Consider the following 57,671-nt stretch of genomic DNA (forward strand, 5'->3'; position numbering starts at 1 on the left):
CTACTTTTTTATGAGATGTTTTTTATCCACCCCAACATTTATTATAGAACCAAATCTTTTTATACCGCAGACTGTGTATTCCACAGCCTTTGCTTTTGTTTTGTCTCTTGGGTGGGCTGTTATTATTTGGATAATTATGCTTGTATGGGCCCAGTATCATTATTACAGGCATTACAGGAAAAACAAAAGAAAATTAAAAATGCCGGTTTTTGAAGCGCCGATATTAGCATGGAAAGAACTTGCTTTAGAATCTACAGATATAGAAAAGATCATTAGAGAAAAGTGCATACATCGGGAGACCAATGAAAGCCTGTTTGGAAGTTTTGCTTCTGTAAAAGGAAAGGATTATTTAACCTCCTTTCCTTCGTTGATTATGAAAAAGAATTTTTGCACTCCAAGTGGAGATGTTGTTATTTCTGAAGGTGAAGAAATTACACCAGAAGTTATAAAAAGAATAGCAGAGGAAAGCCTGTACTGGGACTTTATTCATGAAATTTCTGAATACATACCTAAAGAGGAGGAAAGCAAATGACAATATGGGAAGTCATGGGATGGTATGTATTTACTTATCCTCTTGCAATGAGCATAATCTGGACATCTGCAGGGATATATTTCTGGTGGAGGCGTGAGAAAAGTTATTCAAGGAAACCCAGTCAATGGCCGGAAAATTGGCCGTCAGTCACTATTCTTGTGCCCTGCCATAATGAAGAGGTAAGTATTGCAGCGACATGCACGGCTCTACAATTTTTGGATTACCCGGATTACAGAGTAGTATTTATAGATGATGCATCCACCGATAATACAGCGAGTATTATTAGAAGATTTGTTGGTTTAAATCCCAATTTTCATCTCCTGCGACTTTCTGAAAATCAGGGAAAGGCCAATGCTTTAAATATTGCCCTGTCAGTTGCGGTAACAACATCTATTACCGTGGTAATAGATGCTGATACAATTCTTTTACCAGATACACTGAAGTACCTGGTTTATCCCTTTTTAAAACAGCCAAGACTCGGAGCAGTCACTGGCAATCCTATATCTGTCAACAGGAAAAATCTTATTGAAAAGCTGCAGGCGGCTGAATTTTCCTCTATTATTGGACTTATAAAAAGATCTCAGAGAGTGCTGGGAAGGGTGTTAACTGTATCAGGATGTGTTGTAGCATTTCGAACAGAAGTTTTGAAGGAAGTTGGCGGTTTTTCACCATATACTGCGACTGAAGATATTGATATTACTTGGAAGATGCAAAAGCGTTTCTATGAAGTTTGGTTTGTGCCTCAGGCAGTAGCTTTAATACAGTCTCCAGCGACATTGAAAGAATACTGGAAGCAGCGCAAGCGCTGGGCACTTGGAGGCTGGCATTTGCTGCGAACTCATAAAGATATTTTTAAAAGCTGGCACTGGCGCTATCTTTATCCTGTCTATTTTGACTTTGTACTGGGATACTTATGGGCATTTTGTTTTGTCTTTGGCACACTTTTGTGGGCTATAAGCAATATGTTTTTCCATTATCCTCTGGGAATTAGTCCAATTCCAGCCTGGTATGGGGCACTTCTCTCGGTTGCAGGGGTGGTGCAGATGTCGGTTGCTGCCTTTTTGAATTATGACTACGACAGAAACTTATGGAAAACACTTTTCTGGGTTCCCTGGTATTTTATATTTCTCTTTGCATTTGGTGCGCTTACTGTGGTGTGGACGGCTCCAAAAGGACTTTTTGGAAGTTTAGCTGGGGCTGGCAAATGGAAGAGCCCAAAAAGACTTAAGATGGAGAAACCGGATATTCAAGGATGAAAGTGGGACATATAAAAAGGTGGCAGACTTTTTAACTGGGTGAAAATAAATACTATGACAGGAAAATTTTATTGTACTTTTCAAGTGATAAGAGTACAATAGTACTTTGGAAAATAAAAATCATAAACAATTTTTTAAAGATACTTGCAAACAAGCTGGGAGGTACCAACTAATGAATGTTCACTATCCAAAAAAAGTTTTGATTGTAGAGGATAGTAAACTTAATGCGCAAATAACAGCAGATATCCTAGCCAAATACGGATACGAAACAGAGATAGTCACATCAGGCGAAGAGGCTGTTGAAAAAGCACTAAATAACATCAAAAGCCCGGACTTAATTCTTATGGACATAGAACTTAAAGGAGCAATCGATGGGATAGATGCAGCAAGAATAATTCAGCAGCATAAAGATATCCCGATTCTATTTCTCACTGCCAATGCCAGTAAAGAAATAATGGAAAAAATAAAGTCAGTTTCAGCTTACGGGTATGTTCTTAAGGGTGTAGATGAGTATGTACTCATATCTCAAATAGAAATGGCCTTTAAGCTCTATGAGGCTAAAATGCAGCTAAAAAAGAGAGAAGAGCTGTTCCGCAATATGTTTGAAAATCATGACATAGCAATGATACTTATTGATCCACAAGCCGGACGCATCATTGATGCTAACAAAGCTGCCTGTAATTTCTACGGTTATTCCAGAGAAACTATGCTGCAGATGGACATAGAAGCTGTTATTGGCGTTTCTACTACTATAGATGGTGGTCAGAAGTGTTCGGAAGCTTTAAAGAAGGGCTGTAATCCCTGCATTTGCTTCCAGCGGTTAGCCAACGGAGAAGAGAAATTAGTAGAAATATATTCATCCCCTGTAGATTATCAAGGAAAAACACTGATGCATCTGATTGTCTTTGACATCACCGAACAGTGGAAAGCAAAGAGAGAGCTTGAATTTTATAAAAATCTTTTTGAAGACTCCCTCAATGAAATTTACATATTCTATCCACAGACACTAAAATTCATCGCAGTAAACCGTGGAGCAAGGGAAAATTTGGGATATACTGGAGAAGAGCTTAAAGAAATGACTCCTGTTGACTTAAAGCCAGAATTTACCTTGCAAAGCTTTAAAGAACTTCTTGAGCCCCTTTTAAAAGGTGAACAGAAGCAGCTTATCTTTGACGCAATGCACCGCAGAAAAGACGGTTCTTTATATCCAGTAGAAATCCATTTAGAACTTGTAGAATTTGATAAAGAAAAAGTATTTGTGGCACTTGTGATTGATATAACAGAACGTCGAGAAATGGAAAAAGAACTGAAGGAAAGGAATGAGATTTTAAGCACTATAATGGAGTATGCAGGAGATGCCATTATTATGATTGACGATAACGGTAAAGTAACCTTCTGGAACCCTGCAGCAGAACGCATACTTGGATATTCAAAAGAAGAAATAATAGGTAAAGATTTGCACATGTTTATGATACAAGATATGCGGCTGTACGAAGCATATAGAGAAGCATTTAAAAGATTCCGTTCAACCGAAAAAGGAAGTGTTGTAGGCAAGACTGTTGAGATGAAGACAAGGCACAAAAACGGCTATGAAATTGATGTAGAACTTTCACTTTCTGCTGTAAAAATTAAAGATGCATGGCATGCAATAGGCATAATTCGCGACATAAGCGAGCGCAAGAGATTTGAGGAACTCCTTTACCGCCAGTCCATTACCGATCCTCTTACAAATATCTACAACAGGCGTTTTTTCATGCAGATGCTGGAGCAGGAAATAGAGCGAACAAAAAGGAATAAAAAGCCCTTTTCACTTGTTATGTTTGACTTAGATCACTTCAAAAACATAAATGACCGTTTCGGTCATGCAGCAGGAGATATTGTTCTTAGAAGTGTTGCCGATACAGTAAAGGGAAGGATACGAAAAACAGATTATTTTGCGCGCTGGGGAGGAGAAGAATTTATAATCCTTTTGCCTGAAACTTCCTTGAATAATGCAGTTGAACTGGCTGAGGAACTAAGAGAACAAATAAGTACAATGGAATTGCAAGGAATAGGGGATGTAACAGCAAGCTTTGGAGTAACTGAATACAGTGACACCGATACTATTGACACAGTTCTTATTCGGGTAGACAACATGCTTTATGAAGCAAAGGGTGAAGGAAGAAATTGTGTAAAGAGCGAATAAAAAAATGGAAATAAAATATAAAGTGGGAGGAGGATAAAAAGAGAGGCTTGTAATAGAGCCTCACTAAAAGAACTATGGAGGAAAGGGAAAATAAAAAGAATATTCTAGTAGTAGATGATTCTGTATTAATACGGCTTATGGCTAAAAATATATTAGAGGCAGAAGGATATAACGTTGAAGCTGCAGCTACCGCTGAAGAAGCAATATTGAAAGTAAAAAATAGAGAAGAATTATTTGATTTAGTAATTGTAGACATTAATCTGCCGAATCAGAATGGTTTTGAATTCATAAGGAAATTAAAGTCAGAAGAAAAATACAGAGGCATCCCGGTAATGATATTGAGCGCAGATGCTACAGCACCTTCAATTAGACAGGCAGTAGAAGCTGGTGCAGTAGAATATCTCATTAAACCCTTTAAAGCAGCTGAGCTTGTAAAACGTGTAGTAAAGCTAATAGGATATGTTAAAGAAGAAGATCACTATCCGGAACTTAAAGAGCTGCTGAAAAAAGAAATAAATCGGGCCAAAAGAGGCAATGAAAATCTTTCTTTAGTGTTGGCACAATACAACGGGGAAATCAAAATTGAAATTTTAAAAATAGCAGATCAGCTAAAGAACAAACTTCGTGACATAGATACAGTATTTGAGGTTGATAAAAATACGCTGGCTTTAATTCTTCCTGTTACAGGAGCTGATGGCGCAGCGGTTGTAAGAAAGAAAATTAAAAGTGAGCTGCCGGGTAAGTGGTATTTTTGCATATGTACATATCCTGATAACGGGAAAAATGAAGAAGAGATAATTAATTTTGCAAAAGAAAGCTTAATGAAAGAAATATCAGATTCAGGTTAAAAAACAGGGGAAACAAAGGAAATATAAAATGAAAAGAACTGTATGTTACTGTTTCATTGTGCATAGATATAAAAATTTACAGATCCTTTTATTAATTTACATTACAAAAATAAAGGAAGTTTTTAAGATGTGATTAAAATACTTCTAATAGAAAGGGGATTATTTTTATAAATGAATAAAAACAAGAAGGTTATAATTGCAACGTTTATATTTGCTTTGGCAATAATTATAGGACTTCTGGAAAGAGAAAAAATCTTACAAAAGTTTTTTTCTGTTCTTTTGGTACTTGTAATTTTTGCTACGATATGGGATATATACGATGTATTTAAAGCTAAAAAACATTTTGGACAAACAAAATGGAATATCAAAACTAATAATAATTTCTTGGCGTTAGCAATAAGTGTATATGTCATTTTAATAGTAGCAAGTGCTAATACTAACTTAAAGGATACATTACATACAAAACTTCTTGCAATGGCTTTTATAGCCGGGATAGCTTATTTGGTTCGTTCACTAATGCCAAACGGAATTAACGAAAAAGGTATAATGCACTGGGGAGTATTTCACACGTGGGATGATATTGATAGCTATAGTTTTACAGATAAGTACCTTGTAATTACTTTAAAACCGAATAATAAGAAAATTACATTCATTGTTGACAAAGATGAAAAAGAAATGATAAAGAATTTTTTAAATGATATAATATGGAATTCCAAAAACGACACTGCTACTTTCAATTACGACAACCATACGATTGTATTCACTCTTGGAAGCAATGTCTATACGGTTGACGGAATACCTTATCAGATGGATGTAAAGCCTCTTGAGATAAATAGGCGGATCGAGGTTCCAATAAGGTACTTTTTAGGTGCCTTCGGGTACAATGTACACTGGAATTCAACTGCACAAGAAATAGTTATATCTCGTTAGTAAATTGTTGTCAAAGACACCAGGCTACCTGACTGCCTCGCACCAGGAACAGGTAAGGATAAATTATACAGGTAAATTAGGTATACGAAATTTTTATTATGACTATATCGGTATAAATAAAAATCAGGAAGATATAAAAAAGGATCTTAAAAAATAATTATGCAGAAATAAGAGATATAAATATCTTTAAAAGGGGGTATTCCAAAATTGAGAATAAATATTTAATAGCAAAACTACTAGGCGAAATATATCAAATTAAAAAGAAAATAGATCCCAGCATGTGTCATGATATAACTGATGGAGAAATTTTTGGATTGCAAAACATGATAGAACCTGTAGTAGATAAAAAAATAAATGAAATAAACTCCAATGTTATTGGTAATAAAGAAATAGAAGGAATAGAAAATATTCTTAAAAAATGGGATAATGAAATTGATAACTCAAAAATTGATTATTGGTCACTTGAAAGCAGAACTAGGCTAGACAAATCAAAAATTTACACCATCTTAAAATATTTATATCTAGAAGGGAAATATCATGATGTTATAGAAGAAATTATAAATAATGGACCGATTGAATTTAAAATTGGATTTAAAACGCTTTTTTAGAAAAGAAAAATAGATATAAAAACAAATTCAAAAATTTTTGTATTGAAATTTTTGACCAAAGTATAAGCAGAATTTTAGGAATAAATGTAGAATTATTTACCTAAAACGAAAGAATTTCTTTAAAAATATACAACAAAATTCTTTAATCTAAAAAAATTTAGAATTCTACGAGAATCCAAAATTTGGTATTAAAAGGGGGAAGTTTAATGAAAAAACAATTTTTAAAAATGCTAGTATTAATTACTACAATATTAATGCTAATCTCAAATATTTCAACAAGTGTTTTAGCCAATTCAACAGACACAACAACTAAGCAATTTACGGATATTAAAGGGCATTGGGCGGAAAAAGAAATAAATGATTGGGTATCAAAAGGCTTAGCTTCAGGGTATGAAGATGGTACGTTCAGACCAAATAATTTTGTAACAAGAGTAGAATTCGTTACATTTGTCAATCGAGCTTTCAATTTAACACAAACGGCAAATATAAACTTTAAAGATGTAAAACCAACAAATTGGTTTTACGTGGAAGTTCAAAAAGCAAAGGCAGCAAATATTATTTCAGGATACAATGATAATACTTTTAGACCTAACGTACCAATAACAAGAGAAGAAGCAATATCAATTATTGTAAGGCTTCTTGTAACGCTGAAGAAAATTCCTGCTGTTTCAACTTTTTCATTAAATTATCTTTCAAATTTCAATGATGTAAATAATGTTTCAGATTGGGCTAAAGATGCTGTGAATACAGCAGTAGCTTTTGGATTAATAAAAGGAGATTCGGATAACAAAATAAATCCCAAAAGTTTTACAACAAGAGCAGAAACAGTTGTTATGCTAAGTAGATCACTTAGTAGTTTGCAATTACAAGCTATTCCACAACCTGAACCCAATTCAACACTACAGTCTTCATCAAATACAATCATTAATATACCTGATTTAAATCTTCAAGAAGCAATAAGATTAGCTTTAAATAAATCGACTGGTGATATAACATTAAATGATATGTTAAAATTAACTAAATTAGAAGCAGAGAATAAAGGCATATCAAATCTTACGGGATTAGAATATGCAAAAAATCTGACATATCTTTATTTAACTAACAATCAAATAAGCGATATAACTCCGTTAAAAAATTTAAACAAATTACAAGGTCTTGAGTTAAGTCACAATCAAATAAGCGATATAAGTTCACTAAAAACTCTAGCTAACCTAAAGATGCTTGGGTTAGGGTACAACGAAATAAGCGATATAAGTCCATTGCAAGATTTAACGAAGCTACGACTACTTAATTTAACTCACAATCAAATAAGTAATATCAAACCACTAGAAAATTTGACTGAGTTAAAAACGCTTGGTTTAGCTGAAAATCAAATAAGTGATATAACTCCACTAAAAAATTTAACTAAGCTAATATACCTCGAAATTAATAATAATCAAATAGACGATATAAGTTCATTAAAAGATCTAACTAATTTACGAGGGCTCTATTTATATAGTAATCAAATAAGCGATATAACTCCAATAAAAGGTTTAACTAATCTAATAGTACTTGATTTACATAACAACAAAATAAATTACAGCGATCCTCTCCAGCTTAATGCCATTAATACAATCAAAAACAATAATCCGGGAGCTAAAATAATACATGAATATACATGTAATTAATTACAAAGAAATTTACTATAAGCAGGCTCAAAGCCTGTCTTTTTTTATACCCATAAAACCACAAAAAAGGAGCTGATAAAATGGACTTTAAAGGCTTTTCTTTTTCCAATGAAGGCCCACAAAGCACCACAGCCAAAATTTTACTAGGCTTAATAACATTCCTGCTATACCTTTTTCTCACAGCATGGCTTTTTGTGCCTGCAATCAAAACATTCCAACTTCTCTCACAGCTAAACCCGCAAACTAACACAAAAATAGACTTCACTCCCATAAAGCAGATGTACGCAAATCCACTATTAAGCCTAAAAGAGCTTACAAACCCAACAGTATTAAAGGCTTATCTTATCTTCCTGCTAATCTCCATACCAGCAATAGCAGTATTAGTAATACTTGCTAGAGCAACGGACTACAGAGCACACGGGGTAAAATACCTGAAAGATGACGGAACACACGGAACAGCAAACTGGATGACAGTACAGGAAGCGAAGAAAATACTGGGCATAGGCACAAACAAAGGCTTAATACTGGGCAGAATAGGGAACAAGGTAGTTACACTGCCACCTGACAGCTTCTTAAACAGAAACGTAGCAATATTCGGATCTCCCGGCTCAATGAAGTCAAGGGCATATATAAGGACAAACATATTGCAGCTAGCAAAAGAAGGGCAAAGCATGGTAATAACAGACCCCAAAGGAGAAATATTCAGAGACATGGCAGAGTTTCTAAAAAACAGAGGATATACTGTAAAAGTCTTCAATCTTGTGAACATGAAGCACTCTGACAGATGGAACCCAATTGAAACCATACAGGACGACATAGACGCACAGCTTTTTGTGGAAGTAATCATAAGCAATACAAAGGTTGCGTCAACAAAATCGGGCGATCCTTTCTGGGACAGGGCAGAGCAGAACCTGTTAAAGGCACTTGCACTGTACGTAGCAATGGAATATCCGGAGCACGAGAGAAACATTGCAAGCGTATATTCGCTCTTAGCAAGCGCAGAGCCAAAAGCAGTAGACTCTGTTTTTAAAACTTTACCCAACGGCCATCCTGCAAAAATGCCTTATAACATATATGCGCAGGCCAATGAACAGGTTAGAACGGGAGTCATAATAGGTTTAGGTACAAGGCTCCAAGTTTTTCAGAACAAACTGGTACAGAAAATAACAGAAACAAGCGACATAGACTTAGAATTTCCGGGCAAAGAAAAATGTGCATACTTCTGCATCTCAAGCGACACAGACTCTACATTTGACTTCCTAGCAGGTCTATTTTTCTCATTCCTATTTATAAAACTCACAAGATACGCTGACATGAACGGAGGAACACTGAACCCGAACGTATACTTTCTTCTGGACGAATTCCCCAACATAGGCGCTATACCTGACTTTACAAAGAAAATAAGCACAATGCGCTCAAGAGGCATACACTCAAGCGTAGTATTCCAGAACATATCCCAGCTCAAAAACAGGTACCCGAATGACGCATGGCAGGAGATAATAGGAAACTGCGACACAAGACTTTTTTTAGGCTGTACGGACGTAGCAACAGCTCAGTTTGTATCAGATTTACTTGGACAGGCAACGGTTGAAGCAAGGTCACACAGGAAACATGCAGGCTTTGAAGGACTGTTTGACTTTGGAGACATATCAATAAGCACACAAAAAAGGCCTCTTCTCACTCCAGATGAAATATTAAGGCTGGAACACAGAAACGCAATAGTGATATTGAGAGGCCAAAAACCTCTAATGGTAGAAAAAATGGACTACACAAAGCATCCTCTTTCAAAAGAAATCAAGCCTGTACCAATCACTGAATATATACCTGAATGGGCAGAGCAGGAAGATAAAAAAGCAGAAACAAGGCCTGCAGAAAAACTTACAAAAGAACCTATCGAAGCAGTCAAAGACAACAGTACAGAAGAAATTAAAGAAACTAAAGAAGAAGTATTTTTCATATCAAACACCTTCAACAGAACAGAAAACGGACAGCTTAAAATTGCTGAATTAAACGAAGAAGAAAATTCTGATACTAATACAGAAAATAACACAAACAATAAAGAAGATTCAAAAAATAGAAAAAATAAAAAGCGTTTTTGGTAAAGAAAGGAGAAGTCCTATGAAAGTTGGTGAATTCATTAATAAACATTCATTAGAAGAACTTTATCTGTCGGTATTTAAAAAGCATGATGATAATAATGTATATCTTATACTTTTCATGACTGACGAAAAAGGTCAAATCAAGAAAAAGTACAGAGATTTTTACGATGCATTAAAGAAACTGACTCCTGACAAAAACATAAAAGGCAGAATAATCTTTGACTCTTTTTCCTGCGGAATAATAGAAGCAGAAAATTCTAAAAATGAACGTTTGGAATTTTTAAGCTGGGAAGAAGTTTTAGCATTAAACACAAACATGAACGAAGATAATAGTCCTTTTGAGAAGTTATTTTTTATCGACTATCTTCTATATCTTATAACAATGCATGGGAAAGCATTTGACCTTAAGACAAAGAAAAAAATTGAATACGAAGAAAAGACAAAAGAAAATCTAATCCCTAAAGTAAGAAATACAAAAGAAAAGCTTCTATATTTCTTAAAAGAAGTCCTTTATATTTTTAAATCCCCTTTTACTATCCCTGTTTTACTTGCAGGTATAACAGTTACAGCAAAATATATAAAACCCTCTGTATATGTTCTCGCAACCTTAATAGACGCAGACCTATCAACAATTCCGACAAAACTGCTAATCGCATTAGGCCTATTTACGTTCTGGTACCTGTCTTTTTCTGCTTACAATAAAATAGACAGCTATTTAGACCAAAGTTTTAAAACAAAGCTGAAGAAAAACATAGAAGAACATCTTAAAAACCATCCGGAAGACTCCGTATTTTTAAATACAGAATATTTTGAAAGTTTTAAACTTGCTATAACACTAAAAGAAAATTTTTAAACACAGGAGAGGAGGTTTTAAGCTTTGAAAATGATAAATGTCAACCTTTTAAAAGAACACCCACGTAATAAAGAATTCTTTGACGACATACAAGGACAGGCATGGCAGGATTTTTTAGAAAGCGTAAGAACAAGTGGAATAATAACACCTCTAATTGTAACCAAAAATGAAGACGAGACCTATACAGTAATATCAGGTTCACAAAGGCTAAGAGCTGCAAAAGAGCTGGGAATAGAAGAGGTACCGTGTGAAGTAAGAACATACAAAGACAAAGATGGAATTACCAAAGAGGACTGGATATTGAAAGACTTAATAGAAACTAACCTGAGGCAGAGAGGCAAGGGTAATTTGAATGATTTAAAACTTGCAAGGTGTCTCGTGGAACTGATGAGAATATACGGCATAAGAAGAGGTGGAGACAGGAAAAGTGAAGTGGTAAATTCTTCATATCAAACGGCCAAAATGTCCGATTCGGCTACAGAATTTTCTCAAACATACTTAGCCGAGTTAATAGGTATTTCTGAAAGGCATTTAAGGCGAATTGCCAGGCTAAACAACTTAATTCCCGAAATACAGCAGCTAATAGATGAAGGAAAGCTTTCAACAACAGAGGGTGTACAGCTTGCATCTTTGGGTGAAGAAGTACAAAGAAAGCTTTACTATGCTTTAGGTGAAGACATAAACAAAATGACAGCAGAGCAGATAAGAAAGGTTAAGGAAGAATCAGAAAAAAATATAAAACAGCTTGTAGAAGAAATAGATAAGCTGCACAGAGAACTTCAATCCAAGGAATATACACTGAAGCTAAAAGAAGAAGAAATTTCCAGGAGAGAAAACCTGATAAAGCAGTACAAAACAGTTATAGAAATCAACAATGAAAAAATAAAAAGGCTGGAAAACGGTACAGCAAAAGCAGTGGAAGCAATTCCTGATGAAGTAAAAAAAGAATTAGAAAAGCTGAAAAAAGAACAAAAAGAGGCTGAAGAAAAGCTGAACCTGCTGCAGCAAGAACTTGAGAAAACAAAAAGAGAATACGAAGAGCTAAAGCTGCAGGCCACCTCTGATGAAAAAGCAAGAAAAATAATAGACGAAATTATTAGGCTGAATGACAGAATATCCACCTTCAAAGAAATCACCTCCTGCAGTAATGAAGTAAAAGAACAGTTCAAAAATTCCATACTAAGCCTTAAAAAGAGCCTGGAAAATGTCCTAGGCTCTTTTTAAAATAAAAAAACTAAAATGAAAGGAGAGAATAAAAATGACAGAAGCATGGCAGGACATTTACGCCTCAAGGCAGTCAAATAAAATTTTAACAGGCACATTAAGCGCAATAGAAAGCCAGAACGATAAAAACTTTGCAGTCATATTTTACAGCGGAGTAAAAGTCATAATACCCTTTGAAGAAATGGGCATAGAAAACATAAACAAAACAATTGTGCGCTCCATGATAGGCGCTGAAGTAGACTTTATAGTGCGTGGCATAGACACAGAAAAAGAAATAGCAATTGCCTCAAGAAAATTCGCAATGAACTTGAGGAAAAAATATGAACTTCCAAAGCACGAAGAAGGAGACGTAATACTTGCCCGCATCGTTGCAATAGGCAAAAACCACGCTGTTGCAGAAGTATACGGAATAGAAACAAAGGTACCAAAAGAAGAAATAGGATACGGCTATATAGACAGAATAAACGACCTCCTGCAGGTTGGAGACAGAGTACCGGCAAAAATAACAAAGCTGGACATAGAAAACAATGTAGTGGAAATCTCAATAAAGCAAACAAAGCCCAATCCATTTGAACAGATAGATTCAAAGTACAAAAGAGGAGGAGAATACTTAGGTACAATAACAGGCTCACAGCCTTATGGATACTTTGTCAATTTAGAACCCGGAATAGACGTATTATGTCCCAATCCATACTGGAAAACAAAAATAGAAAAAGGCGACAAAGTTACAGTACGCATAACAAGAATAGACCACAGAAAGCAGAGGATAACAGGCGTCCTAAAAAGGCTTGTAAGAAAGGCGCAGTAGACAGGGCAGGATAGGAAGTACCTGCCCTTGTAATTAAAAACTTTAAGTGAAACGATTACTTAAAAATAAAGGGTTTACTTTTAAAAAAACAGTGTACATAATCTATAGTAAAGGTGCAGTTCTACTTCAGCATAAAAATACTTTCCCTGGAAAAACTATGTCCCCAAACATTATGCAGGGAAAGGAGGGGTTGCTGAAGAGGCTGCCGGCATGGCACCAAAGGCCGTAAAAACGGCGCCTGTCCTGCACTGCCGTATTTCAGGTACAATCTCTGTACCCGTTTTGCGACATGCAGGAAGTTTTTGCAGGCTGATAAAGCCTGTGCCATATGGTTTTGCAGGCCATTAGGCCTGCTCAAAAAAAGGAGAGCACACAGTAAAAAGCTGTGTGCTTTTTTGTTTTTTCAAAAAAAGAGCAAGGGGGAATATTATATGAGTCAAAAATTTAATTGGAACGATTTCTGGTATGTTTATGAAATAGTTACTGGAATGGAACCAAAGTACAGAAAAGATTTTGAAGAGGAAGTAGAAAAAGAAAAAAGAGAGCTTGTAAAACTTTTTGGAGACACAAAAGTAGAAGTAGTGGTCCATATTGGGCTAACAGCAGACGAAAAAAGGGAAATAATAACCAGGTATATTGAAGGCATTGAAAAAAGAGCCCAAAAAAGGGGAATTCCGAAAGAGGTAATAGCAAAAATGCAGAAAGAGATGCTGTATTTTCTGCAGATGTATATTAATGAAAAAGACCTCATCACAGGATACGTAACAAAAGATTCAGCAGTTACAGTGCTCAGAAAAAAAGGAATAGTCCCTGGAATGAAGATTTCAAAAACTTTAAGGCTTTACTTAAAAGAGAACAGTTTAGAAGAATACGCAGACTTCTTAATACAGGACTTATCCATTCTTCAGGGACAGTTAAAAATGCTGGACACATCTGCAAAAGTAGTAATCTCTTTAGATCCACTTGATTTTCTTTTAGCAAGTGACGTTACAACCGGGTGGAAAACATGCCATTCGATTGATGGAGCCCATCCTGCAGGGAACATATCATATATGTTCGACTCACATACCGTAATCGCATATGCATACAGAACAACAAAAGAAATGTGGGGGTTAGAACTACCGCAAAAAATCTGGCGCCAATGGATATATGTTGACATAGACAGTGCATTAGCCTTATTTCAAAGACAGTATCCTGTAACAGCAATAAGTTTTGAAAAGGCAGTGCGCTCTATTGTAGGGAATGCACTAAAAAAATACTACAATACAGAGAAAAACTGGACAAAAAAGGATTGGGACCCCGAAAAAGAAGAATGCTATTTTTTCAACGAAGCAGAATTAGCTTATACCGATAATACCGAAACCTACATTTACTTCAGAGGAATTTCTCCGAGCGACAGAGATGACTGGTATATGACTGTAGGAGAAATCCCATTATGTCCTGTATGCGGTGGAGAGCTTGACATGAGTAACAAGCTTGTATGCAGCAAGTGTTTAGGGTATGTGCAGTGTTCTAACTGTGGCAAATGGGTTTCAGAAGATGATATCCACTACGGTGCTGACCATTATCCATACTGCGAGGAGTGTTATGATGCACTCTTTATAAACTGTGCATACTGCGGCGAGACAGTTTATAAAGAGGATGCAAAATACACCCCTGATGGAGAATATATATGCGAAAGTTGTTTTAACGAACATTTTGTAACCTGCACAGAATGCGGAATAACACTTTATAAAGACGAAGCAGAATACGTAAATAATGAGCCATACTGCAATGAATGCTATCTGCGAAACTTCACTGTATGCAGCAGCTGTGGCAGTATAATCCATAAAGCGGAAGCTCGCAAAGACGTAAACGGCAAAAGTGTCTGTGAATACTGCGCAGAAAGCTCTTATGTAACCTGCGAAAAATGTGGAAAGTTAGTAAGCGAAGAAGAAGCTTACTATATAGATGACAATTACTTTTTATGCCCCCACTGTTACAAAAAGCACAAAAAAGCTGCTGTATAAGGGACAGGAGCTTTCCCCTCCTGCCTTTTTGTACATAGGGTTTCATCTCAGCGTAAAACACCTCTCCTGCGGTGTCTGTACCCCTTCCGTCTGCGGTGCAGGAGAGAGTAAAGAAGGGGTTGCTGGGAGAAGCTCACGGCACAATGCCCTCTGCCGTAAAAAGAGGCATTTAAAAAGTCTGAAACGTACAGAGCTTTTCTCTGTACGTTTTTAATATAAAAAATCAAAAAAAGGAGGAATTTACATGCCTATTAAAGGATTGACAGAAAAAAGAAGTTTAGCCCGCATAGGAAAAATCCATCTGGGGACAAAACAGAAAGCAAAGGGAGGAAATCTCTATCCTACAGCAACAGACTATTTCGTAGTTTATGAAGACGGGAACACTTCCCCGGAAATTGTAGCCAAATTCAAAGCATTGTACGGCGATAAACCAAGGGAACTAGATATCATGTTCCCTGTAAATGACCCAGAAATGTTTTTCCCACAGTGGCTCAAAAGATATGGCAACAATCGTCTTCTCTGCAAAGGTGATGGAGAAACAGCTTTTGAAACAAACCCACAAACAGGCGAAATAAAACAAATTGAGTGCAAATACAGAAACTGCCCGTACTACCAGAAAGGCCAGTGCAGGGAAGTAGGAAACCTCCTTTTTTATGTACAAGGGATCCCTGAAGGCGTGTTCCAAATTGATACAAGCTCGATAAACAGCATCAAAAAAATAAACACAGCGATAGACATAATAAAATCTACAAATGGAGGGAAGATAGCCGGAATACCACTTAAGCTGGCACTTGTACCCATGAAAGTGCTAGCAGAGGGGAAATATAACAAAACAGTGTATATTCTGCACTTATACCAACCGAATGCAGCAGTAAACCCACCAACAGCAGAGGAAGAAAAGGATGTAGAGGAGCTGGTGAACGAAATAATGGATGAAGTAGAAAACGAAGATTTTACATTTCCTCCAGAAGAAGAAATAGACGAAGTGCCGGAAGATCTCTTCCCTGAAGAAATACAAAATGACAATAGTAAATATGGGCCTCTGGAAGTTACTGCTGTCAAAGGCTTTTTCGACAAGACAGGCAAGACTATATATGTTGCATCTTTAAGTGATACAAAGGGCAACCAGCACACAATGGTTGTTCCAGAGGAATTCAAAGAAATGAAAAATGCAATAATAAAGAACTACACACTTAAAGAGACAAAAGTAGGAAATAAACAGCTGGAAGAAGTTATAGACTACGAAATGGTAATGTAAGAAAGAGGGGAGCAATTCCCCTCTTTTAATAAAAAAATGAAGGAGGAAGTCTTATGAGTCTAGGACAAATAGAAAGCAAGCTCAGACGTGCCTACTCACTTCCCATAAAAGAACAAAGGAAGTATCATGAACAGATCTGGAATCTAGAGGAAAAAAGGTTTTACTCACTGGTTCCAGACTGGGATAACGAGGCTGCAATGCAGTACTTGCGAAACTTTAGGGACAAATTAACCCGAATTTTCAAAGGGGAAAAAGTAGGCCTGCTCTGGGCCGTAGAAAACGCTCCAGAGCTTAGTAAAAAATATCGGGACTGCATGATAGACATAGACGAAGCCATTAAGATACGCAGCAGAGATGCACTCTTCATAGCACTAAAAAATTATGAGGCAGTTCTAAAAGACGTTTATTTAGCCTATAAAGAAAGCGAAAAAGTAAAGGAGGAATAAATTATGCATGGGACAATTATCCAGTTAGAAGAAAAACCGTTGAGATTTGAAGAAGACTTTGCCTGCGAAGAAGATTTTTATGACGATTTTGTAGGGGTTATAGCTGACTATGTTAGTGATGACGTTGATAGAGACGTAGAAATTCAATATTTTATAGAGTATTTGAAGAAATATAAAGAAGTAACATATGATCCACAGGAATATTCAATTATTTTTCCAAAAGGTTTTAAGGAGGAATACTTTAGCGCAAGGTTTTTTAATTTAAAAAAAATTGTGCAGGAACTCACTCTCGAGGAATTTTCGACAGACAGCACAAAAGTGTGGATTTTGGAAAACCTGATCGAAGAAAAATACGGGATATATATCTATCACAAAGAAACATGGACAACTTTTGACGAATTCGTGCGCTATAATCTGAAAGAAGGACAAAAGTATTACATTGGCACTGTATTAGACTATCATTTTTAAAAAAGAAAAAGCACGTCTCTGTTAATTCAGGGGCGTGCTTTTAACTTCCAGAAAATAAAAAGAGGAGGAAGACGAAATGATAATAAAATCAATAATCTTAAAAAACTTCAAAAACCACAAAAATACGACTATTAACTTTGACAATAAACACACCATAATCTATGGAGATAATGGGGTTGGTAAAACTTCTATCGGAGAAGCAATAGCATGGTGTCTTACAGGAGCAAACCTGTTTGGCACAGAGAATGTAACGAACAAATTAATAAGTATAGGAAAAAGCGAAATGTCTGTAACGTTAGTTATAGAAAAAGATGGGAAAGAATATGAAATAACCCGCTCAAAAAAGAAGAATGAAATAGAAATAACCATAAATGGCGTTAAATCTACACAAATTGACCTGTACAGTCAATTTATACAAGACAAAGACATATTTTTCACTATATTTAACCCTCTATACTTCACAAGCCTTGCGCCAAAAGATGCTAAAACCATACTTTACAAAGTTTTACCTGAAGTTTCTAATGAAGAAGTTTTCGAAAAACTTTCTCCGGAAATAGCAGAAGCTTTAAAGAAAAACGAATTTAACAATGCAAATACGTTTATTGAAAAACGGCGGGAAATTCTAAAAGACTGGGAAGAGGGGCTTTTAAAATCTGAAGGGAATATAGAGATATTGAGACAGATAATAAATGCAAAAATTCCAGAAATAAAAAGCTTTGACGAAACCCAGCTGAAAGCACTAGAAGAAAAGCTAATGGAACTTCAGAAAAATCAAAACATAGAAATAGAAAAAGAACTCGCTGTTTTGAGAGAACAGTACAAAAATCCGCCAATAGAAAAACCACAATTTAAGGATACAGCAGTCCTGCAGAAAACCAGAGAAGAACTGCTGCAGGAATACAAAAAAATTCAGGAGCAGATTAAAAACCTCAAACCGCAGTACATTACCTGCAATAAATGCGGTAACAAAATTGATGTTACTGCAAAAGAAAAGCAGCTTTTATTAACAAAGTTACAGGAGATTAAAGAGAAAGGTACAAAAATTGCTACAGAGCTAAAAGCTGTTATTGAAGAAAACAAAAAAGCAGAAAAGGAATTTGAAGAAAAAGTAAATAAATACAGAAAAGTACTTGAGATAAAAATTAAGAAACTAGAGAATGCGCTGAACATAGATGCAAACAAAGAAGAAATTCAGCAGATAATGCAACAAATAGAAAAACTCAGGTTTGAAGAAAGAGAAGTAATAAGCCACAACGAAAGTGTCAAAGCACTGCTCAGACAGAAAGAAGAAGCAAAAAGAAAGCTCAAAGAAGTAGAAGAAGATATAAAACTGGCCGAACAGCAAATAAACGAAGTAAAAACTTTGATAGAATACGCAAAATCATTCAATGCCAAAAAGCTAGAGCTTGAGGCAGCAGAGATAAACAAATATCTGGACAAAGTGTCCCTTCAGCTCTGGAAAATTGTTCAGAGCACAGGAGAAATTAAAGACGACTTCAAAATTCTCTACGATGGAAAAGAATTTAACATACTTTCCTACTCTGAACGAATTAAGGCAGGCCTTGAAATTGCAAACCTGATAATGGGTCTAACAAAAATAAAATTCCCAATTTTTATAGACAATGCAGAAAGCATTACAGAATATACTGCACCAAACACACAAATACTTGAGTCCATAGTAAAAAAAGGAACAAAAAAACTAGAAATAAAAACTGGCAGGAGTTAATCTCCTGCTGGTTTATTTTTAAAATATAGATGTTGTTTTGCAAAAAAAAAGAGTTATAATAAAAGGAGGAGAACAAAAAATGGTGGTGAGAATCATGGATAACTTACTCAAAAATAAAGTAAAAGAAATTATTGAGAACCTTCAAGAAGAAGAACTTGCAGAGGTTATTGATTTTATAGAATATTTAAGGTTTAAAGAAGAAAAAGAAGAAAATGAAATCCTTAATGATGTAGAATTAATAGAATCGATAAAAAGAGGTCTTAAAGACATAGAAAATGGCGATGTATACGACTTTGAGGACGTGTTCAAAAATGTATAAGGTTAAACTTGCAAAAGAAGCTGTTAAGTTTACAGAAAAGTGTAACAGCAATACAAAAGAGAAAATTAAAGAGGCAATTGAAAAAATTGCCCAATCTCCTTATGTTGGTAAAAATATCAAAAAACTTAAAGATAAGTTTCCACCTCTGTATAGATATAGGGTTGGAAATATAAGGATTATCTATCAAATTCAAAAAGGAGAAAAGATCATTTTTATTGTTACTATCGGATATCGTGGAGATGTATATAAATAGAAACAGGGCTTAAGGCGGGAAGTTAAAAACTCCCGCCTTTTTATTTTTTAAATTAAAAACGATAAAAGATAAAAAAACATTTTACCTTTTCCTTTTGTACATAGAGCCCAGCCTAACATAAAAGCACAATAAACTGTTCCCTCTCCGTTATGCGTTAAGAGAGGGTTGTTAGGCAGGCTCACGACATGGCGTCCTCTGTCGATAAAAACGGCGCTAAAAAAATACGAACAGGGACAATTAAAAGCCCCTGTTTTTTTAATTTTAAAAATTTAAGGAGGGATCTTATGAGACTTTACGAGAACAGTAAAGCAGAAAAAATTTTCTTAGTGCTTCTAAAATGGGGTCCTTTTAGAGAAACATTCCAGATAATGTATGATTTTAGAAAAACACTTACAGCACTTACAGACCAAGATGAAAGCAGTAAACCTAAGGAGGATTTTTTAGAAGACTTCTGGGACTTTGTTGCTGAAAACTTAAAAACCTATAAAAGTAAAGGAGGAACAGGAGCATGAGCAAAGTCCACGAAATCGTACTTGAAAAAATTCTTCAACAGTTAGAAAGAGGAGAAATACCATGGAAAAAGGGTTGGACAGAAAATCCTCCCATAAATTATATCACCAGGAAACCTTACACAGGAATAAACGTACTGCTGTTAAAAGGTGGAGAATATCTCACCTTCAAGCAGATACAGCAGCTTGGGGGCAAAATAAAGAAAGGAGCAAAATCCGAAATAGTAGTATTTTTTAAGCCTTACACCAAAATAGTCGAAGAAGTAGATTCAGAAACAGGCGAAGTTGTAGAGAAAGAAAAAGAATTGCTCGTTTTAAGGTATTATCACGTATTTCACATAAACGATACAGAAGGAATTCCTTCCAAACTAAAAAAGGTAGAACATAATCCACTGCAGGAAGCTGAAAAAATTATAGCAGGATACAAAAATGCCCCCAAAATAACCCATGATAACCCAAATGAAGCATACTACAACGCAGCAAAAGATCTAATCAACATACCAGATAAAGGTTTTTTTTACAGCATACACGAATACTATTCTACGTTGTTCCATGAACTTATTCACTCCACCGGCCATCCAAAGCGCTTAAACAGGTTCAAAGAAAATGAAAAAAGTGCTTTTGATGCAGATTCTTACTCCCTGGAAGAGCTGGTTGCAGAAATAGGCGCAGCAATGCTCTGTCAACATACAGGAATCATAGAAAAAACAATAGAAAACAGCACAGCATACATTCAGTCATGGTTAAAGCAGCTGCAGAACAATAAAATGATGATCTTTAAAGCAGCTGCGAAAGCACAGCAGGCAGTAGACTACATCACTGGTCCAAAACCAGAAGAAGGGAGTGCAGAAGAGCAGGCTTAATTCCTGCTCTTCTTTTACATAATTCCAAAATTTGAAGGGGGGAATTGTTTATGAAAGACCTTATTTATTTTTCAGGCAAAGTAAAAGATTTAAATAGATTTATACAGCTGCTTTATACATCAACGAGCAAGATTGTCGCTGTAGATATAGATAACACATTAATAGATACAAACAGAGAAATACAAAGGCTGGGATATGACATATCGGTATACCCCAACCCAGAACTTACTGCTGATTTCTGGAACACGATAGAAGGAATAAATATTTTGTTTAACGCAGAACCAATCAAACATACGATAAAAATTCTCTTATCATTTATAGGATTTGGGGCTGAAATTGTACTTGTAACAAGCAGAGAACAAAGCCTTGAGCTTTTAACCAGAGACTGGGTAAGTAAGTTCTTGCCGGGTTTTGAAGTATATTTCTTAAAAGACAAGCATCAGCTGGATGCAGACATCTACTTTGAGGATGATCCGTATCAAATAGAAAAAATAATTTCTCTAAACAAATATGTAATGGTTCCAAGGTGGCCTTACAACAAAGGCCTTTTTGAGGGATTCAGAAATGTTATTTACTACGACATTTAGAAGGCATTCTGCCTTCTCTCTTTGTACATAGGGTTTTATCCTGACGTAAAAATCTCCTGCGAAAGCGTACCTCTCCCAGCACTGCGCAGCAGGAGAAAGTAAAAGAGAGGTTGTCAGGAAGAACCCACGGCACTGTACCCTCTGCCGTAAAAAAGCGGTACAAAAAATCTCGAAAATGTGTACCTTCAGCGCAACACAGGTACACAAAATAACAAAGCTAAAAAGCATACATCTGTTTTTGTAGATGTATGCTTTTAAATAAAAATTCCAAAAGAGAGGGGAAATAAAAATGAGTAAAATTAATTTTCAAAAAGAAATTTGGGAAGGCTGGACAATTGAGGACTTTATCAGAGAACTAGAGCCACAATTAAGTGCAATCCAATCAGGTAGAAGTTGGCATCCACCTATAGCCACCAAAAAAGAATTAAAGGAGTGGTGCAAACAAAATCAGCCTTATTACAAAAAGACAATACCGGAAGTTGTACAGTATTTTTCACAAAAATATAACCTCAAATAAAAAGAAAAGGGGGGATTTTTATGAAGGAAAAAGAGGAAAAGAAAAGTATTAAACTTGCACAGGCAGTTCAGGAACTCTACTGTCCTGACTGCGGAGCGAAATTAATCCCTGCAGAGGGGTGCCTTTACTGCCCTTTCTGTGGATGGAGCAAGTGCAGGTAAAAAAGTAAAAAGACACAAAAATAGAAGGGGGGGAAGAAAATGCTGTATTTAGTAAACTTTGTAGATCCTAACGACAGAGACATTCAAATGAACCTGATAATCAATACTACCAAAAACAAAGAAGAAGTAGAGCAGATCATAGAAAATATTCTCGAAAAATCGAAAACGCTCTGGAGTGAAGATCCTGAAGCCTATCTAAGTGAAATCCTTGCAGAAGAACTTTCTAAAGAATTTGAAATACTAGATTATACCTACCTTAGTTTTTGCTGGTAATTAACCTGTACAAAAACAAAAAGGTTAAAAGTCATTCTGATAATGAGTACAACAACCTGTGCGATAGAATTGCAACTAGCAAGATTAAAGAATTTAAAACTTTAAAATAAAAAAGGACAGCATTTCGCTGTCCTTAAAAATTAGAAGGAGGAATTTTTATGAAAAAGATAAAACTGGAAAGTGTCTTAAAAAAGCTTGATGATAACCTTAATCCTTATGTAAAGCTTATCCGATTTTATGAACTCCTTGGCTGGGACAGAGAAAAAGAATTAGACCCCACCAAAGTAATACTAAATGAGAAAGACTTAGAAACATTGTTAAAAAGCGAAATGGAAAATGCTGAAAGATTCGGACTCACACCCTGGGAAGTAGGTTTTTTGTGGCTGAATAAAGGGCCAGAAGGAGATGACAGTGTAGAAGAAGGTATGATACTTCTCAAGGATGACTGGCAGATGTAAAAAACAAAAAAAATAAAAAGAAGGGAGAAATTTGAAATGACATTTGAAAAATATAAACCCGAAGGCTACATGATAGAAGCAGGAAACTGGTGTAAAAGATACGAAGATTTTATCGATGACAAAACGGTTAAAAAATGTAAAAAAGAGAGGAATATGCAGCCAAAAGGATGTCCAAATTGCAAATATTACAGTTATAAAGTTATCAGCAAAAAGCTGTATTAAACTGCAAGGGAGGACTAAAAAAGTGAGCAAAAGGAGGGAATATACAGTCTTTTTGTGGGGCAAATATATAAAAGTTGTTTTTACAGACCATGCGCTAAAAAGACTCGACAGCAGAACTTCTATTACTGTAGAAAATATTCTTCAATCTTTACAGGCTTCTGAGTCGAAAATAAAGAAACTGCGGAAAAAGCAGCACAGATTTGTAATATTCGATCACGTGTTAAATGCAGCCTACATGGCCGTATTCGACAATCCAAACAGCGTAGTAATCATAACCGTTTACAAAGACACTAACACATGGATTGAAGGTGGCCCGGACATTATAATGCGGACAAAAAAGGAGCTGCGGAGATACGTCTCCGTATAGCTCCTTTTTAAATTTATCAAAAGGAGGAATTAAGGATGAAACAGGTGGCGTACTTTTCAGGCAAAGTTAAGGACCTTCCTAAGTTTTTAAATCTCCTGTACAGCGTTGAAGGTAAAATAATTGCATTCGATATTGATAACACACTTATCAATGTAAACAAAAGGCTGGAAGAAATGGGGTACAATACAGTTTTATACCCCAATCCAGAGCTAACGGAAGACTTCTGGACGACAGTAGAAGGAACCAGCATTTTACTTGGTGCAGAGCCAATTCCCGGTTCATTAAAACTTCTAACAACTTTTATAAATCTTGGTGCAGAAGTTGTTTTTGTAACAAGTCGCAACAGAGAATTAAAGTTTTTAACGGAAAAGTGGGCAGAAAAATACTTCCCCGGAATTGAAGTTTACTTTACAAAAGAAAAACACCGGCTGGATGCAGATATTTACGTAGAAGACGATCCGGTGCAGATAAAACAAATACTTAACACAAACAAACTGGTACTAATTCCAAAATGGCCTTACAATTTAGACTTATTTGAAACCTTTGAAAATGCTGTTTATTACAACATTTAAAGGGGGATTCAGGAATGCGTAGAGATTTTGACATTCTGGATACTGCAAAAGGACTGGGAATAAAAATTCTAAGAAAGGCCTCATCTGAAGAGTACATTGCAAGGTGTCCGCTCTGCGGAGATTCAGAAAACCCTGAGCATGGACACCTTTATTTAAATATATCAAAAAATGTCTACTACTGCGTACGCTGCGGAGAAGGTGGAAGCGTAGTAGACTTATACGCAAAAATAAAGAATATTGATACAGAAACAGCTTACAGAGAACTTAAAGAAGGAAATATTACTACTCCTGCAGCTGAAGAAAATTACAAAAAAATACAGTATAACTCAGTTGCACCAATTGAAGTAAGGGACAGGGTATACAGAGCATTTTTAGATAAACTTGTTCTAGAACCACACCACCGCAAAAACCTCCTAAAGAGAGGCCTTTCCTGGGAAGAAACAGCAAAAAATCTTTACAAATCCCTGCCCCAAAAACCGGGAGAAAGCAGGAAAATCTGCAATGACCTTATTAAGGAAGGCTACAAATTAAAGGGAATCCCTGGTTTTTATAAGACAGAGGATGGAGAATGGGATTTTGTAAATTATAAAGGCTTTTTAATCCCTGTAAAGGATGTACAGGGACGGATACAGGGTTTTCAAATAAGACTGGACGAAGGAGAAAGCAGGAAATATGTCTGGTTTTCCTCTAGAGGTAAACCGGACGGCACACCTGCCCATGCATGGCAGGGTGTGCATGGAAAACCTGCAAAGGAAGTGTTTATAACGGAAGGCCCGCTGAAGGCAGACGTAGCACACTACCTGTCCGGATACACTTTTATATCCGTGGCAGGTGTCACAGCAATAAAAGGGATAGAAACAGTGCTTAAAGACATGGGAGCCAAAAATGTTAATATTGTTTTTGATATGGACCTTCTGACAAACGAAGCAGTAAAAAAAGCAAAAACAAAACTAGAAGAAAAGTTGAGAAATGCAGGGTTCCAGGTACGTGCAAAAACCTGGGACCCGGCTTATAAAGGAATTGATGATTACTTACTGCATAAATACAAAGAAAAACAAAGAAAAATCGTATAGGAGAGGCTTTTCACGGCCTCTCTTTTTAAATTTTAAAGGAGGGGAACATCAATGTATATTGAATTATTTGGGACTGAATATGCTGTTATTATGAAAGAACATGCAGTGAAAAGAATCAGGCAAAGAAACATTTTACCTGATTTGATATTGAATGATTTGAAAAATGCAGAAGAAAGTCTCGGGGAACTGAAAAATGGGGATAATTTTATTATTATTGACAGTTTCGGCAGGATAACAATTGTTGGGAAAATATATTATCAAATAATAGAAATTACAACAGTAGTAGACACGGGAGAAGATTTCTTTGTTAAATATGCTTCTGACAAAGTAATTTTGATCAAATAAGTCGGAAATATTGACTTTATGTTCAATTTAAAGTATAATAAAAACATAAAGAGAAAAATGAATATTAGAGGGTATGTACTGGGTGTTGAAGAGTACATACCCTCTATTTGTTTTTTGAGGGGTACTCTTCTTCCAAAAAAGAATAAGAAAGGAGAATATACTATGAAGCTTATATTAGATCCTGGCGTAAAAGAATTTTTAAAAACAAATAACATAATTACAAAAGAAGATTTAATTAAAAAAATGCATGAAGAATTCCTAGTCTATCCAGAAAAGTATACAATTGTTTTTAGCGAAATTACAAAAAACGATAAAACTTTTGAAGTGATTTATGCGACAAATGATGATAAAAAGACTATAGACTGCATAAATGTATCAGAAAAAACAAATGACACCATGACTATAAGAGAATATCACGAAAAAATAAAAAAAGAAAAAACAGTAAAATAGAAGTGCAGTGCTTTATAGCTGCACTTCTATTTATATTTTTAGGTAAAATTTTACTGTGGGAAAAGTGTGGGAATAAGGAGAAAATAAAAATTCTATATTGTCTAGAATTCAATATTTTCAAGCATTATAAGCATCAAATAAAACTTATACCTTGGAATATGTATAAAATAGGTGAGTAAAAGAGAAGGCTTTTAAGGTTTTCTCTTTTCTTTTATGTTTAGAAATAGAAAAGTAATCATAGGTAAAATTATTTGTAGAGGTACATGTATGTAAAAAGGAGTAAATTTAAGACCTATAAGTATGTGGGTTTGATAACTGTCGGCAATTATAAAAGAAGCAGCAAAAATCATCGACAAAACAGGGAAAAGCAGGTATTTATAACTTTTTAATTCCAACGCATTTTTTATCATGGTAAGTCCCGCATAAGTAAATACGCTAATCTTAAAAAATACCCCTATAATCATTATAAATACATACAAAGTGTCTAGGTTTTTTAAATTTCCTAAATTTATTAATCTTATAACTTGATACAATGGGAAATTTTCTCTTGAAGCTTCATCTGCTCCTAAAGAAGAAATTATAATGATATTGTTAAAGGACAATAGTAGACCAGTAAAAACAGTGGTTATCAGCATTATCTTTTTTATTTTTTCCTTTTGTTTTACTTTATCAAAAACTGTAGTAAAAGCAATAAGTTCACCAAATGGAAAAGTCACAATTAGAGGAATTGCTGCTTTGATTACGGGAACAATTCCATTTTCTAAAATTGGTAAAAGCCTTGAAAAACTAAAATTATCTCCCATCATTATCATAGTTGTTTGAAAAGCCATAATAGCTAAAATAAGAGGGAGCAAAATTTTAGCAACGCGGGCAAGTACACATATATCAAATAGGAGGTAATACATTACTAATATAAGCATAAAAGAAGAAAAAATATATGTAGGTGTTCGAGAATATATTGTATTTACACTGAGTTCTACATAGTCTCTTACGTTTCTTGAAGCAATGTATAAAAAGTACAGAGCATAAATTAGAGATAAAGTTTTACCTATATATTTCCCATAAACAAACTCAAGTAACTGTGGAAGATTTTTTTGCGATTTTTCAAAAGAGGAGACGTACATAAGTGTAATTGGCAGAGAAATAAGCATTGCAATTAAAATAGAAAGCCAACAATCTTGTTTTGCTTTAATTCCCAAACAAAAGAGTACTGATGTTCCAATCTCAAAAGTTATCATTAAAAACAATAAATCGCTAACTTCTAATCTTTTGTTCATTGTTACCACCTTGAAAATAAACTTTAATATTAGGATTCCTATTAATTGAATTTTTTATTTATTTACTAATTTATCTATTAAAACAAAAAGTTGCTTAAGAAAAGGAATTATCAAAAGTGCAGAAAAAAGATTAAAAAATGTGTGGGCGTTTGCCACCTGTCTTAAAGGATTGTGGGGGGAGATGAGTTTCAAAAACTCTGCAAAAAAATTTGTAAAAGGCAAAAAGAGTATAGTGCCCCCTATATTAAGAAAAATGTTAAAGAGAGCTATTTTTTTCCCTTCTTTGTTAGAGGCAAAGCTCAGTATGATAGCCTCTGAGCAAGTTCCAATATTTAAACCATATATTATTGGCAATGCTTGAGGCAAGGTTATTAGTTGAGAGGAGACCAAAACTTGTAGTGTTGCTATACCTACATTACTTGATTGAAGGATTAATGCTGTGATTATTCCAGCAAGAATTCCCCAGAAAGGATTTGAAAGATTAGCACTAATAAGCTCGAAGTTAGAATTTTTTTTAAGAGGCATTGTAGCCAGTTCCATTATCTTAAGACCATAAAATACTAATCCAAATCCTAAAAATACATTTCCTACAAATTTTAATTTAGTATTGCAATTTTGGAAATGTAGTACAGAACCTATAAAAACTAAATAAGGGGCTATTTTAAACAGATTAAATGCGTAAAGCTGCACGGCAATAGTAGTTCCAATATTAGAACCTATAATTATACCTGCTGCGCTTTTAAGAGTTAAAAGCTCTGCTCCTGCCATTGTTACTGCGATTACAGTTACCATGCTACTGCTTTGAATAATTAAGGTTATAAAAAAACCTATTATTATTGATTTTAATAAATTGCTTGCAAAATTGTTAATAATTTGAGAAATTTTTTGTTGTGAGAAGACCTTTAATCCCCTTGTTAAAGTAAAAATTCCCCAAATAAATACTCCTATTCCTGCCGCGAAATATATTAAAGAGATTATCATTTTTACTCCCCCGCAAAGTCCTTTCCTATTTCAATTTTATGTTGCCAATGTCTTAAAATGAATAATTTTTCATTAAATAAAAAACACTAAGAATTAGAGGTTAATAATATTTTTTAGAGGTGGTTGGATGAAAGGGATAATCATGGCGGGTGGAGAAGGAAGTAGACTAAGACCTTTAACAGCCGATATACCTAAGCCTATGGTACCTGTTGCAAATAAACCTGCGATAAAGCACATAGTGGAACACTTACACAAATATGGAATCAAAGATTTAGCTGTTACGCTTTTTTACTTGCCTCAAAAGATTAAAAAATATTTAGAAGAAGAATATGGGGATGAAATAAAGTTTTATATAGAGGATAAGCCGTTAGGGACGGCAGGCAGTGTCAAAAATGCTAGAGACTTTCTAAATGATACTTTTATTGTTATGAGCGGAGATGTAATTACTGATGTTAATATAAAAGAAGCTTATGAGTTTCACAGAAAGAAAGGGGCAAAAGTTACTCTTATTTTGACAAGAGTAGATGTGCCGTTGGAATATGGTGTTGTGATTGTGGATGAGGAAGGCAAAATAAAAAAATTTTTAGAGAAACCTTCTTGGGGAGAAGTGTTTAGCGATACAGTAAATACGGGTATATACATAATAGAACCAGAAATATTGGAGTTTATACCTCAAGATAAGCCTTTTGATTTTAGTAAAGATTTATTTCCTATGTTGTTGAAAAATGATATTCCAATGTACGGTTATATTACAGGAGGATATTGGTGTGATATAGGAAATACCAATCAATACATCACTAGTCATTTTGATATTTTAGAAGGAAGAGTAGATTTAGGATATAAGGATAAGTTACTTAAAAAGGGAAAGGTAATAGGTAAAAATGTTACAATTTCTCCTGAAGCTAAAATCATCCCTCCTGTGATTATAGGAGACAATGCAATAATTGAAGCTAACGCTGTTGTAGGACCTAACGTAATAATTGGTAAAAATAACTATATAAAGAAAGGGAGCAGTTTAAAAAATGCTGTATTGTGGGATGAAATAATTGTAGATAAAAATTGTGAATTAAGGGGTTGTGTAGTTTGCAATAGAGTGAGAATCGGCAATAATGTCCGAATTTTTGAAAACAGTGTTATAGGGGAGAGTTGTAAAATAAAATCCTTTGCTGAAATAAAGCCAGAGGTAAAAATATGGCCCTATAAAATAATAGATGAGGGCTCTGTGATCACAAAAGATGTAGTGTGGGGGAATGGAAGGAAGCCTTTGACTTTTGGGTATAGGGGGATTAAAGGAGTTTTTAATGAGGATATTACTCCTCAAATTGCAGTTGAAATTGGAGAAGTTTTTGGAAATATAGTGAATAGCAGTGTGTTGGTAGGACACGATGGGGATATTGTATCTCAATTTATAAGCGATTTAATAAGTTTTGGGCTTGTATCTGGTGGTTGTGAGGTCTTAAAAGTCAATAATACTCTTTTACCCACTTTAAGATATGGAATTAAGAAAAATAAGTGTGGAGGAGGAATCTATGTAGAGGAAGAAGAAGGAAATTTAAGGATTTTGTTTCTCGATAAAGAAGGGTGTGATATCGATAGAAACTTAGAAAAGAAAATAGAGAACAAATTGAGAGTATATGATATTGAACGAGTTGATGGGAAAAATTTAAAACCTATAAGAGAAGTTGATATAAACAACGATTATCTTAACTTTCTTTTTAAAAAAAGGACTGCATATAAAAGTTTTAAAATTAAACCTTACGATGAAAAAACAGAACTGCTATTAGAAACAGTAGGTAAAAATGAGTTCTTAATAGTGCAAGAACCTTATGACATAGGGGTACTTTTTTATAAAAATGGGGAAAAAATTAAGCTCTATGATGAAAAAGGAAGGGAATTTGATGAGGATGAACTCAATTACTTAAGAATGTTAATCGCGAAAGAGCAAGGAGCCAAAAGTTTTGTGCTTCCTTTCGATAGTTCCAAATACTTGACAGAATTTGCAAAGGAATTTTCTATTGATACTGTAAGCAGTAAAATTTCTCATAAAGAAAGAATGAAAACAATAGTGTCGAAGGAAAGTGTAGAAAAAGACTTACAGATTAATTTGGAATTTGACGGTTTTAGTTTTTTACTAGACCTTTTAGAATATTTACAACATACTTCTAAAAAACTGTCCTCTATTAAAGACAGTTTTCCGTTAAGATATAGAATATCCAAGAGTATAAGATGCGATTGGAGAGATAAAGGGAAAATAATAAGAATGCTTTTTGAAAAGGCTGATGAAGGGGCAGAATTTTTAGATGGTTTAAAGTTTAATAAAGAAGATTCATGGGTGTTAGTAGTACCGGATTATGAATTACCTGCTTGTAATATTTATATAGAAGCTCCTACAAAAGAGAGAGCTGAAGAGCTATTTTCAATGTATGAAAATGAAATTAAAAGTATTATACAAAAGTAAAATTTTATTTGAAGTTTGCGAGACAAAGAGACGTAGGCGGGGCCGGATGCAAGGATGCCGGAGGCTGGCCTTATGCACGCACTACAGTTTGAAGCGGGTTTTACCCCGTTTTTTTATATGGTATAATAAAGGCATGAAAAAATTTCTCTTGAAGGTGTTTTATTATGAAAAAAGAGGGTAAATATATTTCCGCTACAGAGATAAATCAATTTCTTTATTGCCCCTATCAGTGGTATTATATAAAAAAATATGGAATGGAATATATCAATGGTTTGAGAGAACAAAAAGAGCAAGATTTGCAATTTAATAACTTTAAGAAAGGGATAGAATATCATGAAAAATATTACAAGGATATTGTAAAATTGCGATATAAAAAATATGCGATTATTTTTGGAATTATAGCTATTTTATTGATAATTGCGATTATGAGGGTTTTAAAATGATTCTCAATATAATTTTTTTATTTTTTACCATATATTTGCTTATTCAATCATTTATCGAACAGAAGCCTTTTTATAAAAAAATGAGAAGAAGCATAGGATTTCGAGGAGGCAAAATAATATACATAGATAAGCCACAAGAGGTGAAGGAAAAAGGAGTAGTATATGGAAAATTATTAAAATCGGATAAATATGGCTTATCGGGAAAACCAGATTATATTTACCAATTAGCAGAAGATTTGATACCAATAGAACTAAAGAGCAGTCAAGCAGAGGATTCACCTTATTATAAAGATGTTATGCAATTAGTTGCATATTTTTTGATAATAGAAGATGTATACCAAAAAAGAGTAAAAAGAGGGCGAATAGTTTATAGGAATACTATGTTTGAGGTTTATAATAGGCGACACTTAAGAAAAGAACTTTTTAATATATTAAAGCAAATGAAAAAAATGCAAGAAGGAGATTACTTTCCTGAAGTAAATCCTTCTTTTGCTTTATGTAGATTCTGCCCTTGTAGAGATACTGTATGTGAAATATACAAAAATACTTCCAAATAAAAACAGAATATTATGTTTATATAGAGAAAAAAATAAAAAAGAAATATAGAAAAATTGAAGTGAGGTATGACCATGGTAAGAAAAATATTCTCTATCTTAATGGGAATTTTGTTGTGTTTTTCAATTGCTTCTTGTGGAATAGCTAAAAAAGACATTACAAGGGCAGAAGAACAAAAAATGCAAAATGAAGCTTTACAAAAGCCTTTGGAAAAACCTAAAGAAAAAATATCTAATACGGTCAACAATGCTGTTTATACCAATACAGAAAATCTGGATAACACTTTGTATAGCTGGGGACTAAGGGTGTTGCCAAATCATCAAACTCCAGAAATTACCCCTTTGGCAATGGAGCTTATAAAAAAATACGATGCGATTTTTGTAGGAGATACGACAAAAAAGGTAGTTTATTTGACTTTTGACGAAGGATATGAAAATGGTTATACACCTAAAATATTAGATATACTCAAAGAAAACAATGTAAAAGCTGCTTTTTTTGTAACTGGGCCCTATGTAAAAGAACAGGCTGATTTAGTTAAAAGGATGGTGGAGGAAGGGCATATAGTTGGGAATCACACTGTGAATCATCCAAGCTTACCTACCTTATCTGATGAAAAAGTAAAAGAGGAAATAACTATGTTGGGAGATATGTTTAAAGAGCTAACAGGAAAAGACATGAAGTATTTTAGACCTCCCAAGGGAGAATATAGTGAAAGGACTCTTTATCTTACTAAGTCTTTGGGATACAGGACTGTTTTTTGGAGCCTTGCGTTGGCTGATTGGCAGCCACTTCCCGGAGGACCAGAGGAAAGCTATAATACTGTTATGAAAAGGCTTCATCCGGGGGCGGTAATACTTCTTCATGCAGTTTCAAAAGACAATGCTTTAGCCCTTGATAGAATAATTAAGAGTATTAAAGCTGAAGGATATGAATTTAAAACTCTAGACGATATACCATGAAAAAAGCAAAATTTATACTTCCTCCCAGTAAGTTAGAAATTTTTATAAATATATGGAGATTTTTTGTTTATTATGTTTACTTAGGAATTTTGGCTATAGGATTTTTTATGGCAATAAAAAATCAAGAGGAAAAGAGAATGTTAATTAAATAACATTTTGATACTAATTATCATGATAAAAAATGACCTTTGATATTTTATACCAAATAGTTATTTTTTTTACTCATTTTACTGAAGAGTTTTTTGGCATATTACTTGCATAAGAAAAAGGTGGGGGTATAAAGATGAAAGAAAAGATTCTGGATGCAATGAGAGACTTCCCGATAATAGCTGCAGTGCGAGAGGCAAAAGATTTAAATACGGCTCTTTCTTCAAATGCACAGGTGATATTTTTACTTACTGGTGACATAATGAACATTTCTGAAATAGTTCAAGAGGTCAAAAGACATGATAAAATTGTTTTTGTGCATTTTGATTTGCTTGAAGGTTTAGGAAAGGACAACAAAGCAGTAGAGTATTTGGCTGAAAAAATAAAGCCACATGGTATAATCTCTACCCGCAATAATATTTTGATACACGCTAAACAATTTGATCTTTTCTGCATCCAGAGACTTTTCATTTTAGATTCCCAGGCATTAAAAACAGGGTTTGCTTCAACAAAACAAATAGTTCCAGATGCAATAGAAGTAATGCCTGGGATAATTCCCTCAGTGATAAGTGAAATATCAGTAGATGTGCATCAACCAGTCATCGCAGGAGGTTTAGTCAAGACAAAAGAAGAAGTTATAAATGCACTTAAATCTGGCGCCATTGCTGTATCAACAAGCGAAAAAAGTCTGTGGTTTATAGAATGAAAGGAGGGATAGTTTTAACATATTGCATAATTATTTTAAAAGTTAAACGATTTGAAATTTGGAATTATGGAGGGATATTTTATGAGTGACCTTGCAAAATATGTTGCTGAATTTTTTGGTACTATGATACTTATTTGGTTAGGTGATGGCGTGGTTGCAAACGTTGTCTTGAATAAATCTAAAGGGCAAAATAGCGGCTGGATTGTAATCACAGCGGGATGGGGATTTGCAGTAATGGTAGCTGTTTATGTAGTTGGATGGATAAGTGGTGCTCACATAAATCCAGCTGTGACTCTTGGTTTAGCAACGATAGGGAACTTTCCATGGAGTTTAGTGCCAGGCTACATTATAGCGCAAGTTTTAGGAGCTTTTGTGGGAGCTATAATTGTTTATTTGATGTACATGGATCATTTTGCTGCAACTGATGATCCCACAGCTAAGCTTGGTACTTTTGCAACTATTCCAGCTATAAGAAATTTGGGTAAGAATTTTATGACAGAGGCATTTGGCACTGCTATGCTTTTAATAGGAATACTGGGCATAACAAATGGCAACAATCAATTAGTTGGAGGATTAGGACCCCTTGTAATTGGTTTACTTATTTGGGCAATAGGTTTAAGCTTAGGTGGACCTACAGGTTATGCAATTAATCCAGCAAGAGACTTTGGGCCAAGGCTTGCTCATGCTATTCTTCCTATCCCAGGGAAAGGAGATTCTGATTGGGGATACGGCTTAATAGTTCCAATATTTGGGCCGATAGTCGGAGGAATACTTGGAGCCATAGTTTACCAACTTATTGTGAATATACATTAGTGAAAGAGCTTAAATCGGCGAGAGTTTTTCTCTCGCCGACAAATATAACAAAAATTATGAGGGGGAAAAGAGATGGCAAAGTACATTATGGCTTTTGACCAGGGGACAACAAGTTCCCGTGCGATAATTTTTGACCATAGTGGGAAAATTGTGGCTTCACAAAATCAAGAATTTAAGCAAATTTATCCTAAGGCAGGTTGGGTAGAACATGATCCAATGGAGATATGGGGTACACAAATAGGTGTTGCAAAAGGTGTTATAGAAAAAGCGGGTATTAATCCGGAGGATATTGCAGCTATTGGCATTACAAATCAGAGAGAGACAACTGTTGTATGGGATAAAAATACAGGAAAACCTATTTACAATGCAATAGTGTGGCAATGCAGAAGAACTGCTCCTATATGCGATGAACTAAAAAATAAAGGTTTTGACAAGAAAATTAGAGAAAAAACCGGACTTGTAGTAGATGCATATTTTTCTGGTACTAAAATAAAATGGATTTTGGATAATGTTGAAGGAGCAAGAGAAAAAGCAGAAAAAGGAGAATTGCTTTTTGGAAATATTGATACCTGGCTTATTTGGAATTTGACAAGGGGTAAGGTACACGTAACTGACTATTCTAATGCGTCAAGGACGATGCTTTTTAATATCCATGAATTAAAATGGGATAAAGAGATATTAGAAGAACTTAATGTCCCAGAGCAAATGCTTCCTGAAGTTAAGCCTTCCAGTTATGTATATGGCTATACTGATAAAAGTATATTTGGAGTAGAGATACCTATTGCCGGAGATGCGGGAGACCAGCAGGCAGCTTTGTTTGGTCAAGCCTGTTTCAAACCTGGGATGGCAAAAAACACCTATGGAACAGGCTGCTTTATGCTCATGAATACTGGTGAAAAGGCTGTACCTTCCAATACTGGACTTCTCACTACAATCGCTTGGGGAATTGATGGCAAAGTAGAATATGCCTTAGAGGGTAGTATATTTATAGCAGGTGCTGCGATACAGTGGCTGAGAGACGAGCTTAGAATAATTGACAATTCACCTCAAAGTGAGGAATATGCGCTGAAAGTTGAAGACACAAATGGTGTATATGTTGTTCCTGCTTTTGTAGGATTAGGAGCCCCTTATTGGGATATGTATGCGAGAGGCACTATTGTAGGACTTACAAGAGGCGCAAAGAGAGAGCATATAATAAGGGCAACACTGGAGTCTATTGCTTATCAGACAAGAGATGTATTAGAGGCTATGCAAGAGGATTCAGGTATTAAATTGCAGGCTTTAAAAATTGACGGTGGAGCAAGTGCTAATAACTTCTTGATGCAATTCCAATCTGACATTTTAGGTGTTCCAGTTGACAGGCCTCAAGTAATTGAAACTACTGCTCTTGGCGCTTCTTATCTTGCGGGATTGGCAGTAGGATTCTGGAACAGCAAAGAAGAAATAGAGAAGAATTGGAATGTTGATAAACATTTTGAACCAGCTATGGATAATGAAAAGAGAGAAAAATTGTATAAAGGTTGGAAAAAGGCTGTAGAAAGGGCTATGAAATGGGCTGAAGAATAAAATAAAAAATTGATAAAAAGTAGCAGGAATTTTAAGATGTTTGTAGAATATATTTATTAAAGAGAAGAAAAAATAAATATGAGTATGGTGGAGATTTGGAGAACCATATATAGCCGACAGGGGTCGGTTATATATGGTTTTTTTATCTTTTAAGGAGGTTTTATGACTATGAAAGAAATGTACGATGTTTTGATAATAGGTGCTGGAGTGGTTGGATGTTCAATTGCGAGAGAACTTTCAAAATACAAATTAAAAATATTAGTTGTAGAAAAAGGTGAAGATGTGGCTTCGGAAGGAGCTTCTAAAGCTAATAGTGCAATACTACATGCGGGTTATGACCCTGTACCTGGTACTTTAAAAGCTATGCTGAATGTCAGAGGAAATGAAATGTACGATGAGTTGTGTAAAGATTTGGATGTTCCAATAAAGAGAACAGGTTCTTTAGTTGTGGCTTTTTCTGAAGAAGAGGTAAAAGAGCTCTATGAATTGTTTGATAGAGGAATAAAAAATGGTGTCAAAGGGTTGTCTCTCATTACAAAAGATATGGTCAAAGAGATAGAACCACACATAAATGACACTGTAGTTGCTGCTTTGTATGCCAAAACAGCAGGAATAATATGTCCTTATGGATATACTATTGCAGTGGCAGAAAATGCTGCACAAAATGGAGCAGAATTTGTTTTTAATTCAGAAGTAATTGATATCAAAAAAAATGGGGACTTCTTTATAGTAAAAACTCACAAAGAAGAATTTTACAGTAAATATGTTGTCAATGCTGCAGGACTTTATTCAGATGTCATAAATAACATGGTAGGGGCGAAGCCATTTTCTGTGCATCCTAGAAAAGGAGAATATTTGATATTAGATAAAGACCAAGGATATCTTGCAAGGACAGTAATATTCCAGGTTCCAACTAAAATGGGTAAAGGAATACTAGTTTCTCCTACAGTTGATGGAAATCTATTGATAGGACCTACTTCAGAAGACATACAAGATAAAGAATTTAAAGCAACTACCAGAGAAGGGCTCAATAAAGCAATTACAGTTGCAAAAAGAAGTGTGGATAAATTTGATGTCAGAAAGACTATCACTCAGTTTACAGGACTTAGAGCGACTCCTGATACAGAAGACAAAGACTTTATAATTGGAGAATCTGATGTGAAAGGATTTATAAATGCTGCTGGAATAGAATCTCCTGGTTTTACTGCAGCTCCTGCTATCGCTGAAATGATAAGGGATATACTTAAAGATGCTGGACTTCAGTTGATTGAAAAAGTAGATTTTAACCCAAAAAGAAAACCAGTCATAAGATTTACTGAACTTTCAGACGAGGAAAGAAACAAGCTTATAAAAGAAAATCCTGCTTATGGAAGAATAATATGCAGATGTGAGACAGTGACGGAAGGAGAGATAATAGATGCGATAAGAAGACCTGTAGGTGCAAAATCTTTAGATGGTGTTAAAAGGCGTGTAAGAGCTGGAATGGGAAGATGCCAGGGAAGTTTTTGTGGGCCGAGAGTTGTTGAAATATTAGCAAGAGAACTTAATATTTCTCCTCTTGAGGTTACAAAGCATGGAAGAAATTCGAATATACTAACTGCAGAGACAAAAAAATTTTTATTAGAAAAAGCATCGGAGGTTTTAAAGAAAGAGGTGTATGAGAATGCTTAACTATGATATAGTCATAATAGGTGGCGGCCCTGCAGGCTTGGGTGCTGCTGTAGAAGCCTATGAAAAGGGTGTAAAAAATATAGTCATAATTGAAAGAGATAAATATCTTGGGGGTATTTTAGAGCAGTGCATACACAATGGATTTGGACTTCAGGAATTTAAAGAAGAATTGACAGGACCAGAATATGCACAAAGATTCATTGATAAAGTAGAAGAATATGACATAAATGTAATGTTGGAAACTATGGTTTTGGAAATAACTCCTGATAGAATTGTAAAAGCTGTTAATTCTAAGGAAGGTGTGTTCACAATAAAAGCTGGAGCTATAATTTTAGCTATGGGATGCAGGGAAAGGCCGAGAGGTGCTATTATGATACCTGGCACTCGCCCAGCAGGTATTCTCACAGCAGGTACTGCTCAGAGGTATGTAAATATGGAAGGATATCTTCCAGGGAAAGAAATAGTGATATTAGGTTCTGGTGATGTTGGGCTTATTATGGCGAGAAGGCTTACATTAGAAGGAGCAAAAGTCAAAGCAGTTGTAGAACTCATGCCTTACTCTAGTGGACTTACAAGAAACATCGTTCAGTGTTTAGAGGACTTTAATATTCCTCTTCTTTTAAGTCACACTGTCATTGAAATTCACGGCAAAGACAGGGTAGAAGGAGTTACAATTGCCAAAGTTGATGAAAATAGAGAGCCAATTATGGAGACTGCACAGTATATAAGTTGTGATACGTTAATACTTTCTGTTGGCTTGATTCCTGAAAATGAGCTCTCTCAAAAGGCCGGTATAGAGCTAGACCCTATAACAGGAGGACCTATTGTAAATGAAATGTTAGAAACAAGTGTTCCTGGAATTTTTGCTTGTGGCAATGTCCTTCAAGTTCACGACTTAGTTGACAATGTTACTGCAGAAGCGAGATTGGCAGCTAATTCAGCAATACGATTTATTCGAGAAGGTGAATTTGGAAAAAGCAATATTGCCGTAAAAGCTGGTAATGGCATACGTTATGTTGTTCCGCAAAAGATAAATGTAGATAACATAGAAAAAAGGATAAAATTCAGAATGAGACCTGTTAACGTTTATAACAATGCTATGTTAGCAGTAAAGTCAGGAGACAAATATTTACTAAGACAAAAAAGGCAGCGCTTAACCCCTGGTGAAATGATTGATGTAAATTTAAGTAAAGACATACTAAAAAATGCAAATCTTGAAGAAGGTATTGTCTTTTTAGTTGAGGAGGGATAAAATGGAACTAAAAGAAATTACATGCATAGTTTGCCCCTTGGGCTGCAGGATACAAGTTGAAATGGAAGGAGGGGAGATAAAAAGCGTAAAAGGATATTCTTGTTCTAGAGGATTAGAATATGCTAAAAATGAAGTTACTATGCCTAAAAGGACTATTACTACAAGTGTGAGAGCAATAGGGGGACATCTTCCACTCTTATCTGTTAGGACAAAAGAGCCTGTTCCAAAAGAAAAGATACAAGAAATAATGCTTGAATTGGCTAAGGTAGAGGTTAAAGCTCCTGTAAAAATAGGAGATGTAGTGGTGAAGAACATTTTAGGTACGGGGGTTGACATAATTGCTACAAGAAACCTCTATGTAAAATAAGTTTTTGCGTGGTGATAAAATGGAGGGAAGAAGGGAAATATTAAGAACTCCTGTGAGTATCCATTCTCAGATTGCTGCCCATATTGTTCAAAAGGTTAGTCACATAAGCAGACAAAACAATGTAAGCATATTTTTAAGGAAGATAAATGACAATAGGTTGATTCCTGCAAATAGTATGTTATCAATGGTGACTTTTTTTGCTTCTCGGGGAGAAGAAATAGAAGTAGTGGTAGAAGGAGCAAATGTGGACAATGCTATAAAAGAGTTTAAAGGCTTTTTTTACAACGAGTTAGGGAAAGAAAAGGAAGAAAAAACTACTTATGAACTTTTAAAAAATACCTCAATAGCCTATGAGAAAATATTTAATTCTATTGGCTCAGGACTTATAGTTACTGATGAAAATGGGGCAATAATGATTTTTAACAAAGCAGCTGAAAGTATTACAGGGATTAATATGGACCAGGCTATAGGGAAAAAAATACAAGAAGTGATGTCGGATATAAAAATTGCTGATGTGTTAAAAACTGGCAAAGAAGAGATGAATAAAAAACTAAAAATAGGCACAAATGTGGTGTTAACAAATATAACACCTATTTATACAGGTACAAAAATAGAAGGGGCGGTTATAGTATTTTATGACTTCCCTCAAATAGAATATTTGGAAAATGAGCTAAAAAGAGATAGAAAACTTGACAAAGCTTTTGACATAATAATAGGCAATAGCGGAAAATTAAAAGACGCTCTTACTATTGCTTCTAAAGCTGCAGAAACTGATTCAACAGTCCTCATAAGAGGGGAAAGCGGAACGGGGAAAGAGCTGGTGGCTAATGCGATACATTACGCCAGTAAGAGAAAGGATAAACCATTTATAAGGGTAAATTGTGCGGCTATTCCTGTGACTCTATTGGAGAGTGAACTTTTTGGACATGAAAGGGGAGCTTTTACCGGAGCTGTAACGCAAAAAATAGGAAAATTCGAATTAGCCGATGGGGGAACGATTTTTCTTGATGAAATAGGAGATATTCCCCCTGAGATTCAGATAAAACTTTTAAGAGTGATTCAGGAAAAAGAATTTGAAAGAGTAGGAGGAATAAAAACTATAAAGGTGGATGTGAGGATAATTGCTGCGACAAATAAAAATTTAGAGAAGGCAATAAAAGAGGGGACTTTTAGAGAAGATTTATACTATAGATTAAACGTTATACCTGTGATTTTGCCTCCATTAAGAGAAAGAAGAGAAGATATTCCTCTTCTTGTGGAACATTTTATAGAAAAGCTTAACAAAAAATTAAATAAAAATGTAAAAAAGGTTACTAGAAAAGCTATGCAAGCATTGATATATTATGATTGGCCTGGGAATATACGAGAATTAGAAAATATAATTGAAAGATGTATAACATTGAGTGATAATGATTACATCGATTATAAGGACTTACCTCATTATATTCGAAATGAAAGTGCTGTTATCTCAGATGATGATATTATTTATCTTGGAGAAAACAACGAGCTACTTACAATGGAAGAATATGAGCGCAAAATAATAAAAGCTGCGTTACAAAGGTATAAAAGTTTTAATAAAGCAGGAAAAGTTTTAGGACTTACCCATAAAACTATTGCTGCAAAAGCAAGGAAATTTGGACTTGTTGATAGATAATTCCAAAAGGATTAATTGGCTGATACTTTTTACCAAAATAGCCTTTGAAGGCTATTTCAGACTGTAGACAAACTTTCGTAAATAGGATATTTTGCAATCGGTGCGACTTGTGACAAAGCGGCAACAAAACTTAACAAAACCGAAGGTGGAGGCAGGGCCGTAGCCACGGATGGCGGAGGCGGGCACTAAGACAAGGATGTCGAATGTGCCCGGTACCCTGCCGGAACCCGAAGGTCGAGTTTAGTTTTGTCGCTTTGGAACATCGGAGTGACGATGCAAAATATCCTATTTTAAAAATTTTTTACTTTGTCAACAAGCTATACCTGTTTGCTACATTTATTTGGCATATAAATTGCATTTAAAAATTGGCAAAAGTAAATTGGAAGGAGGTAAATTATGAAAAAGTTGATTAATAATCCTAATGATGTCGTGAAAGAAATGATAGGGGGATTATTGGCTGCTCACCCATCTTACCTGAGAAAACTTGACAACATAGATGTAATTGTCAGAAAAGATGCACCTGTAGAAGGAAAAGTTGGACTTGTAAGTGGTGGCGGCAGTGGCCATGAGCCTGCTCATGCAGGATATGTGGGCTATGGAATGTTAGATGCGGCTTGCCCTGGTGCTGTCTTTACTTCACCTACGCCTGACCAAGTTTATGAAGCGATTAAGGCGGTGGATGGAGGAAAAGGAGTATTATTGATTATTAAAAATTACACAGGTGACGTAATGAATTTTGAAATGGCTAGAGAAATGGCACAGATGGAGGGAATAGAAGTAGATGAAGTGATAGTAAACGATGATGTTGCAGTAGAAAATAGCACTTGGACGCAGGGAAGACGTGGCATTGCTGGAACTGTTTTTGTTCACAAAATTGCTGGTGCAAAGGCACAAGAAGGGGCTAGCTTACAAGAAGTAAAAAGAGTAGCTGAGAAAGTAATTGCAAATGTAAGGTCAATGGGAATGGCACTAACACCCTGTACTGTTCCAGCAGCAGGGAAACCCAGCTTTACTCTTGCAGAAGATGAGATGGAGATTGGTATAGGAATACATGGAGAGCCTGGAACTCACAGAGAAAAAATAAAACCTGCAGATGAAATAGTAGAACATTTAATGGAGAAAATAATAAATGACCTGCCTTATAAAGAAAATGACGAGGTTGCTGTTATGATAAACGGGCTTGGTGCAACTCCTTTAATGGAACTTTATGTTGCGAACAGGAAAGTAGCAGAAATCTTAGAGAGTAAGAAGATCAAAGTTTACAAAACATACGTAGGAGAATTTATGACCTCTCTTGAAATGAGTGGATTTTCTATAACATTATTAAAATTAGATGAAGAACTTAAAACATTGTTAGATGCAAAGGCTGATACACCTGCTTTCAAACAATTATAAATTTTTAGGAGGTAGAAGATGGTTATCACAAAAAATGATGTCCTAAAAATTGTGGACAAAATTGTAGAGGTTATAAAAGAAAATAAAGAGTACCTTACAGAGTTGGATGCTGCTATTGGTGATGCGGACCACGGAATAAATTTAGATAGAGGATTTAATGCCGTAAAGCAAAAATTGACCACATTGCCTGAAACTACTGATATAGGGACAATATTAAAAACTATAGGCATGACACTTGTATCTACGGTGGGAGGAGCTTCTGGTCCTTTATATGGTACAGCTTTTATGAGGGCTGGCCAAGTAGTTCAGGGTAAAAATGAACTTTCTGAAGAGGATATAGTTAAAATCTTTGAAGCTGCTTTAGATGGCATCAAACAAAGAGGAAAAGCCGAAGCAGGAGACAAGACTATGATAGATTCTATTGAACCTGCATATAAAGCTTTAAAAGATAGTTTAGAGAACAACATTGCATTACCTGAAGCATTAAATAGAGCAGCTAATGCTGCAAAAGAGGGAATGGAATACACTAAGAATATTTCTGCAAGAAAAGGAAGAGCAAGTTACTTAGGAGAAAGAAGTATTGGACACTTAGATCCAGGGGCAACATCAGCATATTTGATGATAAAGACTTTTTCTGATGTTGTCAATTTATCATGATGGTGGAGGAAAAAATGGTTGGAATAGTGTTAGTCTCTCACTCAAGAAAAATAGTAGAGGGGATTTATGAACTTGCAAGCCAAATGACAGGCGGAAAGGTTTCCATAGGGATAGCTGGCGGGACACAAGATGGCAGATTGGGAACAGATGCTACTAAGATAATGGAGGAAATTAAAAAAGTAGACGAAGGAGAAGGAGTAGTAGTTTTAGTTGATATTGGAAGTGCTGTAATGAGTGCACAAATGGCACTAGAGCTTTTGGGAAAAGAATACGAGGGAAAAGTAAAAATTGCCGATGCTCCTTTAGTGGAGGGAGCAATTGCAGCTAGTGTAGAAGCTTCTATAGGTAGTGATTTTAATAAAGTTCTTTCGGTTGCAGAGGAATCCAAAAAACTTAATAAATTGTAAAATAATTCTAAGTCTGGACAAAGTCCAGACTTTTTTGTAATACATTAAATTCATCAAAATTTAACAAACATCTATTGAAAGAGATTTAATTACAGGAAAAATTGATTATGCGGGGAAAAAAGAATATAATGGAGGTAGAAAGACTTAGTGAAAAATAAATAAAAAAAGTATTTTGACAAAAAAACTTGCGCAAATGTTAAAAGATAATTGACTGAGAGGTGTAACAATGCAACAAGATGAAGTAATGAAATTGCGGGAACAACTCAATAAAACTCCGAAGACACCAAAGGAAATTTCTATATTGCTAAAAAGAATAATAAAAAAACAGGAGGAAATAGTACAAATAATTAGCATTTTAGAACTTTTTAATGAGACAGTGTACTTATACCATGTACTATTTAGAAAAAAGAGTGGAGCTAATACTTTGGCATATTTGGATAGAGAAACACAAAACATTTTAGAGACTATCAAAAATATAGTAGATAATACACAGTATTTCGGATTTATGGAAGAAAAAATAATAAAAAAGACGGAAAGGGCAGTCAGAAAATATAAGGACTACTTTGAAAATGCTATTGATGTTTTGTATGGATATTATGTAGAGTCGAGATATGTTAACGATGTGATAAATGATAGAGCGAGGGATTTTTTTTCTGAAGAATTGATAGATGAGGGGGAATTTTACGAAAGTGTTATTAATTTCATAAATGAGGTTGAAGAGGAAAAAGAAGAAAGAATAAAAGAAATAATATCTAGCATTCCTTTTGCAATGTCTAAAAAGCGCTTTTATGAATATTTAACGAGGGGACTGGAAAAGGATTATTCAAATTATGAAGCTTTTTTGGAAAGTGTAATAGATATAGAGGAAAATTTTTATGGTAAATTAATAGAAGGCTATGGCGATTTTTTTCCTCATATTGCTGAGAAAATTGAATACTTACAATCACTGGATTTTAAATATATGACTCAGGAAGAAGTAGACGCGTACTTTAAAAAAAGTATGGAATTAATAGAAAGTATCCAACAATTAAGAGAAGTTTGTTTTTCTGTTTTAAAAATTATAAATAGACTATTAATAGTATTTGTATCAAAAAATAGCTTTAAAACTTTAATTAGTAAAGAACCTTTTATAGTGGATTATATAGTTTTTTATAACAAGTTAAATAGAAATTCTTTAAAAGAAATAGAAAAAAATATCAAAACTTGCGATAATGTAATTTCTAATTGGTATTTCGAATTGTATAGGTATAATTTATTATTAGGAGAAATTGACTATTCTGATCTGGATATTGGGGAAATTATAGATGAAGTTATATTACAAAAAATTGAAATACTTTCAGAATTTGAAAACTTATTAAATGATACAAGTGAAATTGTACTCGAGGATGGTCAATTAGAAGAAGAACCTATAGATATGGCTGTAATAAAAGGCGAAATAAAAAAAGTCATTTCTTTAATCGAAGATATTTCAAGAAACATGAAGAATGAGTATAGAAAAGCAAGATTGAGAAGACTTATGGGAATTATTCCTGTACCTCAAAATTTTGAAAAAGAAGTCTTGCATTATATAAAAAATTCTATTGAGCTTGACAATTCGCAGAGTAGAAAATTATCTTTTATGCATACAGTAACGAAAAAAATAGAGCTTTACAAGGATTTAAAAAAAACAAAAAAACTTTTATGAAGCTATAATAAAAGGTGCAAAGGATGTTATTTAAAATGGTGAGAAAAATTATTAATACCTTTTTTATCAGTGGCATGGTTGTATCACTGTTTTTAACTGTTCTTCTTACTAATTTACAATATGTAGTAGTTAATAATGATTTTTATAAAGAGGAATATGTAAAGAATAATGTAATGTTAGTAACAGGTATGAATATTGAAGAGCTTATGAGAGTCACCCACATAATGCAGAGGTATTTAATGGGTAAGGAAGAAACCCTAGATGTAATGGCAAAGATTAATGGCAGTAGGCAGAGGATGTTTAATGATAGAGAATTAGCTCATATGAAAGATGTAAAAAACTTGTTTCAAATGGGCTTTTTTATAAGAAATATATCAATAATTGTATTTTTACTAATTTTTACATATTTTCTCTTTACAAAATCTTTTTATAAAGTCTTAGATTATCTTTTAAAAAGTACTATATTTATAATGATTTTGTTGTTAGTTTTTGCATTAGGAGTAATGCTGAATTTTGATAATTGGTTTACTGTTTTTCACCTTGTGTTTTTTGACAATGATTTGTGGTTATTAGACGTTGAAAGAGATAGACTTATACAAATGTTTCCTTTAGAATTTTTTCAAGATGTGGTATTTTTAATTTTCAAAAATGCTTTTTTTACTTTTGTAGTTATACTTGGAATAGTATATGGGATCATGAAAATGACAAAAAAGCCTGTTTTTTAAATAGGCTTTTTTGTCATACGCATAAAGTATTTTCTTCTTCCCATAATGTTTCTAATTCTTCTTTTGTAATTGAGTCTTTTTCTAAAAGCTTTTCGGCTATTGCAATAACTTTATGTTTATTTTCCAGCAATATTTTTTTGGCAAGTATATAACAGCTATTTATAATTTTGTCAATTTCTTTATCGACAATTTCTGTGGATTTTAACATGTGTAAGTCAAAAACCCTGTTTCCCAATTCACTCATTCCATAATTGCAAACCATCTGATAGGCAATTTTTGTAGCTTCTTTTAAGTCATTTTCGGCTCCTGTTGAGATTTCATTGAATATTATTTCCTCAGAAGCTCTACCTCCTAAAAGCATGGTTATTTTATTTTTTAATTCTGTTTTTGTTAGTAAAAAGGCATCTTCTTTTGGAAAGTTTAATACATATCCTAATGCTTCACCTCGAGGGACGATTGAAATTTTTTCTATAGTATTTACGTTTAAAATTTTTCCAATTAGAGCATGACCCGCTTCATGATACGCAGCAATTGTTCGCTCTTTTTCTAATACAGAAGGATTTTTCTTTTTAAGGCCTGCGATTACGCGTTCTAATGCTTCTTCAAATTCTTCCTTTCCAATTTTACTTTTACTTTTCATCACAGCCAGTATTGCTGCTTCGTTACACATAGTAGCCAGATGTGCGCCTGTCATACCGTGAGTTTTTCGTGCTAATTCACTTAAAGATATAGTTTCGTCAAGAGGTTTATTGCGGGTATGTACATTTAATATTTCCAACCTTGCTTTCATATTAGGTGCTCCAATGTGTATGGTTCTATCGAATCTTCCGGGCCTTAGTAAGGCCTCATCTAACATGTCAATTCTATTAGTTGCTCCTATGACTATAATTCCTTCGTTGCTATTAAAACCATCCATTTCTACCAATAGTTGATTTAAAGTTTGATCTTTTTCTGAATTGTTATCGGTGTTTCTCTTTGTTCCTACAGCATCTATCTCATCTATAAAAATAATACTGGGAGCGCTTTTTTTTGCTTTTGCGAAAAGAGATCTTATGCGACTTGCCCCTACTCCTACATATTTCTCTACAAATTCTGAACCGGAAGCACTGATAAAAGTAGAATTAGTTTCACCAGCTAATGCCGTAGCCAAAAGAGTTTTTCCTGTACCTGGTGGTCCGTAAAATAATATACCTTTGGGAATTTTTGCTCCCATTTTGTTGTACTTTTCTGTATTTGTCATAAAGTCGATTATAACTTTTAATTCATCGATCACTTCATCTAAGCCCGCCACATCCTTAAAAGTGATATTGTTTTTTCGGTGACTGGCATCTTCATTTGTCTCAGTGATATTGTTATAGTTTACAGGCATGAGCTCCGAGAATTTATTTTTAAATAGTAGGTAAGTTACAACAATTACTGCTATTGTCAAGATAAAAGAGAGATTGAGGTCTAAATTTGGTTTTACTTCTGAGATAAAAATGTAAATAAAAAGTAAATTTATAAATGTAGAAAGCACTAAAATAATAATGTGCAAATTCTTTTTCATAATTTCTCGCCCCCACTTTTATTCTGAATGTAGTTTTTGCTTATTAATACAATTTATTCGCTAATTGAAGAAGTATAAAAAATGATTTTGAAGGCAAAAATGTAAAATAAATGAACGATTAGGAGGGTAGATATGAAAGGATACATGGGAATAGACGTAGGTTCTGTTAGTACTAATATTGCTGTAATTGATGAAAACAATAAAGTGGTAGATTCTATTTACATAAGAACACAGGGTCAACCTATTAAAGCAGTTCAAACTGCTCTTCGTGAGATAAAAAATAAAATCGGTGATATGGTTATTAAAGGAGTAGGTACCACAGGAAGTGCAAGGCAATTAACTGGATTAATGGTAGGGGCGGACATAGTCAAAAATGAAATTACTGCTCATGCTGTGGCGGCTTCCAATGTAATAAAAGATGTAAGAACGGTAATTGAAATAGGGGGACAAGACTCAAAAATCATAATTTTAAGAGATGGGGTAGTAGTAGATTTTGCAATGAATACAGTCTGTGCAGCAGGTACTGGTTCTTTTCTTGACCAGCAAGCACACCGATTAAATATTCCCATTGAACAGTTTGGTGACATAGCCTTACAATCTAAAAGCCCTGTTAGGATTGCGGGTAGATGTAGTGTTTTTGCAGAGTCTGATATGATTCACAAACAGCAGATGGGATATGCTCTTGCTGACATAATAAGTGGCTTGTGTGATGCCCTTGTCAGAAATTATCTAAATAATGTAGGGAAAGGTAAAGAAATAAAAGAGCCGATAGTGTTTCAAGGTGGTGTTGCTGCTAATAAGGGAATAAAGGCAGCATTTGAAAAGGCATTGGGGATGAAAGTATATGTCCCTGAACATTACGGCGTAATGGGAGCCATCGGGGCAGCAATTTTGGCAAAAGAAGCAGTAAAAGAAAAAGGATATACTTCTTTTAAAGGCTTTGAGGTAAGTGGTTTTAAATATAGAGCAGTAGGGTTTGAGTGTACTTTTTGTCCTAATCGATGTGAAGTCGTAGAATTTGTACAAGAAGATGAGGTAATTTCAAGATGGGGAGATAAGTGCGGCAGGTGGTCTAACAACACTAGTAAAAGAGTACATGCAAATACAGCTAGTTAATTGTCCACTTCAACTTACACCCTACAATTTCCTTTACTTAATCTTCTATTAGATATGTTAATCTATATTAAACTTATTAAAAACCCTTCCGAAATAATATGTAAAACTGTATAATAAAACTATAAAGTAATAGTTTCGGGGGTTAAAAGATGGATAACCGCGATATTATTTTTGCTCTTGACATTGGGACAAGGGTAGTTGTAGGGATAGTTGGAGTTGAGAATAACGGGAGATTCCAAGTGCTTGCTGTGGAACAGATGGAACATGAAAGCAGAGTAATGTTTGATGGGCAAGTTCATGATATAGATAAAGTTGCTAGTGCTGTTGAAAAAATAAAGAGAAGGCTTGAAGGTTCTTTAAACATAAAATTAACAGAAGTGTGTATTGCAGCAGCAGGAAGGTCTTTAAAAACTCAATTTGCAAGAGCGGAAAAAAATATTGATGAAGAGCACGAAATAACAGTAGAAGACATCAACAATCTTGAGTTGGAAGCTCTTGAGATTGCTCAAAATTCTGTTGTTTCGCAATCAGGGATTACCAAATATCATACAGTCGGTTATACAGTATCCAATTATTATTTAAATGGCTTTCCTATTACCAATTTAAAGGGACATAAAGGTCGTGAAATAGCAGTAGAAATTTTAGCTACTTTTCTCCCTTACGATGTAGTAGAGGGTCTCTATGCTGCAGTAAAAAAAGCAGGACTTGAAGTTAGCTATATCACTTTAGAGCCTATAGCGGCGATAAATGTGGCGATTCCGCCTGAAATTCGAATGCTTAATATCGCCCTTGTAGATATAGGGGCAGGTACTTCTGACATTGCTATATCTAAAGAAGGAAACATAATAGCTTATTCTATGGTGCCTTATGCCGGCGATGAAATCACCGAATCAATTGCCACCCATTTCCTCACAGATTTTAATACAGCCGAAAAAATAAAGAAGAGTACAAAAAAAGAGATTAAATTTAAAGACGTATTAAATATACAACACAAAATAACTAAAGAAGAAGTGTTACGAATTATAGCGCCACAAGTTAAAATTTTGGCGCAAAAAATATGTGATGAAATTGTAAAATATAATGGTAAAAGTCCTTCTGCAGTATTTTTAGTGGGAGGTAGTAGTAATCTTCCAAATTTACCTGAGGAAATAGCTTCTCTATTGAAATTACCTATAAGCAGAGTATCCGTAAGAGATATAAAATCAGTGGAAATTTTAGATTACAAAGGAAAAGAGTTGAAAGGCCCACAAAGCATAACTCCAATAGGAATAGCTTACTCTGCAATGATAAATAAAAGAAAAGACTTTATAAAGGTTTATATTGACAATGAAACAATAAAAATTTTTAACATAAAAAATCCAACTGTAATGGATGCTTTGATTGCTATAAATTATGATTCTAAAAATTTAATTGTAGAAAAAGGTGAAGACTTGGTTTTCAGGTTAAACGGTCAAAAAGTTGTTATTAAAGGGGAGGAAGGTGTACCTCCTAAAATATATGTAAATGGTTTATTAGCAAATTTAAAGACTCCTATAAAGGATGGAGATAGGATAACAATTGTAAAGGGCAAAAGAGGTCAAGATGCTACAATAACCGCTGGCGAACTACTTAAGCAGCAAAAAGGAAAAGCAATTTTTGTTAATAATTCAAAAGTTGATCAAAAATATGTCATAAAAAATGGAGATGAGATAGTTATAAAAGAAGATTTGACAAGCTTTGCTGTTACAGTAAATGGAAAAGAAGTTGTGTTAAAGGGAAAAGATGAGTATCTGTTTGTAGACATATTTAATTTTATAGATTTGAAACTGGATGATAACAAAGTACCAGAAATGAAACTTAACGGAAGGCGTGCCTCCTATACAGATATATTAAAGCCAGGAGATAATATTGAAATTGAAATGTAAAGGATAAGGTCTCCATTGTTAAAAGGATGGAGACTTTTCTTTATATTATATTAAGTTGTGTAATTTTCGCATTACTGATATAATTAAAAGAGAGGTGAAAAGAAGATGGATGCATTTATAGAAAAATTAGTCAAGAGACAAAAAACTTCGAAAGATACTTTATTTAGTATTGGTGTTGTAGTAGCTGCATTAATTATTGTGTTTGGAGTGATACCTTTAATACCAATAGTCAGAAATTTGTGGATCTTCTTTTTATTTTTGTTTGCCTATTTAGCCTATTACTTAATAAGGTCGAGAAACATTGAGTTTGAGTATTCACTTACAAATAGCGAATTGGATGTGGATAAAATAATTGACCAAAAGAAGAGAAAACATGTTATAAGCGTTGATTGCAGAGATTTCGAAGTCATGGCAAAAATTAATAGTGATAAATTTACACAGGATATAAAAACTATTAAAAATCGAATTGAAGCAGTAAGTTCTATGTCTTCTCCTGATGTATATTTTGCAGTTTTTGAAGATAAAGGGCTAAAAACTGTTTTGTTTTTTGAGCCAAATGAAAAGATGATAGAAGTGATAGCAAGGTATATACCAAGGAAGCTTTTTAGATAATATTGAGAGGTTTGGGATATGAAAGAAGAATTAAAATTCCTAGATATTAGTAGGAAAACAGGACTATATGTCACAGTATTGAAAGAAATAATAAAAGTGACATCAAAATATACAAGTGTAAAAAGCAGTTATTTTTGGTTCCAGAGGTCGGGGAGACTTTAGAAAAACGTCGGATATTGATATTTGCCTTTTTGGCGATGAAGTGACACATACAGAGGTAAATCTTTTAGAATTTGATTTAAGAGAATTAAATACTCCTCTTGAGTTTGATGTAGTAAGTTTTAAAAGTATTACGAAAGAGGAATTAAAAGAAAACATATTGAAGGATGGAGTAGAGGTATATGATAGAAAAAAGATTACTTCAGAGATTTGAAGATTTTAAAAATGCTTTTATGCGTTTAAAAGAAGCCTTTAATATCGAGATAGAGAATGAGAAATTCATAAGGAGTTGATGAAATGATTAAAGCAGTTGTTTTTGACATGGACGGCGTAATCATTGACAGCGAGCCGATACACATTAAATTAGAAAATGAATTATTCAAAAGTTTAGGGTTAGAGATAAGTGAAGAAGAACATTTGACATTTGTAGGCGCATCTTCTTATTACATGTGGAGAAAAATAAAGGAAAGATTTAATCTTCCACAAAGCGTAGAAGAACTTGTAGAGAAAGACAGGAAAATGTATTTAGATCACGTGTTGAGAACAGGTGAAATAATTCCTATAGAAGGCATAACAGAGACGGTAAAAAAACTTTTTGAAAAAAAGTATAAATTAGCTGTTGCTTCTTCCTCTCCTATAGATGTGATAAAATTAGTAGTCAAAAAGTTAGCAATTGACAATTGCTTTGAGGTTCTTGTCTCTGGAGACTATGTAGAAAATAGCAAACCGTCACCAGATATATTTTTATATACAGCAGCCAAATTAAAAGTAAAACCCTATGAATGTGTTGTAATTGAGGATTCATACAATGGAGTTCATGGTGCTAAAAAAGCAGGGATGACAGTGATTGGTTTTAAAAATCCCAACTCAGGGAATCAGGACTTATCAGAAGCAGATTTTATTGTGGATTCTTTGGGAGAAGAGTTGTTAGGAATTATAGAGGGATTAAACAATGAAAAAGATGTTGCTGAAAAGTAATAAAAAATAAATGGTGCGCCTGACAGGAATCGAACCTGCGACCTCTCGGTCCGGAGCCGAACGCTCTATCCGCTGAGCTACAGGCGCACACCTTACATATAAAAGTTTACTATGAAAAGACTAGGCTGTCAAATGGGTTTGATAATTATTAAACGTAGTGGTAAAATAATATTTTGTAAACAATAAACAAAAGGAGGAGTGATAAATGCAGAGCGTCAGTATTGAAGCTATAAAAAGAGATATTGGGAAAAATTCAGCTCGCCGTTTAAAAAAGCAAGGTTATATTCCTGGTATTTTGTATGGTAAGGATATGACTGAAAACATTCCATTGGCAGTTGAATATAACAAATTTCAAAGGTTGCTACAACAACATGGAAGAAATGTCCTCTTCAATGTGATTGTGGATGGTTCTACTCATAATGCTGTTGTTAAAGAGATTCAAGAAGATACATTAAAAGGGAAAATAATTCATATTGATTTCCAAAGAGTATCGATGCATGAAGAAATTGAAGCCACCGTTCCGTTAAAATTTGAAGGAATAGGCCTTATTGAAAGTAAAGGTGGAATTGTACAGCATCAGCTTTGGGAGTTGACAGTGGAAAGCTTGCCTGACAAAATTCCTCAAGAAATTGTTGTGGATTTGAGCAAGTTAGAGATTGGAGATACACTTTTTGTAAAAGATATACAAGTTCCTGAGGGAGTAAAAGTTATAGATGACCCTGATGAGATTGTAGTTTCTGTATTGGCACCTAGAGAAAGTGAAGAAGAGGCAGAAGAAGCTGCTGAAACAGAAAAAGAAGGTGATCAATAAAAAAGAGAGAGGGTTACTCCTCTCTCTTTTTTAATAGTTAGCGATTTTTATTTTTTTATTAGTTAGCCTTTCTGGAATTACATCATTTCTGATTAAGTCTTCATAAGTTTCTCTCGCAACAATTATATCAGCTTGACCATTATATACTAAAACTGCCGCAGGACGTGGCAACCTATTATAATTGCTGGCCATCGAATAATTGTAAGCACCTGTACAGGTTACAGCTAGTATATCTCCTTCTTCAATTTTAGGTAGAGTAATGTCCCAAATTAGCATATCACCTGATTCGCAAAGCTTTCCTGCTATTGAAACTTTTTCTGATTTTATATTCTTAGCTTTATTAGCTACAATAGCATCATATTTTGCTCCATATAAAGCGGTACGTATATTATCAGACATTCCTCCATCTACCGCTACGTATTTTCTGACACCTGGTATGTCTTTAATTGCTCCTACTGTGTAAAGAGTAGTTCCGGCATTTCCTATTATAGAACGACCTGGCTCTACAATTATGTTTGGCATTTTTATATTTAAAGCAACGGAGTATTCTTTTACTGCTTGCATTATTTCTTGAGCTATTTGTTCGATTGGCTGGGGATCGTCCTCTTCTACATATGCTATTCCAAAACCTCCACCTAAATCTAGTTCCCCTACTTCCCAACCTAAAAATTCTTTTACTAATTTTAAGAAATTCATCATAATTTCTATTTCAGCTTTATAAGATTCTGCATCAAAAATCTGAGAACCGATATGAGAATGTAGACCTACTAGATTTACATTTTCCAAAGTTAAAGCATATTCTATGGCTCTCATTGCGTCTCCATTAAAAAGAGGGAAGCCAAATTTTGAATCCATTTGTCCTGTTTTTACATATTGGTGAGTATGAGCTTCTACACCAGGAGATACTCTTATATAAATATTAGGAACTTTATTCATCTTTTTTGCCAAGTCATTTAACATATTTAGTTCATACCAATTATCTACAATGATTCTCCCAATATTATTTTCTAATGCCATTATAAGTTCTTCTTTTGATTTATTGTTGCCGTGAAAGTATATTTTTTCAGCAGGGAATCCTGCTTTTAACGCAGTATATAGTTCTCCACCAGAAACGACATCAAGACCCAAGTTTTCTTCTTCAATTATTTTGCATATTGCCATTGTCATGAAAGCTTTGCTGGCATAAATCACTTCATTTCCTGGATAATCTTTTTTAAAGCCATTATAAAATGCTCTACAATTTTGCCGCAATAACTCTTCGTCTATTACATAAAGCGGTGTACCAAACTTTTTTGCAAGAGTTACAGTATCGCAACCACCTATTTCCAAATGACCCTTTGAATTTATCTTCATTGTCCCATGCAACATTCTATCAACCTCATTTACTTTAATAATTTAAATTATGAAACTAAATAACAAAATAAAATACAGCTAAGTATTACCTCAGCTGTCTAGTTTGCACATAGACATGGTAATACCTCCTTCCCCCTATAGCGAGATAGCTCTTCACTGAAGGCTCGGGAAACCTCCAGTGACAGTCCTATACCTATTCGGCATAGGCCCAGCTGCGTAAACTTTAAGGAATTTACGCGCTTCGGCGAGCATCCCTTTCATATACCTTCATCGGCCCTTAAATACCTCTGGTATACTACTCTTGATAACCCGCGCCTCTACCTCACCTTCCAAGAAGATGAGGTATTGTTATTCAATTTTTTTATTATAATATCATTTATGAAAACACCTGTCAATAGATTTTCGAAAAATTCTTATTAGAAATTAAAAAATGGATAAACTAAATGAGAGGTGTTTATAAATGCCATGGATAATAACTTTCATAGTTTCATGGATTATATTCTTTTTGTTAGTTGATTGGAGGTATATAAAATATACTGTATGGGGAGGACTATTAGCTTTAAGCTTTCAACTTGTTGTAGATGAAATTGCAATTGGTCTTAATCTTTATGATTTTTCTAATGTTGTTATTAGGATCTTTGATTCAAGTTTATTTTTTACTTTAGGTGCGCCTTTTTGCATAGGGGTATTGTATGCACAAACATATCCTAAAAATAATATTTTGCGCCTTATAGATGTGATCATTTCAACCGCATTATTTTTTATAATGGAATATTTATTAGTGCATATAGGGGCACTAAAGTATTTTCACTGGCACTATTTATATAGTCTAATTATAGACGTGGCAGCACTTTTGGCCTTAGGAAATCTCATCACTATTTTTAAATTGTCCCCCTGGATGAGGAGGGAAAAATAGTGAAACTATATGTTTTTTTGAGTTTGATTGTTATTGATGGGGTATTGGTGTTCTTGTGGTTTAATTTTTTAAATAAAATTCAAAAAAAAGAGGGTTAAAGAAAAAAATACCTACTATTGTAGATATATTGTACAAAAATTTGTGCTAAATATCATATTTATTGACGATAGTAAAGTAGAAGAAATAGTATTATAATAAAGGCATCAAACGTTTTCTAATAGGGGGAATCTAAAAATGGCTGATGTTGTACTCAAACATGTTTACAAAGTCTATCCAGGTGGTGTTACCGCAGTTAAAGATTTTAATCTGGAAATTCAGGACAAAGAGTTTATAGTATTGGTTGGACCTTCCGGTTGTGGTAAAACTACAACATTGAGAATGATAGCAGGACTTGAGGAAATATCAAGTGGGGAACTTTATATTGATGGCAAACTTGTGAATGACGTGCCACCAAAAGATAGGGATATCGCAATGGTATTCCAAAACTATGCTCTTTATCCTCATATGACAGTGTATGACAATATGGCTTTTGGTCTTAAACTTAGAAAGGTTCCAAGAGCGGAAATTGATAGAAAAGTAAAAGAAGCAGCTCGAATTTTAGGATTGGAAGAATATTTAAACAGGAAACCAAAAGCTTTGTCAGGTGGACAAAGACAGAGGGTTGCATTGGGACGTGCTATTGTCCGCAATCCAAAAGTATTCTTGATGGATGAACCTTTGTCCAACTTAGATGCAAAATTGAGAGTACAAATGAGAACCGAGCTGGCTAAACTACACGATAGATTGCAGACGACTTTCATATATGTTACCCACGACCAAACAGAAGCTATGACAATGGGTACAAGAATAGTAGTTATGAAGGATGGAGTTATTCAGCAAGTAGATAAACCTCAGACTATTTATGATTATCCAAATAATTTGTTTGTAGCTGGATTTATTGGAAGTCCTCAAATGAACTTTATTGATGCAAGATTAGAAAATAAGAATGGCAAAGTATATGCTACTTTTAAGGGATTCAGCATTTTGGTGCCAGAAGGGATTTTAAAGAGATTAAAAGATCCAAGCTACGTTGGAAAAGAAATTGTGCTAGGAATAAGGCCAGAAGATTTGCATGACGAAGAAGTGTTCTTGGAAGCATATCCAGAGGCTGTAGTTGAAGCAAAAGTAGATGTTACAGAGTTGATGGGTCCAGAGACATATCTATATTTGGATGTGAATGGTGTTCCATTGACAGCAAGAGTAGATCCAAGAACAAGGGCAAAAGCAGGAGACGTAATTAAAATAGGATTTGATATAAATAAATTGCACATGTTTGATAAAGAAACAGAAATGTCAATTTTGAATAGAGTAATAAGCTAAAAGGCGGTTATTCCGCCTTAGACTGTAGACAAACTTTTTATATAACATGTTAGCATTTTGCATAAGTGTAGCGACTTGATAGAGCAGTAACTAAACTTAGCGAGGCTGAGAGGCGAAAGCGGGGCCGAAGCCAAGGAAGGCGGAGGCGGGCACTAAGTCAAGGATGACGAATGTGCCCGGAACCCCGCTTGAGCCCGAGGGCGAGCGATAGTTTAGTCTGCGATATCACCGGAGCGAACGATGCAAAATGCTAACAACGATAATTAGTTTGCCAGCAAACTGAGGCGGTTATTCCGCCTTTTATTTTTTGTGTCAAAATGCCACATAAATTTACATTTGCCTATTATTTCTTCTAGGAAATAGTGTATAATTATTGTATACTATAAAGTAAGGTGGTATGAAAATGATCGGCTATGACCTTATAAAAAAGGTGGCTTACGATATTCAAAAAAATCTTCAAATGCCGTTATATATAATAGATAAGTCAGGAAATTTAATTTACGGTAACAAAGATTTTTTTGAAAAAAAAGCAGGATTTTTAGAGATAAAGGTAGAATATATTGATGAAAAAGATATATATGAAGTAGGAGAATTTATATGCTATAACATATTTTACAATAATGTTCTCTTTTTTACTATCGCTTTAGAAAGAAAAGATGAACAATCAAAAAAAGTGCTTTATCTAATTTCTCTAATTTTTGAACAATTGCTGCAGAAATATAATAGAGAAGAGTTTTTGATAGAGGCTTTAACAGGTAAATTAAGCGTAAATTTAGTGTCGTATTATGCTGAAAAATATAAAATAAATAAAAACGCGAGGTACACAGTAGCAATTGTCGAATCAAGTAATGAAATTGACGATGCGATAAAGATAATTAGGAATATTTTTGAAAAGGGCAGTTTATATACAGTAAAATTTGACGATAAAAGATTTGTAGTGATATTTTCTTACAAAGGGAGTTCTTTGATAGAATTTTATAAAACTATGAAAGATATGATTGAATCTGAAGGCTATGTGAAAGTGAAAATAGCTAGTTCTTCTTCTTTTGTGCCGATCGCTGATATACATATTGCCTATGAGGAAGCGAAGTCAGCCTTACTTATTGGGCAAAAGTTGGAGGATGAAAAAGGAATATATATTTACGAAGATTACAGATTTGCGGAGTTATTATGGGGAATTGATATAGAAAAAGTAAATAATTTTATTAAGAAAACAAATGTTGATTTTTCTATTTTTAAAGATGAGGAATTGATACACACCTTAAATGCCTTTTTCAGAAATAGTTTAAATTTGAGTGCGACTGCCAGAGAGTT

The 57,671-nt window shown here is 34.4% G+C and carries 61 protein-coding genes, 1 tRNA gene and 1 riboswitch (1 of these 63 running past the window's edge); of the genes, 57 read left to right on the plus strand and 5 right to left on the minus strand.

Annotated features, from left to right (window positions below):
* From I4N53_RS10805 to I4N53_RS10955, 31 genes are all read left to right on the plus strand, one after another.
* A partial coding sequence (locus tag I4N53_RS10805; RefSeq protein ID WP_214496226.1) for a hypothetical protein occupies window positions 1–532 on the plus strand: 532 nt, incomplete at its 5' end.
* Entirely contained in the window at window positions 529–1,788 is a 1,260-nt protein-coding gene (locus I4N53_RS10810) for a glycosyltransferase (RefSeq protein ID WP_214496227.1), read from the plus strand. The genes I4N53_RS10805 and I4N53_RS10810, both read left to right, overlap by 4 nt.
* Before the next feature lie 172 nt (window positions 1,789–1,960).
* The gene (locus tag I4N53_RS10815) at window positions 1,961–3,973 is read left to right on the plus strand and encodes a PAS domain S-box protein (protein ID WP_214496228.1); all 2,013 of its coding nucleotides are present in this window, start codon (window positions 1,961–1,963) and stop codon (window positions 3,971–3,973) included.
* A gap of 74 nt (window positions 3,974–4,047) precedes the next feature.
* Window positions 4,048–4,821, plus strand: coding sequence for a response regulator (locus tag I4N53_RS10820; RefSeq protein ID WP_214496229.1), 774 nt, complete (start codon window positions 4,048–4,050; stop codon window positions 4,819–4,821).
* Between the two features lie 171 nt (window positions 4,822–4,992).
* Window positions 4,993–5,751 (plus strand): DUF986 family protein, encoded by a 759-nt coding sequence (locus I4N53_RS10825; protein WP_214496230.1) that lies wholly within the window; start codon window positions 4,993–4,995, stop codon window positions 5,749–5,751.
* 278 nt (window positions 5,752–6,029) lie between these two features.
* A complete protein-coding gene (locus I4N53_RS10830; protein ID WP_214496231.1) occupies window positions 6,030–6,359 on the plus strand; it encodes a hypothetical protein in 330 nt (109 codons plus the stop codon).
* A gap of 206 nt (window positions 6,360–6,565) precedes the next feature.
* Complete coding sequence (locus I4N53_RS10835) at window positions 6,566–8,026, plus strand: S-layer homology domain-containing protein (RefSeq protein WP_214496232.1); 1,461 nt, start codon at window positions 6,566–6,568, stop codon at window positions 8,024–8,026.
* Between the two features lie 80 nt (window positions 8,027–8,106).
* On the plus strand, window positions 8,107–10,128 hold the full coding sequence (locus tag I4N53_RS10840) for a VirD4-like conjugal transfer protein, CD1115 family (protein WP_214496233.1): 2,022 nt from the start codon (window positions 8,107–8,109) through the stop codon (window positions 10,126–10,128).
* Between the two features lie 16 nt (window positions 10,129–10,144).
* A complete protein-coding gene (locus I4N53_RS10845) occupies window positions 10,145–10,978 on the plus strand; it encodes a hypothetical protein (RefSeq protein ID WP_214496234.1) in 834 nt (277 codons plus the stop codon).
* Between the two features lie 30 nt (window positions 10,979–11,008).
* A complete protein-coding gene (locus I4N53_RS10850; RefSeq protein WP_255549827.1) occupies window positions 11,009–12,202 on the plus strand; it encodes a ParB/RepB/Spo0J family partition protein in 1,194 nt (397 codons plus the stop codon).
* A 34-nt stretch (window positions 12,203–12,236) separates the two neighbouring features.
* Window positions 12,237–13,010, plus strand: coding sequence for a S1 RNA-binding domain-containing protein (locus I4N53_RS10855; RefSeq protein WP_214496236.1), 774 nt, complete (start codon window positions 12,237–12,239; stop codon window positions 13,008–13,010).
* A gap of 431 nt (window positions 13,011–13,441) precedes the next feature.
* A complete protein-coding gene (locus I4N53_RS10860) occupies window positions 13,442–15,019 on the plus strand; it encodes an LIM domain-containing protein (protein ID WP_143597968.1) in 1,578 nt (525 codons plus the stop codon).
* A gap of 244 nt (window positions 15,020–15,263) precedes the next feature.
* Window positions 15,264–16,277: a hypothetical protein gene (locus I4N53_RS10865; RefSeq protein WP_214496237.1), complete on the plus strand. Its 1,014-nt coding sequence runs from the start codon at window positions 15,264–15,266 to the stop codon at window positions 16,275–16,277.
* A gap of 53 nt (window positions 16,278–16,330) precedes the next feature.
* A complete protein-coding gene (locus I4N53_RS10870; protein WP_214496238.1) occupies window positions 16,331–16,723 on the plus strand; it encodes a hypothetical protein in 393 nt (130 codons plus the stop codon).
* Between the two features lie 3 nt (window positions 16,724–16,726).
* On the plus strand, window positions 16,727–17,191 hold the full coding sequence (locus I4N53_RS10875; RefSeq protein ID WP_214496239.1) for a hypothetical protein: 465 nt from the start codon (window positions 16,727–16,729) through the stop codon (window positions 17,189–17,191).
* Between the two features lie 76 nt (window positions 17,192–17,267).
* On the plus strand, window positions 17,268–18,917 hold the full coding sequence (locus tag I4N53_RS10880; RefSeq protein ID WP_214496240.1) for an AAA family ATPase: 1,650 nt from the start codon (window positions 17,268–17,270) through the stop codon (window positions 18,915–18,917).
* Between the two features lie 79 nt (window positions 18,918–18,996).
* Entirely contained in the window at window positions 18,997–19,236 is a 240-nt protein-coding gene (locus I4N53_RS10885; RefSeq protein ID WP_011026145.1) for a hypothetical protein, read from the plus strand.
* Window positions 19,229–19,489: a type II toxin-antitoxin system RelE/ParE family toxin gene (locus I4N53_RS10890; RefSeq protein WP_041587195.1), complete on the plus strand. Its 261-nt coding sequence runs from the start codon at window positions 19,229–19,231 to the stop codon at window positions 19,487–19,489. The genes I4N53_RS10885 and I4N53_RS10890 overlap by 8 nt, the downstream gene beginning before the upstream one ends.
* Before the next feature lie 284 nt (window positions 19,490–19,773).
* Entirely contained in the window at window positions 19,774–20,001 is a 228-nt protein-coding gene (locus tag I4N53_RS10895; RefSeq protein WP_214496241.1) for a hypothetical protein, read from the plus strand.
* Window positions 19,998–20,861 carry an ArdC family protein gene (locus I4N53_RS10900; RefSeq protein WP_214496242.1) on the plus strand — a complete coding sequence of 288 codons (864 nt, stop codon included), beginning with the start codon at window positions 19,998–20,000 and terminating at the stop codon, window positions 20,859–20,861. The genes I4N53_RS10895 and I4N53_RS10900 overlap by 4 nt, the downstream gene beginning before the upstream one ends.
* 50 nt (window positions 20,862–20,911) lie before the next feature.
* On the plus strand, window positions 20,912–21,448 hold the full coding sequence (locus tag I4N53_RS10905) for a hypothetical protein (RefSeq protein WP_214496243.1): 537 nt from the start codon (window positions 20,912–20,914) through the stop codon (window positions 21,446–21,448).
* A gap of 289 nt (window positions 21,449–21,737) precedes the next feature.
* Window positions 21,738–21,965: a hypothetical protein gene (locus I4N53_RS10910; RefSeq protein WP_214496244.1), complete on the plus strand. Its 228-nt coding sequence runs from the start codon at window positions 21,738–21,740 to the stop codon at window positions 21,963–21,965.
* A 20-nt stretch (window positions 21,966–21,985) separates the two neighbouring features.
* The gene (locus I4N53_RS10915) at window positions 21,986–22,126 is read left to right on the plus strand and encodes a hypothetical protein (RefSeq protein ID WP_162828798.1); all 141 of its coding nucleotides are present in this window, start codon (window positions 21,986–21,988) and stop codon (window positions 22,124–22,126) included.
* A 39-nt stretch (window positions 22,127–22,165) separates the two neighbouring features.
* Window positions 22,166–22,399, plus strand: coding sequence for a hypothetical protein (locus I4N53_RS10920; protein WP_132038995.1), 234 nt, complete (start codon window positions 22,166–22,168; stop codon window positions 22,397–22,399).
* A 158-nt stretch (window positions 22,400–22,557) separates the two neighbouring features.
* A complete protein-coding gene (locus I4N53_RS10925) occupies window positions 22,558–22,857 on the plus strand; it encodes a hypothetical protein (protein ID WP_132038994.1) in 300 nt (99 codons plus the stop codon).
* Window positions 22,858–22,893: 36 nt separating this feature from the next.
* Window positions 22,894–23,079, plus strand: coding sequence for a hypothetical protein (locus I4N53_RS10930; protein WP_132038993.1), 186 nt, complete (start codon window positions 22,894–22,896; stop codon window positions 23,077–23,079).
* 22 nt (window positions 23,080–23,101) lie between these two features.
* The gene (locus tag I4N53_RS10935) at window positions 23,102–23,446 is read left to right on the plus strand and encodes a hypothetical protein (protein WP_214496245.1); all 345 of its coding nucleotides are present in this window, start codon (window positions 23,102–23,104) and stop codon (window positions 23,444–23,446) included.
* Window positions 23,447–23,481: 35 nt separating this feature from the next.
* Window positions 23,482–24,018 (plus strand): HAD family acid phosphatase, encoded by a 537-nt coding sequence (locus tag I4N53_RS10940; protein ID WP_214496246.1) that lies wholly within the window; start codon window positions 23,482–23,484, stop codon window positions 24,016–24,018.
* Between the two features lie 14 nt (window positions 24,019–24,032).
* On the plus strand, window positions 24,033–25,091 hold the full coding sequence (locus I4N53_RS10945; RefSeq protein ID WP_214496247.1) for a DUF3854 domain-containing protein: 1,059 nt from the start codon (window positions 24,033–24,035) through the stop codon (window positions 25,089–25,091).
* Window positions 25,092–25,142: 51 nt separating this feature from the next.
* Window positions 25,143–25,436 (plus strand): hypothetical protein, encoded by a 294-nt coding sequence (locus I4N53_RS10950; protein WP_214496248.1) that lies wholly within the window; start codon window positions 25,143–25,145, stop codon window positions 25,434–25,436.
* A gap of 162 nt (window positions 25,437–25,598) precedes the next feature.
* Complete coding sequence (locus I4N53_RS10955) at window positions 25,599–25,886, plus strand: hypothetical protein (RefSeq protein WP_143597681.1); 288 nt, start codon at window positions 25,599–25,601, stop codon at window positions 25,884–25,886.
* A 191-nt stretch (window positions 25,887–26,077) separates the two neighbouring features.
* Here the strand turns inward: I4N53_RS10955 and I4N53_RS10960 are convergent, their stop codons facing one another.
* Both I4N53_RS10960 and I4N53_RS10965 read right to left on the minus strand, forming a co-directional pair.
* Window positions 26,078–27,163 carry an endospore germination permease gene (locus I4N53_RS10960; RefSeq protein WP_004400576.1) on the minus strand — a complete coding sequence of 362 codons (1,086 nt, stop codon included), beginning with the start codon at window positions 27,161–27,163 and terminating at the stop codon, window positions 26,078–26,080.
* A gap of 54 nt (window positions 27,164–27,217) precedes the next feature.
* Entirely contained in the window at window positions 27,218–28,144 is a 927-nt protein-coding gene (locus tag I4N53_RS10965; RefSeq protein WP_004400573.1) for a Na/Pi cotransporter family protein, read from the minus strand.
* 127 nt (window positions 28,145–28,271) lie between these two features.
* Between I4N53_RS10965 and I4N53_RS10970 the strand changes: the two genes are divergently transcribed.
* The 16 genes from I4N53_RS10970 (at window position 28,272) to I4N53_RS11045 (ending at window position 45,603) form a co-directional block, all read left to right on the plus strand.
* Window positions 28,272–30,602, plus strand: a complete 2,331-nt coding sequence (locus I4N53_RS10970; protein WP_214496249.1) for a sugar phosphate nucleotidyltransferase — start codon at window positions 28,272–28,274, stop codon at window positions 30,600–30,602.
* Between the two features lie 164 nt (window positions 30,603–30,766).
* Complete coding sequence (locus tag I4N53_RS10975) at window positions 30,767–31,045, plus strand: hypothetical protein (protein ID WP_003866556.1); 279 nt, start codon at window positions 30,767–30,769, stop codon at window positions 31,043–31,045.
* Window positions 31,042–31,602, plus strand: coding sequence for a CRISPR-associated protein Cas4 (gene cas4 / locus I4N53_RS10980; protein WP_009052784.1), 561 nt, complete (start codon window positions 31,042–31,044; stop codon window positions 31,600–31,602). Before I4N53_RS10975 ends, cas4 begins: the two co-directional genes overlap by 4 nt.
* Before the next feature lie 72 nt (window positions 31,603–31,674).
* Window positions 31,675–32,559 (plus strand): delta-lactam-biosynthetic de-N-acetylase, encoded by an 885-nt coding sequence (pdaA, locus tag I4N53_RS10985; protein WP_003866558.1) that lies wholly within the window; start codon window positions 31,675–31,677, stop codon window positions 32,557–32,559.
* Window positions 32,560–32,842: 283 nt separating this feature from the next.
* Window positions 32,843–33,412, plus strand: coding sequence for a glycerol-3-phosphate responsive antiterminator (locus I4N53_RS10990; protein ID WP_003866560.1), 570 nt, complete (start codon window positions 32,843–32,845; stop codon window positions 33,410–33,412).
* Between the two features lie 81 nt (window positions 33,413–33,493).
* Window positions 33,494–34,225: an MIP/aquaporin family protein gene (locus I4N53_RS10995; RefSeq protein WP_214496250.1), complete on the plus strand. Its 732-nt coding sequence runs from the start codon at window positions 33,494–33,496 to the stop codon at window positions 34,223–34,225.
* Window positions 34,226–34,297: 72 nt separating this feature from the next.
* The gene (gene glpK / locus I4N53_RS11000; protein WP_009052782.1) at window positions 34,298–35,791 is read left to right on the plus strand and encodes a glycerol kinase GlpK; all 1,494 of its coding nucleotides are present in this window, start codon (window positions 34,298–34,300) and stop codon (window positions 35,789–35,791) included.
* 168 nt (window positions 35,792–35,959) lie between these two features.
* Window positions 35,960–37,462: an NAD(P)/FAD-dependent oxidoreductase gene (locus I4N53_RS11005; RefSeq protein WP_003866563.1), complete on the plus strand. Its 1,503-nt coding sequence runs from the start codon at window positions 35,960–35,962 to the stop codon at window positions 37,460–37,462.
* Complete coding sequence (locus I4N53_RS11010) at window positions 37,455–38,714, plus strand: NAD(P)/FAD-dependent oxidoreductase (RefSeq protein WP_003866564.1); 1,260 nt, start codon at window positions 37,455–37,457, stop codon at window positions 38,712–38,714. Before I4N53_RS11005 ends, I4N53_RS11010 begins: the two co-directional genes overlap by 8 nt.
* Window position 38,715: 1 nt before the next feature.
* Window positions 38,716–39,081, plus strand: coding sequence for a DUF1667 domain-containing protein (locus I4N53_RS11015; protein WP_003866565.1), 366 nt, complete (start codon window positions 38,716–38,718; stop codon window positions 39,079–39,081).
* A 19-nt stretch (window positions 39,082–39,100) separates the two neighbouring features.
* On the plus strand, window positions 39,101–40,735 hold the full coding sequence (locus I4N53_RS11020; RefSeq protein ID WP_214496251.1) for a sigma 54-interacting transcriptional regulator: 1,635 nt from the start codon (window positions 39,101–39,103) through the stop codon (window positions 40,733–40,735).
* Between the two features lie 396 nt (window positions 40,736–41,131).
* Complete coding sequence (dhaK, locus tag I4N53_RS11025) at window positions 41,132–42,130, plus strand: dihydroxyacetone kinase subunit DhaK (RefSeq protein WP_214496252.1); 999 nt, start codon at window positions 41,132–41,134, stop codon at window positions 42,128–42,130.
* A gap of 18 nt (window positions 42,131–42,148) precedes the next feature.
* Window positions 42,149–42,787, plus strand: coding sequence for a dihydroxyacetone kinase subunit DhaL (gene dhaL, locus I4N53_RS11030; protein WP_214496253.1), 639 nt, complete (start codon window positions 42,149–42,151; stop codon window positions 42,785–42,787).
* A 14-nt stretch (window positions 42,788–42,801) separates the two neighbouring features.
* Complete coding sequence (dhaM, locus tag I4N53_RS11035) at window positions 42,802–43,194, plus strand: dihydroxyacetone kinase phosphoryl donor subunit DhaM (protein WP_214496254.1); 393 nt, start codon at window positions 42,802–42,804, stop codon at window positions 43,192–43,194.
* Window positions 43,195–43,420: 226 nt separating this feature from the next.
* Window positions 43,421–44,878 carry a hypothetical protein gene (locus tag I4N53_RS11040; RefSeq protein ID WP_214496255.1) on the plus strand — a complete coding sequence of 486 codons (1,458 nt, stop codon included), beginning with the start codon at window positions 43,421–43,423 and terminating at the stop codon, window positions 44,876–44,878.
* Window positions 44,879–44,901: 23 nt separating this feature from the next.
* A complete protein-coding gene (locus tag I4N53_RS11045; protein ID WP_044018748.1) occupies window positions 44,902–45,603 on the plus strand; it encodes a TIGR01906 family membrane protein in 702 nt (233 codons plus the stop codon).
* A gap of 13 nt (window positions 45,604–45,616) precedes the next feature.
* Here I4N53_RS11045 and I4N53_RS11050 read toward each other — a convergent pair whose 3' ends face one another.
* A complete protein-coding gene (locus I4N53_RS11050; protein WP_214496256.1) occupies window positions 45,617–47,149 on the minus strand; it encodes an ATP-dependent metallopeptidase FtsH/Yme1/Tma family protein in 1,533 nt (510 codons plus the stop codon).
* Between the two features lie 132 nt (window positions 47,150–47,281).
* On the opposite strand from I4N53_RS11050, the gene I4N53_RS11055 reads away from it, so the two are divergent.
* From I4N53_RS11055 to I4N53_RS11075, 6 genes are all read left to right on the plus strand, one after another.
* Complete coding sequence (locus I4N53_RS11055) at window positions 47,282–48,265, plus strand: acyl-CoA dehydratase activase (RefSeq protein WP_013150692.1); 984 nt, start codon at window positions 47,282–47,284, stop codon at window positions 48,263–48,265.
* A gap of 149 nt (window positions 48,266–48,414) precedes the next feature.
* Entirely contained in the window at window positions 48,415–50,169 is a 1,755-nt protein-coding gene (locus I4N53_RS11060; RefSeq protein ID WP_013150691.1) for a cell division protein FtsA, read from the plus strand.
* A gap of 105 nt (window positions 50,170–50,274) precedes the next feature.
* Window positions 50,275–50,781 carry a hypothetical protein gene (locus I4N53_RS11065; protein WP_214496257.1) on the plus strand — a complete coding sequence of 169 codons (507 nt, stop codon included), beginning with the start codon at window positions 50,275–50,277 and terminating at the stop codon, window positions 50,779–50,781.
* 18 nt (window positions 50,782–50,799) lie between these two features.
* A complete protein-coding gene (locus tag I4N53_RS12515) occupies window positions 50,800–50,943 on the plus strand; it encodes a hypothetical protein (protein WP_232192554.1) in 144 nt (47 codons plus the stop codon).
* Between the two features lie 19 nt (window positions 50,944–50,962).
* Entirely contained in the window at window positions 50,963–51,154 is a 192-nt protein-coding gene (locus I4N53_RS12520; RefSeq protein WP_232192640.1) for a hypothetical protein, read from the plus strand.
* 83 nt (window positions 51,155–51,237) lie between these two features.
* Window positions 51,238–51,918 (plus strand): HAD family phosphatase, encoded by a 681-nt coding sequence (locus I4N53_RS11075; protein ID WP_028991368.1) that lies wholly within the window; start codon window positions 51,238–51,240, stop codon window positions 51,916–51,918.
* Window positions 51,919–51,929: 11 nt separating this feature from the next.
* On the opposite strand, the gene I4N53_RS11080 is transcribed toward I4N53_RS11075, so the two are convergent.
* A tRNA-Arg gene (locus I4N53_RS11080) sits at window positions 51,930–52,005 on the minus strand.
* A 118-nt stretch (window positions 52,006–52,123) separates the two neighbouring features.
* Between I4N53_RS11080 and I4N53_RS11085 the strand changes: the two genes are divergently transcribed.
* Window positions 52,124–52,729 carry a 50S ribosomal protein L25/general stress protein Ctc gene (locus tag I4N53_RS11085; RefSeq protein WP_028991447.1) on the plus strand — a complete coding sequence of 202 codons (606 nt, stop codon included), beginning with the start codon at window positions 52,124–52,126 and terminating at the stop codon, window positions 52,727–52,729.
* A gap of 30 nt (window positions 52,730–52,759) precedes the next feature.
* On the opposite strand, the gene lysA is transcribed toward I4N53_RS11085, so the two are convergent.
* Entirely contained in the window at window positions 52,760–54,097 is a 1,338-nt protein-coding gene (lysA, locus tag I4N53_RS11090; RefSeq protein WP_214496258.1) for a diaminopimelate decarboxylase, read from the minus strand.
* 123 nt (window positions 54,098–54,220) lie between these two features.
* Window positions 54,221–54,410: riboswitch (Lysine riboswitch) on the minus strand.
* A 132-nt stretch (window positions 54,411–54,542) separates the two neighbouring features.
* Between lysA and I4N53_RS11095 the strand changes: the two genes are divergently transcribed.
* From I4N53_RS11095 to I4N53_RS11105, 3 genes are all read left to right on the plus strand, one after another.
* Window positions 54,543–54,998, plus strand: coding sequence for a hypothetical protein (locus I4N53_RS11095; protein WP_009052771.1), 456 nt, complete (start codon window positions 54,543–54,545; stop codon window positions 54,996–54,998).
* A 234-nt stretch (window positions 54,999–55,232) separates the two neighbouring features.
* Window positions 55,233–56,357 carry an ABC transporter ATP-binding protein gene (locus tag I4N53_RS11100; RefSeq protein WP_009052770.1) on the plus strand — a complete coding sequence of 375 codons (1,125 nt, stop codon included), beginning with the start codon at window positions 55,233–55,235 and terminating at the stop codon, window positions 56,355–56,357.
* A 403-nt stretch (window positions 56,358–56,760) separates the two neighbouring features.
* Window positions 56,761–57,671, plus strand: partial view of a helix-turn-helix domain-containing protein gene (locus tag I4N53_RS11105; RefSeq protein ID WP_214496272.1) — the 5' portion only. It continues 139 nt past the right edge of the window; only the first 911 of its 1,050 coding nucleotides appear in the window; its start codon is at window positions 56,761–56,763; the stop codon falls past the right edge of the window.

The sequence above is a fragment of the Thermoanaerobacter sp. CM-CNRG TB177 genome (assembly GCF_018588165.1).
Taxonomy (GTDB): domain Bacteria; phylum Bacillota; class Thermoanaerobacteria; order Thermoanaerobacterales; family Thermoanaerobacteraceae; genus Thermoanaerobacter; species Thermoanaerobacter thermocopriae.

Coding starts and splice junctions, on each gene's coding strand:
- I4N53_RS10875 (WP_214496239.1), top strand. CDS start 16,727: ATGCATGGGACAATTATCCAGTTAGAAGAAAAACCGTTGAGATTTGAA.
- I4N53_RS10905 (WP_214496243.1), top strand. CDS start 20,912: ATGAAAGACCTTATTTATTTTTCAGGCAAAGTAAAAGATTTAAATAGA.
- I4N53_RS10965 (WP_004400573.1), bottom strand. CDS start 28,144: ATGATAATCTCTTTAATATATTTCGCGGCAGGAATAGGAGTATTTATT.
- I4N53_RS10930 (WP_132038993.1), top strand. CDS start 22,894: ATGACATTTGAAAAATATAAACCCGAAGGCTACATGATAGAAGCAGGA.
- I4N53_RS11015 (WP_003866565.1), top strand. CDS start 38,716: ATGGAACTAAAAGAAATTACATGCATAGTTTGCCCCTTGGGCTGCAGG.
- I4N53_RS10950 (WP_214496248.1), top strand. CDS start 25,143: ATGTATATTGAATTATTTGGGACTGAATATGCTGTTATTATGAAAGAA.
- I4N53_RS10825 (WP_214496230.1), top strand. CDS start 4,993: ATGAATAAAAACAAGAAGGTTATAATTGCAACGTTTATATTTGCTTTG.
- dhaK (WP_214496252.1), top strand. CDS start 41,132: ATGAAAAAGTTGATTAATAATCCTAATGATGTCGTGAAAGAAATGATA.
- I4N53_RS11040 (WP_214496255.1), top strand. CDS start 43,421: ATGCAACAAGATGAAGTAATGAAATTGCGGGAACAACTCAATAAAACT.
- glpK (WP_009052782.1), top strand. CDS start 34,298: ATGGCAAAGTACATTATGGCTTTTGACCAGGGGACAACAAGTTCCCGT.
- I4N53_RS10890 (WP_041587195.1), top strand. CDS start 19,229: ATGTATAAGGTTAAACTTGCAAAAGAAGCTGTTAAGTTTACAGAAAAG.
- I4N53_RS10940 (WP_214496246.1), top strand. CDS start 23,482: ATGAAACAGGTGGCGTACTTTTCAGGCAAAGTTAAGGACCTTCCTAAG.
- I4N53_RS10850 (WP_255549827.1), top strand. CDS start 11,009: ATGATAAATGTCAACCTTTTAAAAGAACACCCACGTAATAAAGAATTC.
- I4N53_RS10975 (WP_003866556.1), top strand. CDS start 30,767: ATGAAAAAAGAGGGTAAATATATTTCCGCTACAGAGATAAATCAATTT.
- I4N53_RS11060 (WP_013150691.1), top strand. CDS start 48,415: ATGGATAACCGCGATATTATTTTTGCTCTTGACATTGGGACAAGGGTA.
- I4N53_RS10915 (WP_162828798.1), top strand. CDS start 21,986: ATGAAGGAAAAAGAGGAAAAGAAAAGTATTAAACTTGCACAGGCAGTT.
- I4N53_RS11075 (WP_028991368.1), top strand. CDS start 51,238: ATGATTAAAGCAGTTGTTTTTGACATGGACGGCGTAATCATTGACAGC.
- I4N53_RS10820 (WP_214496229.1), top strand. CDS start 4,048: ATGGAGGAAAGGGAAAATAAAAAGAATATTCTAGTAGTAGATGATTCT.
- I4N53_RS10910 (WP_214496244.1), top strand. CDS start 21,738: ATGAGTAAAATTAATTTTCAAAAAGAAATTTGGGAAGGCTGGACAATT.
- I4N53_RS10860 (WP_143597968.1), top strand. CDS start 13,442: ATGAGTCAAAAATTTAATTGGAACGATTTCTGGTATGTTTATGAAATA.
- cas4 (WP_009052784.1), top strand. CDS start 31,042: ATGATTCTCAATATAATTTTTTTATTTTTTACCATATATTTGCTTATT.
- I4N53_RS10945 (WP_214496247.1), top strand. CDS start 24,033: ATGCGTAGAGATTTTGACATTCTGGATACTGCAAAAGGACTGGGAATA.
- I4N53_RS11050 (WP_214496256.1), bottom strand. CDS start 47,149: ATGAAAAAGAATTTGCACATTATTATTTTAGTGCTTTCTACATTTATA.
- I4N53_RS10990 (WP_003866560.1), top strand. CDS start 32,843: ATGAAAGAAAAGATTCTGGATGCAATGAGAGACTTCCCGATAATAGCT.
- I4N53_RS11065 (WP_214496257.1), top strand. CDS start 50,275: ATGGATGCATTTATAGAAAAATTAGTCAAGAGACAAAAAACTTCGAAA.
- I4N53_RS11005 (WP_003866563.1), top strand. CDS start 35,960: ATGAAAGAAATGTACGATGTTTTGATAATAGGTGCTGGAGTGGTTGGA.
- I4N53_RS10835 (WP_214496232.1), top strand. CDS start 6,566: ATGAAAAAACAATTTTTAAAAATGCTAGTATTAATTACTACAATATTA.
- I4N53_RS10995 (WP_214496250.1), top strand. CDS start 33,494: ATGAGTGACCTTGCAAAATATGTTGCTGAATTTTTTGGTACTATGATA.
- I4N53_RS10885 (WP_011026145.1), top strand. CDS start 18,997: ATGGTGGTGAGAATCATGGATAACTTACTCAAAAATAAAGTAAAAGAA.
- I4N53_RS11055 (WP_013150692.1), top strand. CDS start 47,282: ATGAAAGGATACATGGGAATAGACGTAGGTTCTGTTAGTACTAATATT.
- I4N53_RS10865 (WP_214496237.1), top strand. CDS start 15,264: ATGCCTATTAAAGGATTGACAGAAAAAAGAAGTTTAGCCCGCATAGGA.
- I4N53_RS11085 (WP_028991447.1), top strand. CDS start 52,124: ATGCAGAGCGTCAGTATTGAAGCTATAAAAAGAGATATTGGGAAAAAT.
- dhaL (WP_214496253.1), top strand. CDS start 42,149: ATGGTTATCACAAAAAATGATGTCCTAAAAATTGTGGACAAAATTGTA.
- I4N53_RS10955 (WP_143597681.1), top strand. CDS start 25,599: ATGAAGCTTATATTAGATCCTGGCGTAAAAGAATTTTTAAAAACAAAT.
- I4N53_RS12515 (WP_232192554.1), top strand. CDS start 50,800: ATGAAAGAAGAATTAAAATTCCTAGATATTAGTAGGAAAACAGGACTA.
- I4N53_RS10925 (WP_132038994.1), top strand. CDS start 22,558: ATGAAAAAGATAAAACTGGAAAGTGTCTTAAAAAAGCTTGATGATAAC.
- pdaA (WP_003866558.1), top strand. CDS start 31,675: ATGGTAAGAAAAATATTCTCTATCTTAATGGGAATTTTGTTGTGTTTT.
- I4N53_RS10880 (WP_214496240.1), top strand. CDS start 17,268: ATGATAATAAAATCAATAATCTTAAAAAACTTCAAAAACCACAAAAAT.
- I4N53_RS10810 (WP_214496227.1), top strand. CDS start 529: ATGACAATATGGGAAGTCATGGGATGGTATGTATTTACTTATCCTCTT.
- I4N53_RS11010 (WP_003866564.1), top strand. CDS start 37,455: ATGCTTAACTATGATATAGTCATAATAGGTGGCGGCCCTGCAGGCTTG.
- I4N53_RS10855 (WP_214496236.1), top strand. CDS start 12,237: ATGACAGAAGCATGGCAGGACATTTACGCCTCAAGGCAGTCAAATAAA.
- I4N53_RS10815 (WP_214496228.1), top strand. CDS start 1,961: ATGAATGTTCACTATCCAAAAAAAGTTTTGATTGTAGAGGATAGTAAA.
- dhaM (WP_214496254.1), top strand. CDS start 42,802: ATGGTTGGAATAGTGTTAGTCTCTCACTCAAGAAAAATAGTAGAGGGG.
- I4N53_RS10895 (WP_214496241.1), top strand. CDS start 19,774: ATGAGACTTTACGAGAACAGTAAAGCAGAAAAAATTTTCTTAGTGCTT.
- I4N53_RS11095 (WP_009052771.1), top strand. CDS start 54,543: ATGCCATGGATAATAACTTTCATAGTTTCATGGATTATATTCTTTTTG.
- I4N53_RS10920 (WP_132038995.1), top strand. CDS start 22,166: ATGCTGTATTTAGTAAACTTTGTAGATCCTAACGACAGAGACATTCAA.
- I4N53_RS10870 (WP_214496238.1), top strand. CDS start 16,331: ATGAGTCTAGGACAAATAGAAAGCAAGCTCAGACGTGCCTACTCACTT.
- I4N53_RS11045 (WP_044018748.1), top strand. CDS start 44,902: ATGTTATTTAAAATGGTGAGAAAAATTATTAATACCTTTTTTATCAGT.
- I4N53_RS10845 (WP_214496234.1), top strand. CDS start 10,145: ATGAAAGTTGGTGAATTCATTAATAAACATTCATTAGAAGAACTTTAT.
- lysA (WP_214496258.1), bottom strand. CDS start 54,097: ATGTTGCATGGGACAATGAAGATAAATTCAAAGGGTCATTTGGAAATA.
- I4N53_RS11100 (WP_009052770.1), top strand. CDS start 55,233: ATGGCTGATGTTGTACTCAAACATGTTTACAAAGTCTATCCAGGTGGT.
- I4N53_RS10830 (WP_214496231.1), top strand. CDS start 6,030: ATGTGTCATGATATAACTGATGGAGAAATTTTTGGATTGCAAAACATG.
- I4N53_RS10840 (WP_214496233.1), top strand. CDS start 8,107: ATGGACTTTAAAGGCTTTTCTTTTTCCAATGAAGGCCCACAAAGCACC.
- I4N53_RS10900 (WP_214496242.1), top strand. CDS start 19,998: ATGAGCAAAGTCCACGAAATCGTACTTGAAAAAATTCTTCAACAGTTA.
- I4N53_RS11020 (WP_214496251.1), top strand. CDS start 39,101: ATGGAGGGAAGAAGGGAAATATTAAGAACTCCTGTGAGTATCCATTCT.
- I4N53_RS10970 (WP_214496249.1), top strand. CDS start 28,272: ATGAAAGGGATAATCATGGCGGGTGGAGAAGGAAGTAGACTAAGACCT.
- I4N53_RS10960 (WP_004400576.1), bottom strand. CDS start 27,163: ATGAACAAAAGATTAGAAGTTAGCGATTTATTGTTTTTAATGATAACT.